This window comes from Mesorhizobium sp. M0244, assembly GCF_040321795.1.
Taxonomy (GTDB): Bacteria; Pseudomonadota; Alphaproteobacteria; order Rhizobiales; family Rhizobiaceae; genus Mesorhizobium.
Genome location: NZ_JAMYSE010000025.1, coordinates 1 through 54286 on the forward strand (window position 1 = coordinate 1; position 54286 = coordinate 54286).

Sequence of the window (54286 nt, forward strand, 5' to 3'; positions counted from 1 at the left end):
TCCTGCATCACACTTTGCTCGCCCATCATCGACTCAATCTCCTCTTACGACGAAGATTGAATCAGTGCTTCAGGACTGCTGCAACCCGGACTTTTCAACACAATCCACCCCAAGCAGCTGTCTAATCTCGGGTGTTGAGCTCAGATCTTCACCACTAGGCTCTTCTTCAGCAATGGCTTGTGGAGTTGCCATTCCGAGCCTAAGTTCATCGGATGAGCAGGGCTTTCACCCGCGAGGAAGACAGCGAAAACGCCATCGCCGGCATCGGCGAGCGGCCGATCAGTCAGCACCGCAATCTTGTGACGGAACGCGGCCTGACGCTGATCGACGCCGAACTGGCTGCCCTGCGCGATGAACTGGGCAGAGCGGAGAAGAGGGCCGACCGCGAGCGCATCGCGCTCATCTCGCGCGACCTGCGCTATTGGACCGCGCGACGCGAAAGCGCCGAGCTTTCCGTGCCGGAGCCGGGTAGCGACCTTATTCGCTTCGGCATGGGCGTCACGCTGGAAAGCGATGACGGCAAAAAGGTACATTGGAAGATCGTCGGCGAGGATGAGGCCGATCCGGCCAAGGGCACAATTTCCCATGTTTCGCCGATGGCCTTGGCCTTATACGGCAAGAGGGTCGGCGAAATTGCCGTGGTCAACGGCAAGGAGTGGGAAATCGTCAAGCTGACTGCCAGTTAGGCCTCGATCTTGACGACATGGTCGCGGAAGAACGTCGCGGCACCAGCCTCATCGATCTCGCCGGCGGCAACGCCCATGACGAATTCGTAGATCGTGCCGTTGTCAGCCGTCAGGGCATAACCGTTAACGATCAGAAATGCGCCAGCCGCGACAATGGCGGTGCGCTTGTTGCCGTCGACAAAGGCGTGGTTCCGGGCGATGCCGAAGACGTAGGCAGCAGCGAGATCTTCAATCGACGGATCTCCGTAGTTGGCCTTGTTCTCGGCGCGGGCGAGCCCCGATTCGAGGGCATTTTCATCCCTCAAGCCTTGTGCTCCGCCGTGTCGGCGCAACTGCTCGGCGTGCATCGCTTCGACTGCACGCCGCGTCAGAAACTCACAGCTCATTCGGCGAGCTTCTGAAGCGCGACCTTGTATTTGTCCATGACCTCGCGGGCAGCTTTCATTTGCCGCTCGAAGCTGTCGTCCACCGGCTTCAGCGCAAGACCGTCACCTGTTTCAATGATTTGAAGCTGGTCGCCGGCCTTCAGGTTCAGACGATCGAGAAGCTCCCTCGGCAGGATCACGCCTTCGGAATTGCCGATCTTGCGAATGGTCGTGTTCATGGTGAGACATCCTGTTGCAACGCTAATTATAACTCAGCGCGACTGCCGTTGCAACAGATATTATAACCCGCGTCAGCCGACCTGCAGCAGGCGGTCCATCAGCCGGTCCGCCGCTTCCGGGATGACCGTGCCGGGCGGGAAGATTTCGGTGGCGCCTGCCTGCCGGACTGCATCATAGTCCTGTGGTGGGATGACGCCGCCGGCGACGATCAGCATATCGTCGCGGCCGAGCTTCTTCAGCGCATGCTTGAGTTCGGGAATGAGCGTCAAATGGCCGGCCGCCAGCGACGAGGCGCCGACGATGTGCACGTCATGCTCGACCGCGAGCTTGGCGATCTCGTCCGGCGTCTGGAACATCGGCCCGACGGTAACGTCGAAGCCGAGGTCGGCAAAGGCGGTGGCGATCACTTTCTGGCCGCGATCATGGCCGTCCTGGCCCATCTTGGCGACCAGAATGCGCGGCTTGCCGCCGGACTTTTCCTCGAACGCTACGATCTTGTCCTGCAGCCGGTCGACCACCGGATTGTCACCGAGCGCCTTGCGATAGACGCCGGAGATCGTCTGCACCGAGGCGACATGGCGGCCGAAGACCTTTTCCAGCGCCAGCGAAATCTCGCCGACCGTGGCATTGGCGCGTGCGGCCCGGATGGCGAATTCCAGCAGGTTTTTGTTACTCCCAGCAGCACGGGTCAGCGCATCGAGCGCGCTCTCGACGGCGGCGACGTCACGCGTGCCTTTCAGCCGTTGCAGCTTCGACAATTGCCGCGCTCTGACTTCGGCATTGTCGATCTTCAGCACGTCGACATCGATGTCCGTCCCCGGCTGGTGGGCGTTGACGCCGACCACGATCTGTTCGCCGGAATCGATCCGCGCCTGGGTGCGGGCGGCAGCCTCTTCGATGCGCAGCTTCGGTATGCCTTTTTCGATCGCCGCGGCCATGCCGCCGAGGCTCTCCACCTCCTCGATATGGGCAAGCGCGCGCGCCGCCAGATCATGCGTCAGCCGCTCGAGATAGGCAGAGCCGCCCCACGGGTCGATGATCCGCGTCGTACCGGATTCTTTCTGCAGGATGAGCTGCGTGTTGCGGGCGATGCGGGCCGAATGGTCGGTCGGCAGCGCCATTGCCTCGTCGAAGGAATTGGTGTGCAGCGACTGCGTGTGGCCCTGCGTCGCCGCCATCGCCTCGAGCATGGTGCGCATGATGTTGTTGTAGGGGTCCTGCGCCGTCAGCGACCAGCCCGAAGTCTGGCAATGGGTGCGCAGCGACAGCGAGCGCTCGTCCTTCGGAGAAAAATTCTTCAGCATCAGGCTCGACCACAAAAGGCGCGCGGCTCTCAGCTTGCCGACTTCCATGAAGAAGTTCATGCCGATCGCCCAGAAGAACGAAAGGCGCGGCGCGAAACGGTCGATGTCGAGGCCGGCCGCGATGCCTGCGCGGGCATATTCGATACCGTCGGCGATCGTGTAGGCGAGTTCGAGGTCCGCCGTCGCACCTGCCTCCTGCATGTGGTAGCCGGAGATCGAGATCGAATTGAACTTCGGCATATGCTTCGACGTATAGGAAAAAATGTCCGACACGATCCGCATCGAAGGTTTTGGCGGATAGATGTAGGTATTGCGCACCATGAACTCTTTCAGAATGTCGTTCTGAATGGTCCCGGTGAGATCCTTCTGCGCGACGCCCTGTTCCTCCGCCGCCACGATATAGAGCGCCATGATCGGCAGCACCGCGCCGTTCATCGTCATGGATACCGTCATCTCATCCAGCGGGATGCCGTCGAACAGCTGGCGCATGTCGAGAATGGAATCGATGGCGACGCCGGCCATGCCGACATCGCCGGCGACGCGTGGATGATCGCTGTCATAACCACGATGCGTGGCGAGATCGAAGGCGACCGACAGACCCTTCTGGCCGGCGGCAAGGTTGCGCCGGTAGAAGGCGTTGGATTCCTCGGCCGTCGAGAAGCCGGCATATTGCCGGATTGTCCAGGCTTGCTGGACATACATCGTCGGGTAGGGTCCACGCACGAAGGGCGGCAGGCCGGGATACGTGTCGAGATGCGGCAATCCCTTGAGATCGCCCTGGTTGTATAGATGCTTGACGGCGATGCCTTCCGGCGTCATCCGCTGGCCTTTGACCTCGACCGGCGCCAGACGTGGGGGCGACCAGCCGATCTGGCTGAAATCCGGGATCATGGTGCGGCTCCGATCGCCTGATCGATGCGGATCGGAAACAGCGGCTCGCACACCGCAACGCCTTCGGTGAACGCTGGCCGCCGCTCCGCCGCCAGCGTCTCGACCGGACGCTCGGTTTTCGACGGGTGCAGCGTCGTGCCGACGATCGCCCGCTCGCCCGCCTGGTAGGCAGTGTTGCGGCGGGCGGAAGCTGCCTGGACGCGTTTCTGGATATGGCCCTGCTCGAGGCTGGACAGCACGCCGCCTTCCGCCTCGATCTGCTGGAACTCTTGCCAGGCCGCCGCGCAGAGCTCCGAAGTCAGCGCCTCGACGGCGCCCGAACCGCAAGCCGGATCGGCGACGTGGCCGATGTGGCTTTCATTGGCCATGATCAGTTGTGCGTTGCGGGCAACGCGGCGGGCAAAACCCGCCGGCAGACCGTGCGCGATGGTGTGCGGCAGGATGGCGATCGAATCCGCCCCGCCGGCTGCCGCGGCAAAAGCGGCGATGGTGGTACGCAGAATGTTGGTTTCCGGGTCGGCCGCCGTCATCATCCGGAAGGAGGTTTCGGCATGGATGCTGGCGGTGGAGGGCGGTATCGAACAGGCCTCCTGGACACGCGCCCACAGTCCGCGCAACGCCCTGACCTTGGCCATCGACACGAACTGGTCCTGATCGACGCTCAGCGCAAAACCGATATGCGGCGCCGCATAGACGAGCGGCTGGCGCGCCTTCTCGAACAGCCTCAAATAGGAGACCGCCGAGGCGAGCATGGTGCCAAGCTCCTGCGCCTCGGTTGCGCCGGCATTGTGGAACACCCGCCCGTCGGCTTCCAGCAGGACGCCGGGCACGCCCATCGAAAAGAAATGCGCGAGCGACTGCGGCATCGAAGCCTGCAAAGCCTCGATCGACATGCGCAGCCTGCCGGTCCCGGCAAATATCGCCGCCGGATCGATGCCGAAGGAGAGGTTGAGCTTTGCCGGGTCGGAACGGCGCTTGGTCAAAAACGCCACCAGCCAATCGGCCACGGCGCGGCTCCAGGGATGGGCGTCGATGCGAATCTGGATGCGGTTGAGCGGCACGCCGTCGAGCACGGTCTCCAGCGCCTCCGCCGTTCTCGGCAAGCCATAGCCGAACGCGTTGGGCGCACCTTCGAAGACGAGCGACAGTCCGGTAGCACCCTGCGCGACGTCTTCCTGCGCCTGCGCCCTGGCGCGGTCTATGTCCGGATCGTCGACACGCTGGCTGACGATCCACGGTGATCTCGGGTTGGCGCGCACCACGGGCTCCGCCGTGACCGAAGGCTCGTAGAGCGGCTCGATGCGGATGGCGTCGTCCGTATGCGAGACGAGCTTTTCCTCGAAGGAGCCGCCGGCCAGCGCCTTCTCCGCCAGCGCCAGCCATCGTTGCCGGTCGGCGTTCGGAATTTCGGCATCGTGGGTCAAGGCACCGGCGCCCATCCGTTCTCCTCGTTCTAGCGGCCGCATCAGCCTATGATGTCAGTCTACGGTCCCCGGTCCCATATCACAATGCAGCACACTTCCCGTGCAACACGCCTTCCGTGACGGTGACCGTCAACCGATTGCCAAATATGGGCAGCTTCCGCAAGCTCCAAAAGCCATTTTCGACGATGCCCATTGTCGCTCCGCAACGGCCTCACTATACCTGCGGCAGGGTTCCCTTTTCTTCAAGGGATCAGGGCTTTCAACCCTATAGGTTTGCGGAGACCGGACACATGGCTGACGACACCAGTATCTTCATAGGAGCCAGCCGCAAGCCGGACGACAGCTATCAGCGGCCCGAACAGCTTTTGCTGCAATATGGAAATCGTCACGGCCTGATCACCGGCGCGACCGGCACCGGCAAGACGGTGACCCTGCAGATATTGGCCGAGGGTTTTTCCAACGCCGGCGTGCCGGTGTTCTGCGCCGACATCAAGGGCGACCTGTCGGGCATCGCCATGATGGGCACGGCGCAGGATTTTCTGGTCAAGCGGGCCGAGCAGGTCAAGCTCGATCCTTACGAATTCCAGGAATTCCCGGTCATCTTCTGGGATCTCTTCGGCGAGCAGGGCCACCCGATCCGCGCCACCATCTCGGAGATGGGGCCGCTGCTTCTGTCGCGGCTGATGAACCTCTCCGAGGCGCAGGAAGGCATCATGAACATCGCCTTCCGCATCGCCGACGATGAAGGCCTTTTGCTTCTCGACATGAAGGACCTGCAGTCACTGCTCGCCAACATCGCCGATCGCGCCGAAGAGATCGGCGCTCGCTACGGCAATGTGACGAAGCCTTCGGTCGGTGCGATCCAGCGCACGCTGCTGGTTCTGGAGCAACAGGGAGCGACCAATTTCTTCGGCGAGCCGGCGTTGCGGATCGCCGACATCATGCGCACCACGCGCGACGGACGCGGCGCCATCAGCGTGCTCGCCGCCGACAAGTTGATGATGAATCCCCGGCTTTATGCGACGTTCCTTCTGTGGCTGATGTCGGAGCTGTTCGAGGAACTGCCCGAGGTCGGCGACCCGGACAAGCCGAAGCTTGTCTTTTTCTTCGACGAGACGCACCTTCTGTTCGACGACGCGCCGAAGGTGCTGATCGACCGCGTCGAGCAGGTGGTCCGGCTGATCCGTTCGAAGGGCGTCGGCGTCTATTTCGTCACGCAAAATCCGCTGGATATCCCTGAAACGGTTCTGGCCCAGCTCGGCAACCGGGTGCAGCACGCACTTCGCGCCTATACGCCGCGCGAACAGAAGGCAGTAAGGACAGCCGCCGAGACCTTCAGGCCCAATCCCGACTTCGACTGCGCAACCGTGATCACCCAGCTCGGCACCGGCGAGGCGCTGGTCTCGACGCTGGAAGCCAAGGGCGTGCCGTCCATGGTGCAGCGGACGCTGATCCGCCCGCCATCGTCGCGGCTTGGCCCGATCACGCCCGACGAGCGCCGCAAGCTGATCGCCGAAAGCCCGGTTGCCGGACAGTACGACCAGACCATAGACCGCGAATCGGCTTTCGAGATCCTGCAGAAAAAGGCCAAGGACGCCCAGGAGGCGCAGGCGCAGCAACAGGACAGCGGCCGCTCGCGCTGGACCATTCCCGGCTTCGGCAATGACGATTCCCAGCCAGCCGGCGGCCGCCGCGCGCCGCGGCAGTCCAACCGCCAGACGGTGGCGGAGGCGGCAATCAAATCCGTCGTGCGCTCGGTCGGCTCGTCGGTCGGACGAGCGATCGTCCGCGGGATTCTGGGGAGCTTGTCCAGAGGGCGGTAAACAGCGTCGGACCCAAGGGCCGGCGTCGGCGTTGGCAAATTCTGTCTTAGGCATCAAGCGCCGGCAGCCAAATTTGGAGGGCAACGGACGGCGGCAATGCTGCCCAAGAACGGACATTGAACAGGCTCGAGATATTTGCCCGTCGGCGACTTCGAGTCCGGCGCCGCAGATAGCGCCTCCTGGTCTTGCCAGTCCCCTTGTGTGTGACTGGAACAGCGCTATCGCCTCGGTTTTGCTTGGCGGGGGCAAGCATCTGCTCGCCCCGGCCACTTGCAAGAACATCGATCGACGCCGCCGGCTCAGTCCGCGCCGCTGAGTTCGTCGGTAAGCACGCGTTCGTTGGGATCGATCGGACCCAAGTTCTTCACGACCCTGAATCGACCGCCCTGTGCCTGCGCGATGTACATGCTCATGCGAACATGGTGCTGGCCGGGGACCATTTCGGCTGGGCCACCCGGTCCCTCGCTGATCCGGGCGTGATCGAGCGCCCGGATGACCGCGTCGCGCTCGACCGTGCCGGCTTCGTTCACCGCCGCTTCCCACATTTTGATCGCCCGGTAGTGGCCGGTGCACCCGCTGCCCGCGGTCAACATCGCGCTGCCGGGAAATCGGTCCTGGTAGCGGCGCAAGAGCGCGCGGCCAAACGGATCCTCGAGTTCCTGATAATAGTCGAGGCAGCTGTAGAGGCCCTCGATCTGCTCGGACGGCACGAGATTGAAGAAGTTCTCATCGAAGTAGGTGCAGATGATCTTGCCGCCCCGCTTGCCGAAGCCGGCCTTGTGCAACTCGTCGAGGAACGGCGTCAAGCCCGGCGGAACGAGGGTGTTGAATACCACCTCGGCGCCGCTCGCCATGATCTGCTCAACCGTCCGCCGGAAGTCGATGGTATCGAGCGGGAAATACTCCTCGCCGACGATCTTGCCGCCGTTGGCGCGCACCACCCGGCTCGCCGCCTTGTTCAGCAAATGAGGCCAGATGTAGTCGGCAGAAGGCAGGTAGAACTTCTTCGCCCCGGTGCTCTTCATGAACCAAGGGATCAGCGGCTCGACCTGCTGCGCGGGCACTGGACCCGTGCAGAAGATCAGGGGATCGTTTTCCTGTCCCTCGTACTGCTCGGTGTAGATGTAGAGCCTCCTGCCGCGTGCGACCGCCTCGCTCTTGATGGCTTGGCGGGTCGAGCTGTAGATGCCGCCGACGACCAGATCGACTTTGTCGACGTCTATCAGTTTCGCAGTCTTCGCCTTGGCGACGCTGTCGGTGGTCTCGCCGTCCTCGATGACGACCTTCACCGGTCGGCCCAGGAGGCCGCCCTCGGTGTTGATGTCGTCGACGAGCATGGTCGTGAGGTTTGCGTTGGCGATGCCCATGAAGGACAACGGGCCGGTGAGTTCGGCGACAAGGCCGATCTTGATGGGTTTCTTGTCCATCTCATTTCTCCGATCTTGGGGTTTCGTGGGGCGCGGCGCCGCCGGTGGCAGGCGGCGCGAAGTGCACGTCAGGCCTCATAGTGGCCGAGCAGCATCGCCGCCTGCGGCTTGCCGACGTGGCCGGCTTCCTGCAGGATCGCCGGCACTTCGGGGTCCGACACGAAGTTCTTCCAGCCCTCGGCGTCCCAGTCGAAGATCGCCCACACGCGGTCGGGCTCGCTGGGGTCGCGGAACACGGTTGCGCCGTTCGAACCGTGCAGCCGGCGCTTGTCGGCGCCCTTGGTCGAAAAGATACGGATGAAGCGGTCGACATCCGCCACCTTGGTCGTTGCGAGAAGCATCTGATTTTCCTCCTGTCGGTCGCGGCCACCATTGGTCCGTCGACAGGATCACGATGCGCGCCTCGGAGCAGGCGCACATGGGGAGGATTCCCTATGCCTGTGTCTCGCCCGGCCGGACAAGGCCATGCTCGACCGCATAGAGTGCCGCGGCGGCGCGGGTGGTCACACCAATCTTGGAATAGACGCTCTGGATATGATGGTCCGCGGTCTTGGGCGAGATATCCAGCTTCCGCGCCGCTTCCTTCGCCGTAAGGCCGGCGGCGATCAGGCGCAACACCTCGATCTCACGCGGCGTCATTCCGGCCAGCGGCCGGTGCGGCGCGCGGCGCGACGGCTGCCCGGCGAACGACAGCACGGCCTCGGCGGCGTCGGGGCAGATACAGCCCTCACGAACGGCGGCGCGCAACTGGGTTGCCGCCGCCTCGCTGGACAGTGCCCTGCGGTGAGGACGTTCCTCTCGGGACGTCTGGAATGCTTCGGCAGCGGCCAGAATCCTCGCCGCCGGGGACAGGTCGGAGCCGCCGACCTTGCGATGATAGCCAGAGCCGTCCAGGCGTTCGTGATGGCGCAGGACGAGCGCGGCCATCGCCTCGCCCTCGCGGCCGAACGAGACCAGGGCCCGCTCGCCGTAATAGGCGTGCAGCTGGGCTGCGTCGCGCTCACGGACCGACAGCGGACCATTGCGCATCCAGGTCGCCACCGGCACCACGAGCTCGCCAATGTCGTGGATGCAACCCGACCAGCGCAGCGCACGGAGGTCGGCGGCGGGCAGCTTCATCTGTCCACCCGCTCCCTCAGCCAGTTCCGCCACCATCCGTGAATGGCCGTAGGTAAGTGGCATGCGCATGTCGATCATATCGGCGATGGCGAGGAACGCCTCGTCGCAGGCTGCCTCGTCCAGCGTCACCGGCGGATCGGGCTCGAGCGCGAGGATCGTCTCGCGGTCGACCGTCGCGCCGATGCCTTCCATCAGCGCCGACGCGTTGGCCGAGACGAGCCGTGCCAGATCCGCTTCGTATGGGCCGTCGGCGCGGCTGGCGATGATTTCGGCCATTCCTTCGATACCGACGGCATCGCTGAGCGCAATGGCGTCCTGCGCCAACGTGATCAGGCGCACGGCCGGCAGGACATCTGCGCCGCTCAGCCCACGCGGCAGACCCTTGCCGTCCCAGCGTTCGTATATCTGTCCAAGATTGCGCCGCATCTCCTCGGACAGGCCCAGCCGCTCGCCGATCCGCTGCGCGACCTCGCAATGCGCGGTCAGGACAGGGCGGCTCACCGCGACCGCCTGCGATAGCCCGGCCTCGATCGCCTTTGCCTGCGCGGCGGGCTCGAGATCGTAGTAGAACCGCTTGAAAGCCTGTACGAAGACTCTGCCCAGTTCCGCACGGTTGCCCATGTCGAGACCGACGAGATCCTGGCGGAGCGCGATTTCGTCGCCGAAGGCGGCCGCCATGAGATCCGTGTCGGCGTTGCAGCCGACATAGCGGAGCATCGACTGGTGGTAGGCGTTGCGCCGATCCTGCTCGGAAACTCCCGCAAGATCGGCGATCCGCATCGCAAGCACGCAGGATTTCAGCGCGAAGTCGCGAGAATGGCCTGTGGCAAGGTCCGACGCATAGGCGAGGACCATCATGAAGTCCGCCCGGCGGATCGAGACGTTTGTCATCGCCCACCTCCCGGTGAGCATGTTAATCCCGCGTGCCGTTAATACCTAAGGGAAAGATTTTACGCCCGATGCGCTGTCCCGCGAGAAAACTTCCGCTTCGGTGACATGAGCTGTCACTGGTGGCGTCTGCACACAGCGCGGCAAAATCCGCTGCTCGGCGTAAGCATCGGACCTGAAGGCGGGCACCGGTACGGGCACGCCGACGCGCAGCAAAACCAGCGGGAGCGAGGAAGATCCCGCCCCAGTGCTTTCGACCAGCTCAGAAGATCGAGTTCGTTACCGCTTTTATCGGGCCGAGCAGGATCGATCCTTCCGGCACGCCAGCGTCGATCGGAATGGCTTTGCGGTTTGCTGTCGCCACCATCGGCTGGCCGATATCGGCCGTCACCACGACCGGGGTCTTGTTCGGCACACGATCGTAGAGATCGATAATGTCTTGGTTCATCAGGCGCACGCAGCCCGACGACACCGACTTGCCGATCGACCGCCATTCCGGCGAACCGTGCAAGCGGTAGAGCGTGTCCTGGTTGCCCTGGAAGAGATAGAGCGCCCGCGCGCCGAGCGGGTTCTTGAGTCCGCCGGGCATGCCGCCATTATCGGCGCTGTACGGTTTTAGTTCGGGCTGCCGGGTGACCATTTCGTCCGGCGGCGTCCATTTCGGCCATTTCTGCTTCCATTGGACCACGGCATCGCCCGACCATTCGAAGCCGGCGCGGCCGAGGCCGACACCATAGCGGATCGCCTGGCCGCCCGGGCGCACCAGGTAGAGGAAGTGATTGGTGGTGTCGACGACGATGGTGCCCGGCTGCTGCCCGGTCGGATCGTCCACGATCTGGCGCAGGAACTGCGGGTCGATCTTGTCGACCGGTATGGCCGGCAGCTCGAAGCCGCCATCGGACATCGGCCCATACATCGTCACATACTCGCTGAGCGGCGGCTCGACATAGGTCGGCGGCGGTGGCTCGACCGGCTGTTGCGACAGCGTGGTGCAACTGGAGACCGCGACCGAGGCGGCGCCAAGCGCTGCTGCGTTGAGGAAACCGCGACGGCTAAGGCGCAGAGAGGACGATGGGGGTGTGAACATGATTGCCTTTTTTAAGTCTCAAATCGCAACAAAGCATGAATGCGCCCGGTTGCGCGGTTACCCGAGCAATGCCCGGCGCGATAGGCGGTTGCAATTCTGGCCGCAGGGTGGACAAACAAAGGCAAAGCTGTGGCTGGATCGTCACTGTTGCGCCGAGGCAACATGTCCGGCCGTCAAACCCCGGAGATCAGACCATCGAGAGACGGCAAGATCAGGGCCGGTGGAAAATCCCGGTATTCCTCAGGCTGGTTCGTGCGGTTGATCCACACCGTCCTGAAGCCGAATTTGGTGGCGCCGGCGACATCCCAGCGGTTGGAGGACTGGAAGGAGACCGCCCCCGGATAGAGACGCCAGCCCGTGGTGACCATGTCGTAGACCGACGGGTCGGTCTTGAAGCGCCTGACGCTGTCGACGGAATAGACGTCGTCCAGGACCTGGTCGAGCGCCGCGGACTTGACGGCCGCTTCCAGCATTTCAGGCGAACCATTGGACAGGATCGCCAGCCTTGCTCCCGATGCCTTGAGCGCCTTGAGCACGGCCGGTACCTCCGGATAGCAGTCCAGCCGCCAATAGGCCTCGAGCAGCTTCGCCTTCAGCCCGGCATCTGCGGATGGAACCTTGCGCAGGGCGAAATCGAGAGCCTGCTCGGTGAGCTGCCAGAAATCGGCATAGGCCCCCATCAGCGTGCGCACCCAGGAATATTCCAGCTGCTTGGCGCGCCAGATCTCGGACAGCAGCTGGCCGTCCGGTCCGATCTGGTCGGCGTGACGGCGCACGGCCGCATGCACGTCGAACAGCGTGCCGTAGGCGTCGAAAACGTAAGCCGCATGGTGCATGCAACAGTTTTGCGGCTGCGCAAGGCAAGGCGCAAGCGCTGATTGCAATTCGCCATCCCGCTGGCCTCAACAAATCTCGGCCATGCCGGTTGACGGCAGCCGCCAAGCATCTTCCAATGCGCCGTAAGAAGCATCGAACGGAACCTGGCAATGACACTGGCGACTGCGGCGCAATCCGCGACATGGACCTTCGTCGACGGCGACTGGTATGAGGGCAACGTCGCCATCCTCGGGCCGCGCAGCCACGCCATGTGGCTCGGCACCAGCGTGTTCGACGGCGCCCGCTGGTTCGAGGGCGTCGCCCCCGATCTCGACCGCCATGTAGCAAGGGTGAACGCCTCGGCGATCGCGCTTGGTCTGAAGCCGACGATGAGCACCGACAAGATCGTCGGCCTGACCTGGGACGGGCTGAAGAAGTTCGACGGCAAGACGGCGGTCTACATAAGGCCGATGTATTGGGCCGAGCATGGTGGCTATATGGGCGTGCCGGCCGACCCGGCCTCGACGCGTTTCTGCCTTTGCCTCTACGAATCGCCGATGATCTCGCCGGCGGGTTTTTCGGTGACGGTGTCGCCGTTCCGGCGCCCGACCATCGAAACCATGCCGACCAACGCCAAGGCCGGCTGCCTTTATCCCAACAACGGCCGTGCCATCCTTGAAGCCAAGATGCGCGGCTTCGACAATGCGCTCGTGCTCGACATGCTGGGCAATGTCGCCGAGACCGGAACCTCGAATATTTTCCTGGTCAAGGACGGCCATGTCCTGACGCCCGCGCCGAACGGTACCTTCCTGTCCGGCATCACCCGCGCGCGCACCATGGCCCTGCTTGGCGAATACGGGTTCACGACGACGGAAAAGACGCTGTCGATCCGCGATTTCCTGGAGGCGGACGAAATCTTCTCGACCGGAAACCATTCGAAAGTCGTGCCGGTCACCCGCATCGAGGGCCGCAATCTGCAGCCCGGACCGGTGGCCAAGAAGGCGCGCGAACTCTATTGGGAATGGGCGCATTCGACTTCGGCCAAGTGACCCGCTAAAAAGCGCACCGGCGCTTCGTTTCCGGAGTTGTTCCAGACCAATCCAGTCCTATGTTAGTCCGGTATCGACACCGGATTTTTCCACGAGGGAGTACGACCGATGGCTTTTGAATTGCCCGCCTTGCCCTATGACTACGAGGCCTTGCAGCCTTATATGTCCAAGGAAACGCTGGAGTATCATCACGACAAGCACCACAAGGCCTATGTCGACAACGGCAACAAGCTGGCTGCCGAAGCGGGCATGGGCGATTTGTCGGTCGAAGACGCCGTCAAACAGTCCTTCGGCAAGAATGCGGGGCTCTTCAACAATGCCGCCCAGCACTACAATCACATCCATTTCTGGAAATGGATGAAGAAGGGCGGCGGCGGCAACAAGCTGCCCGGCGCCTTGCAAAAGGCGGTCGACAGCGATCTTGGCGGCTACGACAAGTTCAAGGCCGACTTCATCGCCGCCGGAACCACCCAGTTCGGTTCGGGCTGGGCCTGGGTCTCGGTCAAGGACGGCAAGCTGGCGATCTCGAAGACGCCGAATGGCGAAAACCCGCTCGTCCATGGCGCGTCGCCGATCCTCGGCGTCGATGTCTGGGAACACTCCTATTACATCGACTATCGCAACGCCCGGCCGAAATATCTCGAAGCCTTTGTCGACAGTCTCATCAACTGGGACTACGTGCTCGAACTCTACGAAAAGGCCTGATCCGTTCCAGAAAAGCCCCGGCAGAACCGGGGCTTTTCTTTTTCAGCACAGAACGACAGTTGCAAAAATTCACGCAGCGTGAGGCGAAGCGTCGGAATTTTTAAGCCATCCTTGCCGTTATCATCGGGGTGGGACCGTCCAGAATTGCCTTCAATATGGAGCCAAGCGAATGAGAAAGCTTATCCTCGCCATCTCGATGCTCGCCTTCGCCGGTTCGGCGGCGTTTGCCGAACCGGTCGCTGACCGGCAGGCCCTGATGAAGGAACGTGGCAAGATCGCCGCCGGATTGTCGAAAGTGGTCAAGGGCGAGACGCCTTACGACGCCGCTTCCGTGCTGACGGCGTTGCAGGCGCTGCAGGCCAATGCCGAGAAATTTCATGCCGGCGTCGACACGCTTTTCCCGGCGGGCAGCGACACCGGCGACACTACGGCTTCCCCCAAAATCTGGCAAGACATGGCCGGCTTCAAGACGGCCGAGGGCAAGTACCTCTCCGACGTCAAGGCAGCGGTCGCTGCGGCGCCTGCGGATGCCGATGCGTTGAAGGCACAATTCAACACAATTGGCGGCGACTGCGGCACCTGCCACAAGGGCTACAGGGTGAAAAAAGGCTGATCGCGGGCGATGCCCTTGCTGAAGAAACTCGTCGGCGCCGCCCGCGGCCTGGGCGGCGTCGCCGCGATTGCGGGCTGGTTCCTGTTGGCTCCGGCCAGGCTCGATGCTGCCACGCTGGCGCAGCTTGGCCCCGGCGACGCCGGCAAGGGCAAGCGCATCTTCTACGCCGGCGGCTGCACATCCTGTCATGCCAAGCCCGGAACGCAAGGCGACGCCCGCCTTCAGCTGGTCGGCGGCCTCGAGCTCAAGACGCCGTTCGGCACCTTCGTGCCGCCGAACATCTCGCAGGACGCCAAGGACGGCATCGGCGCCTGGTCGGTCGACGACCTTGCCAACGCCATGCTGAAGGGCGTGTCGCCGTCGGGCGAGCATCTCTATCCGGCATTTCCGTATACTTCCTACGCGCGCATGAAGCCGGCCGACATTGCCGATCTCTATGCGTTCCTGAAGACCTTGCCTGCGGTCGCCGGCAAGGCGCCCGCCAATTCGCTGGGGTTTCCATTCAATGTCCGACGTGGCCTCGGTCTGTGGAAATTACTCTATTTGAGCGAGCAGCCGGTCGTTTCCTTTCCCGACGGCACGCCCGATCCGGTGCTGGCAGGCCGCTATCTGGTCGAAGGCCCCGGTCATTGCGGCGAATGCCACACGCCGAGAGACTTTACCGGCGGCACCAAGAAGAGCCAGTGGCTGGCAGGCGCCGCCGCCGCCGAAGGCAGCGGCATCGTGCCGAACATCACGTCGGGCGAGGGCGGCATCGCGGACTGGTCGGAGGCCGACATCGCCAATTATCTCGAAACCGGCTTCACGCCGGATTTCGATTCCGTCGGCGGCGCGATGGTCGACGTGCAAAGGAATATGGCCGCGCTTACGCCAGAGGACCGAGCGGCGATCGCCGCCTATTTGAAGGCCGTGCCGCCGCATCCCAACGGCTATCCGGCGCGCAAGAAGCCGGCGAGCTGACGGCTGTTGGGTCAGCGGTCGCCGAGAAAGTCGAAGCCGGTTTCGAAGAAGTGATTGTAGTCGCAGGTCATTTCCTCGCCTGGCGCAATGTCGCGCAAGGCATAGGTCTCCTCCGGCAACGAGACGTCGCAATTCGGGTCGTCGTCATGGTTCATATAGCGCGCATCGTCGGCTTCGAAGACGATGTAGTTCGGGTCGCGCCGGTCCGGGTAGGCGTAGCGGTCGAGATAGGTTCTGACCGGCCCGGTTTCCTGCTCGTAGTTCTCCACTTCGATGCGCCGGTCGTATTTGGGATCGAGCTTCCAGACTAGCGTGCCGCGGGCAATGTGGTTCTTGGCAAAGACGCCGATGCCCTGGATGGGCGATTTGTCGAGATAGACATCGACGAGCAACATGGCAAATCCCTTGGTGATTGGGGGTTGGCGGCGGCTGTGAAAAGGCCGCGCACTGGGTAGCGCGCGGCCTTTGCAATTGCGAGCGGAAAATCAGCTGTGCCTGCCCATTATCCGAAGCCTCGTACGGCTCGTCGCCTGTCGAGACCCTAGCGCTGTTGCAGCGCCAGCCGGATGCCTAAGGCGCAATAGATACCGCCGACAGCCTTGCCTTGCCATCTCAGCACCGTCGGGTTTCGGCGCAGGAATGCACCGAGGCCGCCCGCACCCACGGCGAAAACCACCGTGCTGACGAGGCCCAGTAGAACAAAGATGATGCCCAATATCGCCAGTTGAAGCATCACCGATCCGTTTTCAGGCCGCACGAACTGAGGAAGAAATGCGAGGAAGAAAAGCGCGGTCTTGGGGTTGAGCACCTCGGTCAAAATAGCCTGCCGAAATGCCTTGGCAGCGGGGATCGCAAGTGCGCCGGCGGCCGGATAGGCCGGCGTTTTCTCGATGATCGCGTGAATGCCGAGATAAACGAGGTAGGCCGCGCCGATGTACTTCACGATGCTGAAAAGCGCCGCCGACGTGGCAATGATCGCCGAAATGCCGACTATCGCCATGAAGGTGTGCACCACATCGCCGGCCGCGATCCCGGCGCCGGTCGCAATGCCCACCCTGGTTCCGGAACTGGTTGCCCGCGCCACCGTCAGAAGAGTGGCGGGACCCGGGATGAAGACAAAGCCAAGCACAACCGCGACATAAGCTATCAACGTGGCGAGATCGATCATTGGTAGGCTTCTCCGCAACTCTCACCGCTAATGAAAGCCACGTCGCGGAACGGAAGGCAATGACCGCTCATCCGCCGGTGTTCACGCCGCAGGCTCGGCCTTGCCCGTCACCTTGAGCGCGAAGGCGTAGGTGAAGGCGATTTCCTCCAGTCTTGAAAACCGGCCGGAAGCACCGGCATGGCCTGAATCCAGGTTGATCTTGAACAGCACCGGATTCTCACCTGTCTTGCGGTCGCGCAACCGCACCACCCATTTGGCCGGCTCCCAATAGGTGACGCGCGGGTCGGTCAGGCCGGCCAGCGCCAGGATCGGCGGATAGTCGAGTGCGGCGACATTGTCGTAGGGCGAGTAGGCGGCGATGGTCCGGTAATCCTCCGCCGAAGCGATCGGGTTGCCCCATTCCGGCCATTCCGGCGGCGTCAGCGGCAAGCTGGCGTCGAGCATGGTGGTGAGCACGTCGACGAAGGGAACCTCGGCGACGATGCCGCCGAAGCATTGCGGCGCCATGTTGGCGACCGCGCCCATCAGCATGCCGCCGGCCGAACCGCCTTGCGCAACGATGCGGTCATGCTGCGTATAGCGTTCGGCGACGAGGTGCTGGGCGACCGCGATAAAATCGGTGAACGTGTTCATCTTGTTCGCCCGCTTGCCGTCGTCGTACCAGCCATAGCCCTTGTCCTTGCCGCCGCGGACATGGGCAATCGCATAGACAAGGCCGCGGTCGACCAGCGAAAACAGATTGGTGTTGAACGCCGCCGGCACGGCTATGCCGTAAGATCCGTAGCCGTAAAGCAGGCAAGGCGCCGATCCGTCGAGCGGCGTGTCGCGGTGGTGGAGGAGCGAGATCGGCACCAGTTCGCCGTCGGCGGCAGGCGCCATCAGCCGGCGCGTGACGTAGTGCTCCGGGTCGTGGCCGGAGGGCACTTCCTGCGTCTTGAGCAGCACCCGCTCGCGGGTGCGCATGTTGTAATCGAAGACCTGCGCCGGGGTCGTCATCGACGAATAGGAAAAGCGCATGATCTCGGTGTCGTATTCGTAGGATCCCGACAGGCCGAGCGAGAAGGCTTCCTCGTCGAAGGAGATCAGGTGCTCCTCGCCGCTCTTGCGGTCGCGCACGACGATGCGCGGCAGGCCTTCCTTGCGCTCGAGCCTGACCATGTGGTCCTTGAAGCCGATTACCGAAAGGATCAGCCGGCCCGCTTCCTGCGGCACCAGCTCCTGCCAGTTGGCGCGCACCGGATCGTGGGACGGCGCCGTCATGATCTTGAAGTCCTTGGCGCCATCGGCATTGGTGAGGATGAAAAAGATGTCGCCGCCTTCCTCGATGTCGTACTGCAAGCCGGTCTCGCGCGCCGCAACCAGCTTCGGCTCTGCGAACGGATCGGTGGCGCTCATGATGCGGTATTCCGAGGTCTCATGGTCGTTGATGCCGATCATGATCCACTCGTTGGAGCGCGTGCCGCCGACATCCATGAAGAAGCCGGGATCGGTTTCCTCGTAGATCAGCCGGTCGTTTTCAGGACTGTCGCCAAGCGCATGGAACAGCACTTTGGAAGGACGGTGGTTGGGATCGAGGCGGGAATAGAAAAAACCGTCATTGCCGGCATCCCACACCCCGCCACCACCGGTGTCCGGGATCCTGTCCGCCAGATCGTTGCCGCCGGCGAGATCGCGGATGCGAAGCGTGTAGAACTCGGAACCCTTGTCGTCGAAGGCCCAGAGAAGCTTGCGGTGGTCGCCCGAATGATCAACGCCGCCCAGCCGGAAATAGGCCTTGCCCTCGGCCTCGGCATCGCCGTCGAGCAAGATCTGCTTATCGCCACCATCGCGCGAGGTACGGAAATAACGCGGCTGCTGGCCGCCAAGCTTGAAGGAGGAGCCGTAGGCATGGGGCCCGTCCTTCATCGGCACGGAAGAATCGTCTTCCTTGATACGTCCCTTCATCTCAGTGAAAAGCTGCTTCTGCAACTGGACCGTATCGGCCATCAGCATCGCCTGATAGGCGTTTTCGGCTTCGAGATGGGCGCGGATTTGGCCGTCCAGCAGGGACGAATCGCGGAACATCTCCTGCCAATTCGCGGCCCTCAGCCAGGCATAGTCGTCCGTCCGCGTCATGCCGTGATGCGTGTCGAAGATCGGCCGCTTCTCCGGCTGCGGTGGGGTGGCGGTCGGAAACACTGGGGGTCTGGTCATTGCGTCTCGCTGTGGAAGTTACTTGAATGGCGAATGAACACGCCGATCAGCGCGGGTTCAAGGGCTACGATCTATTGTCATTGTGGCTCGAGAAGATGGGCCGGAGGAAAGGACAATGAATATTTTTTTTCGGACTGCCGCGCCCTCGCCGTCGCTTCGATGACCCTGGCCCATGCCGGTCAATCTCATGCAACTGCCTTCGCTGCTTGGCAAGTGGCCAATGTGCCGTTCGGCGACACGCTCAATGTGCGCAAATATCCTTCAGGAACTTCGCAGAAGCAGGCCGCCTATCCCAACGGGACGGTTCTGCAGATGACCGGCAAATCCACCGGCGGGATAAACCTGCTCGACATTGCCAATCAGCCGCACTGGAACGAGAAACAGAAGATCCGCAATCGCTGGTGCGAACTCTGGCACGATCCCGCACAGAACGGCCATTTCGTCACCGGTTGGGTCTATGGAAAATACATCGTCCCGTTTCAGGGATAGGAACGCGCCGCTCCGGCTTCCGGTTCACGAGCAATAGCAGCGCTTCGCAACCTGCGATTTTGCTGAATCCGCCAATCACCCACCCTGTAATGCCGTCAGCATAGCAAGCATCGAGCTCTATTTGCCCGATGCCGCTTGTGTAATGGCGGCCTGACGCCGCGTCAGTCGATGCTGGTCTGACCAGGAAAGAACGGCGAAGTTACGCTCTGCACGAAAGAGTGAAGCTGAATGAGGAATATTTGACTTGTATCGCTGAATAGAGCCCAAGAAGCGAATTGACTTACTTGGCGCGTCGGCTCATTAAGATGCCGCGACGCGAATCGCGGAGGCTTTTTCCTGCACAAGTTCGCGCGCGATGCCCCGCCTGCCAAAATAGGGCGTAGACAGAAACAATTCTCGTTGGGACCTGAACACCATGGATATTATCGAAACACCTTCCAGAAACAGCGATGCGCTGATCGAGCTGACCGCCGATGTGGTGGCTGCGTATGTCAGCAATAATCCCGTGCCGGTCGGCGAACTGCCGAACCTCATTGCCGATGTCCACGCTGCTCTCGGGCGCGTGGGCGGGGCCACCGAGCAGCCGCCTGCCGACAAGCAGAAGCCGGCGGTAAATCCGAAGCGTTCGGTGCATGACGACTACATCATCTGTCTTGAAGACGGCAAGAAGTTCAAGTCGCTCAAGCGTCACTTGATGACCCACTATGATCTGACGCCCGATCAGTATCGTGAAAAGTGGAACCTGGATCCGAGCTATCCGATGGTTGCGCCCAACTATGCGGCCGCCCGTTCGCAGCTGGCCAAGAAGATGGGTCTCGGCCGCAAGCGCAAGGGACGCTGACAAGCGGCTCTTTTCCGGTTTGACGATCCAAGCGGCGCCTGCGGGCGCCGTTTTGCATTGTAGGTCGATAGTTTGCATTATAGGTCGATGGTCGGCTGATATACGAACCCGCCATACTGCCGGCAATGCCGTCCGGTCAGGCGGTCTGCTTCAGGGCTACCTCGGCATCACGCTTGATACGCTTGACCATCGAGCGAAGACCATTGGCGCGCTGCGGCGACAGGTGCTCGTCAAGTCCGAGCGCCTTCAATGTGGCTTCTGCGTCGGTCCTCTGGATTTCGCTGGCGGGCCGTCCCGAAAACAGCGCCAGCATGATGGCGACCAGGCCGCGCACGATATGGGCGTCGGAATCGCCCTTGAAGGTGATAACGGGGTTGGCACCCTCGCCTTGCTCGGTGGTCAACCAGACCTGGCTGACGCAGCCGGGCACCTTATTGGCTTGTATGCGTTGCTCGTCGGGAAACGGCGGCAGCGCTTCACCCAGTTCAATCACATAGCGATAGCGGTCTTCCCACTCGTCGAGCAGAGCAAAGTCGTCGCGGATGGTCTGGATCGTCGTGGTCATTCCCCCGGATATAGTCATCCGGCGCTGCCGCGTCACGGAAAAAGAGGAGAGACGCCGCAGGCGCCGAGAGCGGGGAGCCTTGCGGTTTAGCGATGAATTCGGCCGAAACAGTCTCAGTTTGTTGCCGGCAAGTGGACTTTCGCCGGCAAGTCGACTTTCGCCGGCAAGACGATTTCCTCGGGCACGCTGCCGGTGGTTGTCGCCGTATCGGGTTCAGCGGCCTTGTCGTCCAGCATGGCGGCCGCGATCTTGGCGGTCTCCTTTGCCCGGGCGGTGATGGTGTGCATTGCCGATTTGCCGGTCTCGCAGACGTCCGGCTTGCGCTCGCAGATGCCGGCGATGTCGCCGACGGCTTCGCGCGCTGCAAACAGCGCCTGGAGCGGGCCGACGCTTTCGCGGCCCGCATCATCGGAGCCGACACCCAGCGGCAGCGCCAGAAGCACCAGCGAAAACCAGAAAGCCGCTCTTATCAGAAAGCCCATCTGTCTGTCCTTTATGACGGTCATGCATCCGAACCGCACAACACTTGTAACGCGATATTGGCACAGACGCGCAAAGGACGGCTTGTCCAGAAAGCAACAGTTTTCCTCAAATTTTAGGCAGATTCGAAACGAAGCGTTTTGAAATTCATTTGCCTCGAACGGCTCAGATTTTATTCAGTAAATGGTAACCATCCAACCCTTTGTTTTTCCTGCTCATTTTTTGAATCGGCGACATTTTGATGCCCTCGGCCGCAAGTCCAGGCGCGGGCGGTCCGGATAACGCTCCGTTTACTATGGCGGCAATTGCCCCGGTTTTTCCCCGCCGGTATCCCGATATTTGCAGCCGGCCGGGGGACGATCGACCCAGCCTTATCCATTCCTTAAACGCTGGATGCGAGTTTCGGATCGACAAAAGCCGCCTGCAAAGCAGGGCCGTTCACGACCGGGTGCGTTGAGTTGAGTGCGATCAAGGCCAGATACGCCGAGTTGCCGGGCGCGATAGCCGCCGGTTGCGAACGGATGGTTCATCCGTTCGTCCTCGGCCAGAGCGATCGCCGCCGCCACAGCCGGTTCATTGGCGTCATGCTGGCGGCTCCTTTCTTCAGCGCAGGTGCAGCTGTGACGCTGGTCACGTCGGGTATGGGCGCGGCCGTGACTGTGGCTGCGATCTTTGCGGCGTTTGGCCTTTGCTGGTTCGCCGCTCTGCTGGTGGCTGCATCGGGCAAGATGAGCCTGGCCGGCCAACTCGCTTTGGTCGTGGGCGGTGTTGCCCTAGGTGCCCTTATCGCTGCCGCCGGCGGCCTGGCCTCGCCGGTTGCCTTGCTTGCGGTGGCGCTGCCGTTTGAAGCCTGGTGGATCGGCCAGTCGCGCCGTGCCGTGATCTGGGGCGCCATATCGGCCCTTGTCGCTGTCCTGCTGCAATCTTTCGCCGTTTCCGTCTTGCCGCTCGGCCAGACCGAAATCGCCGCATGGCATTGGCTGGTTCCCCTGGCCTGGGCGCTCACGCTTGTTCCGCGTGTCGCTCCACTTCGTGGCGCCGCCAACGCACAGCTCGATCCGGCCGGTAGCGACCGGCTCGAAGACCTGATCGACGCCGTCGTGCTGCAAATCGCGGCGCATGGCGAGGTTCTGGACGCCTCGGCGAAGGCGCGCACGATCCTTGGGCTGGCGCCGGAACTGCTTTTCGGCACCGGGCTTTTCGATCGCATCCATCTGTCCGACCGCGTCCCCTACCTCAGTGCGCTGGCCGATATGCGCGATGGCGCCCTGTCGCGCCGGCTCGACCTTCGCGTCCGGCTGCCGCAAAACAGCGGCGTGACGGCCGACAATTACCGGCCGTTTTCACTCGAGATGATGCGCGCGCTGGGGCAGGAGACTGTCTTCACGCTCGTTCTGCGCGAGAACGATGAGCTGGCCGGACTGCGCCAGGAGCTTGCCGCCGCCAACGAGGCGGCTGCCTCGGCCGAGGTGGCGAAAGGACGCTTCCTTGCCGTCGTCAGCCACGAGCTGCGCACCCCGCTCAATGCCATCATCGGTTTTTCCGACATGCTGCTGCACGAGATGTTCGGCACCTTCAAGGATCCACGCCAGAAGGAATATGTCGGGCTTGTCAGGGATTCGGGCCAGCACCTGCTTGCCGTCGTCACCTCGATACTCGACGTATCGCGGATCGAATCGGGTGCCTATGCCACTGAGCCGGAACCGTTCCGCTTCCGCGAAGCGGTCGAGATGTGCCAGTCGATGATGCGCCTGCAAGCCGAGGCAAAGACCATCGATCTGCAGGCCCAGATCGCGCCGGACGCAGGCGAAATAAACGCCGATCGCCGTGCCGTGCAGCAGATCCTGATCAATCTCGTCTCCAACGCGATCAAGTTCACGCCCAAAGGCGGCAATGTCGTCATCGGCGCCAAGCGGATCGGCTCGCGGCTGCATTTCTGGGTCCGGGACACCGGCATCGGCATCGCCGAGGAAGATTTCGCCAATCTCGGCAAGCCGTTCATGCAGATCCACAACGACTATACCCGCCGCTTCGAAGGTACCGGGCTTGGGCTTTCGCTGGTGAAAGGGCTGGTGGCACTGCATGACGGCACCATGTCGATCGAAAGCATGCCGGGCGAGGGCACCACGGTGACGATCAGCCTTCCCGTGAACGGCCCGACGGGCCACTCGGCGGAGAAGACCGGCGTGGTGCCGATGTCAGTCGCCAAAGCCAGAGCGGACGGTGGCAAAGGGGAGAGCAATGGGTCGCTCCGCAAAACAGCCTAACGCGGCCAAGCGCCGCGGCAATGCCTTCGAGCACGGAGCGATGGCTCTGGGCAGCCTGATCTCGCGCAATCCTGTTGTGATCGGAAGCTCCACCGCATTCCTGGTGACGCTGTTCTACGTTTCGGCGAACGCCCTTTGGTACCAGCCCTTTCCGCATGCCGGCGCGTTTTTCGCCACCAGGAGCATCGAGGGTTTTCCTCGGGCGGACAGCGACGAGCCCGAAACCACCATCAATATCGTGCGTCCGGCCGCTGCGCCGATCAAGAGCGACCCGGTCGTCGAGCAGGTCCAGGGCATATTGAAGGATCTCGATTTCTATTCCGGCACGGTCGACGGCATTCCCGGACCGAACACGCGCAAGGCCATCCAAGCCTATCAGCAGAAGGTTGGATTGAATGCCTCTGGCGAGATCGACAGCGTTTTGCTGGATCAATTGGGCGCCACGCCGACGACCGCAGCCGTGGTGCCGCACCCCGTGCCGCGGCCGGTTGAAACGACCGCTGTTCCAGCCGCCATTCCGGCGTCCGCACCGGCAAATGCGGCAGCGCAAGCGCCTGACCCCCGCATCGTCAAGATCCAGGCCGGACTGAAGGCGTTCGGCAATGACGATATGCAATTGGATGGCGTGGTCGGGGCGCGCACCAGGGCGGCGATCAAGGAATTCCAGGCGCTGTTCGGCCTGCCTGAGACCGGCGAGCCCGACGAGGTCGTCTACGTCAAGATGCGTCAGATCGGCCTCACCAACTGAGGGCTGTGACGACCACTCGGCGGTCACTCGGCAAAGACCGGTTACGGTCTTCCGGCCAATGCTGTAAGGACCGCCGCATGTCCAGGACTTCTCCATGCGGGTAACCACCGATCTGTGGGTATCGGCGCTGTTGCGCCGGGTTTTCAGCGCTGGCGGTTTTGCCGCCGTGGTTAAGCGCGGCGCGACGGAAGCCGGCGCGGTTTTCGTGCTGGCGCGGGGCAGGCGGGGGGAGATGGCGCTGTTCGGGCCGGCGCCGCAGACGAGCTACGATTCGGCCAGGCCGGACGACCGTTTCTTCAGCCTTCTCGGCGAGGGCGACAATGCTGCCATCTTCGACGCGCGGCTGGAGCGCGAGAAGAAATTCGATCCGGATATCTGGGTGGTCGAGATCGAGGCGGGCGCCATTCCCGTTGAGGAGCTTATCTCGGTCAAGACGCCGTAACGGCAAGCCTTCAGACGCGACGCGCCCTCGAGCTGGCGGCAGCATCGGCGCTGTTCGGCTTGCGCAGGTCGGCGTTTGCGGCGACGCGGCCGGGCTTGCGAACGACTTTCGACACGGTGTCGGCCTTCCAGCCGCGGAGCCTGTCCAACGCCGCGTCGCGGTGCAGCAGGCGGTAGCGGTCGAGGAAGATGCGGATCGCTTGCGGGTGCGGAAACTCGGTCGGATAGATGGCGGCTGTGATCAGGAACGCCTTGTCTTCGCTAAGGTCGAGCGCGCGCAAGGCGGCCAGCAGCGGTGTGTAATTGTGGCTCGCGGTAAGCGTCCGCGCCGTCGAAAAATCGACTTCGAGCGCATCGGCGAGCGCTGTCTGGAAAAATGCCGCATTGCCGGTCAGCGCGGTCTCGCGCAGCTTGACGTAGGTTTGCGTGTCGACGAACGGACCGATGGTGGTGCCGCTCTCGGCGCGCATCATGGATCGCAACCGGCGGCGTACAGTTTCGGCGGCGGCATCGGCCGCCTCTTGCCTGTTGGCATCGATCGCAACCATTTCGGCGTTTTCGGGCACGGCGTTGGCAGTTGCTTCGGGCTGCTGCGACCGCACCAGCGTCGGCCTTTCAAGCACCCTGATCAGATCGGCGATCGTTTGATTGAGATCCTTGCGGCGGGCAATGGCACGGGCATGCGGCAGGCCGTGGCGGCCGATCAGCGCAATGAGGTCGACGTCGCTGAGGGCGCGCGAGCGGATGAGCAGCGGGGCGGCGATGTCGACCCGCTCCTGGCAAAGCCGCCGCACCAGCGCGGCGGGCGCATATTCGCATTCGGAAAGGGCTGCCGCGACGTAGCGGCGCGATTCGACCGAAACGTTGTCGAAAAGCGGCAGCGTCAGGTCTTCGAGTTGCGCGATCTCCCGGCGCGAAGGGCGGGTGAGCGAACAGAACGCCGATACCGCGGCGCGGAACAGCCTTTCGGCCTTTCCCGGTTCAGCTCCTGCTGCGATTTGCCTGAAATCCGAAGCTGACACGAAGGATACGCCCGACACTCGACACGATCTGGACTGCGCTCTGCCGGGCTGTACCGGTTTCGCGTTTCCCAAGAACAAAGATCAATTTAGCGGCGATCCGTTAGCGCTCCGTTAACCTACTACCGCCTTAATCGACTATGGAGGCGTTGCGTTGTGCTCCGGGGCAACCGAGAGGAATACGCGAACCATGGGCATGGTACTGTCTTTCGTGCCGCGAACGGCGGCAACCAATCGAGCACAGCAAGCCACCGGAACAGCGGCGGCGGTGATCATTTTTCCCGGCGTCCGCTACGAGCAGCGGCCGCTGACCGGCGAGACGCGGCCGACCGGTCCTGACAAGCCGGGGCCTTCGGGGACTTTGCCGGTACCGCATCACTGAGTCCCGGTCGAAGGTCGCTAAAGTGCGTCGCCCTTGAACGGCCTCTCGCCACGCGATTTAAGTTGTTGCTTTTGCATGTCGTTATCCCAAAACCGCTGCGCACTTTCGGGCGCCATGCATCAGGCTTCGGCGATCATTGCGATCGAGACCTTCAGCCTGGGCATGCGGACAGGGAGCTTGGCTCCTTGCCGTGCCGGCGGATCGGTCGGAAACCACTTCACCCATTCTTCGTTCATGCCCGGAAAGTCATCCTCGTCGGCGAGAATGACGGTGGCACTGACGGCCTTGTCGAGCGTCGTTCCGGCGGCTTTCAGAATTGCTGTGATGTTACGCAGGGCTTGCGCTGTCTGCTCTTGTATCGTCTCGCCCACAATCATGCCTGTCGCATCGTAGGCGGCTGTCCCTGAGACAAATACCAATCCTGCACACTTTACCGCGTGACTGAAAACGGGTGGGGCCTTGGGCAGGTCATCGCCGGATATAATGGTCCGTGACATATCGATGCTCCTCCCTCTGACGACTGGCTCCTTGCACCTGATCGCAACGACAATCAAGACTATCGGAACGGGATGTTCCACCATCGACTTTCAGAACAGGTCTAAAAATCCTGCAGTTCGCAGGAACTCTGTTCGAGAAACCGCGAGACGATCGGCTTCCAGCTGTCGTCGGGCACGAACGAGCGGATGACGAACATGCCTTCCTCAATCGGCGCCTCGACGAAGATGGCCCCTTGCAGCTCTTCGGGAAGATCCTTGCGGACCTCGATCATCTGTGCCGGCGTCAGCACGACGGTGTCCAGCACGCCTGCGGTCGCGCTGTGGTCGTTGAACGAGTAGATGTTGTGGCCGCTCCGATCATAGACCGATATCGACCAGAACGGTACCTTTCCCGGCGCCTTGACTCGCACCATCCCCTCGGCAAGGTCGAAGCGGCAAGCCGCCGCATAAAACAGCGGATCGACTGATTTCACCACCGGCGCGCCGCCGGCTTCCGCGTCGAGCCTGGTCATCTTGTAGAGATCCGAGGCCATGGCCAGGCGCGACCACGCGTCGCGTTCGGAAAACTCCGGGACGAGCAGCAGCACCACGATGTGCACGATGCCGGCGCCAAGCAGGCCGAGCAGCACGACATGCAGCAGGCTACGCATTGCAGCCGACCTTCTTGATCTGCGGCAACGCGACGTCCGAGAGACCGGTGCTGCTGGCGATCGGCGTATCGTAAAACGTGAGCACGAAATACATCTTGCCGGCGCCGCTGGTCAGCAACCAATTGCTGGGCGCCGGGCGGTTGCCGACGGAAATGACCACCGAATTGTCGGCTTGGCGCAGCACCTGGTAGGACTGCAGCGCAGCCAATCTCGGCTTGCCGGTCTCGATTACGCCGAGCGACTGGTCGGCGGCATACAGGGTCCAGAACCGGGCGGTGGGAAAGCCGCCCTCGATATTGTAGGCACATTGCCGCCTGAGCTGCTCGCCGCCGGAATCGTGGTCGGCGATGAAGGACAGTCCTTCCGCCTGTCCGAGCGCCAGCACGCCTTCGCGCGCCACGCGGGCCTTCGAATAGGGATCCGCCGTCGGCGTGCCGATATCGGGAAAGGCGGTCCATTGGCCGATCCTGATGGCGCCGGCGCCGTCCTGCAGCTTCAGCGCGTACCAGACGCTGCCGCCACCGCCGACGATGGCGATAGCAAGCGAAAGCAGTGTCAGGAAGGCGTTCTTGAGCATGAGGAGCCGGGAACCGAAGGCGGGGGACAGAAAATTGCTGCTCGGGGATATCGCGGCGCAGGGGCTTGTGGCAAGCGGCGCGCGGAATTGGCCGCTCAAAGCGCCGACAGGGTCTCCGGTGCAGCGGGCGAGAGCACGGGTGCGGTCTGGAACAGCTTCGTGAGTTCCTTCAGGGTCTGGGTGGTCCGGCTGGACAGCACCGGCGGACGCTCGGCTGCGGCATCGGCTGCTGCCTGTTCGGCGTTCTTCTTTTCCGCTTCCTCGGCCTTGGCAGCGATTTCGGCATCGACGAAGGGGTGATCGAGACCGGGGATCGGTTTGAGGTCGATATTCTGGTGCGCATAGAGCATCAGCCGCTGCCACACCATTGCCGGCAGCGTGCCGCCGGTCATCTTGTTGGTCGCGGTGAAGTCGTCATTGCCGAGCCAGACGGCGGCCGTGTAGTTGCCGGTAAAGCCGACAAACCAGGCATCGCGATAGGACTGGGTCGTGCCGGTCTTGCCGGCGATAACGATGTTTGGAAGGGCCGCGCGCCGGGCCGTGCCGATCACCGGAACCGCCGCCAGCATGGTGTTCATGTATTTGAGCGCCTGCTCCGACAGCACCCGGTGCGGCGGCGGCGCGTCCTTGGCGAAGTCGTAGACCATGTCGCCGGTACGGGTGAAGAGTTGGCTGACGCCATGCCGGGTTCCGGCAAAGCCGTTCTGGGCGAACACGCTGTAGCCCGTCGCCTGGTCCATCACGGTCATGCCCGATGTGCCGAGCACCATGGTCTTGTGCGATTCCAGCGGCGATTCGACGCCCATCGCCTCGGCAATCGCCTTGATCGGCTTGATGCCGAGATAATCCTTGGCCAGCCGCACCGGCACGGTGTTGATCGATTTGGCCATCGCCGTGATCAACGTGACTTTGCCGGCCGACCCGCCATTGTAATTGTGGGGCGACCAGCTGCCCCAGGAGATCGGCCCGCCGGAAACCACCGAATCCGGCGTGAAGCCATGCTCCATCGCCGTTGCATAGACATAGGGCTTGAACGAGGAGCCGGTCTGGCGAAGCGCCTTGGTGGCGCGGTTGAACTGGCTGGCGCCGTAGTCGCGGCCGCCGACGATCGCCCTGACCGCGCCATTGGTCTCGATGACGACGATGGCGCCCTCGGTGACGTTGTATTCCTTGCCGAACTGGCGGAGGTGGAACTCCATCGATTCTTCGGCCGCCTTCTGGATGTTGCCGTCGAAGGTGGTGTGGGCGACGAGCGAATGCTGGCCGCTTTTGGCGGCGATCTTCTTGACCTCATCGAAGGCCCAGTCGAGGTAGTAATCGGGGCTCTTCTGCTCGCCGCGATCAACGATTTCGGCCGGGTGTAATCTTGCCTGTAGCACCTGGCCTTCGGTCATGAAGCCGGAATCGACCAGATTGGACAGCACCACATTGGCCCGCGCCCGGGCAGCGGGCAGGTTTATGTGCGGCGCGTATTTGGTCGGCGCCTTGAACAGGCCGGCCAGCATCGCCGCCTCGGCCAGGTTCAGGTCCTTGACGCTCTTGCCGAAATAGAAATCGGCCGCCGCCTCGATGCCGAAGGTGCCGCCGCCCATATAGGCGCGGTCGAGGTAAAGCTGCAGGATTTCCTTCTTCGACAGATTGGCTTCCAGCCACAGCGACAGGAAGGCTTCCTTGATCTTGCGCTCGAACGTCCGCTCATTGGTCAGGAACAGGTTCTTGGCCAGCTGTTGGGTGATACTCGAGCCGCCCTGGACGACGGAATTGGCTCGTACGTTCTCGAATATAGCGCGCGACAGGCCAAGCACGTCGATGCCGTAATGGTCGAAGAAACGCCGGTCCTCGGTGGCCAGCACCGCCTTGATGACGTGGTCGGGCATCTCGTCGACCGGCACCGAATCGCGTTGGATGATGCCGCGCTGGCCGATCTCGTTGCCGTAGCGGTCAAGGAAGGTGACAGCGAAGTCGCCCTGCGTGCGCCAGTCGCCGGCGGTAATCTGGAAGGCCGGCAAGGCCAGCGCCAAAAGGACGACGATACCGCCGGCGCCGAGCGTGAACCCTTCACTCAACAGTTCGATCATGCCGCGGCGCCAGCCGCCGACGCGGAAGCGCCGCGAGAAGATGGTGGCCGCTTCCCAGAACTGGCGCGCCTTGAAACCGATCTCGTAGACCGAGGAATCGATCCAGGCATCCACCGCCAGCAGCCTTGCGGCGATCGGACCTCTTCTCTTGCGTGGTTCCAAAGGACTGGTCATTCCAGGATCCGGCTGCAGCGATGCCGCCAACTGAGAAACGCATGCCGGCAATTTCAGGGCGGCGCGCCGTTCAAGACTATTCGTCCATTTTGGTGCTGCCTACAAGGGCTACGCGGGAGGTTTGAGGCGAGAACCGCGCCCGCAAGCTGCCATCACCGCGCGGCGATGAAGCGCATGAAATGCGCGACGTCGGCCTCGCTCGGTTCCTGCCCGGTGAAACTGCGCAAATAGGCGGCGAGATGGCTGACCCTTGCCTCGACCGGCTCCTTGATGTCGAGCACGTAATAGCCGATCTGCATGTAGTAGAGTACACGGGCACGGATGAAGGCGTCCTCGTCATCGTAGCCATGCCGGCGGTACATGTCGCGGATTGCGCTCAGGCGGTCGTTGTCGGCCTGGTCGATGGCGCGGCGCACGTCGTCGGAACGGCGCGCCCATTCGCGGATGGCAAAGTCGAGCCTGGGATCGAACAGGCGCTCGTCAGCCCAGCATTCGAACACGTTCATGACGCCCATGATGATCGAAGCGGCCGGGCGCTCCGCACGTTCGACGATCGCCTTGGTATTGGTGTCCCGCCAATGGGCAAGCAGCTGGTCGAGCAGGTCCTGACGGCTCTGGAAATACCAGTAGAAGCTCGAGCGCGAGACGCCGAGCTTCTGGCCGAGCGGCAAAACGCGCACGCTTTCGACGCCGTCCGAAATGAGCGTCTGGAGGGCAAGATTGATCCAGTCCCAGCGCGTCACCTTGATGTTGCCGGGCGCTGGCTCGTCGTGCGGAGCAATCATGATCATGGGCGCACAATAGGCATGCGCGTCAGCTCCGTGCAAGGCGTGTGGACAGCTATGTCTACACTCTAGACACACATGTACAGTACGTATATGGTGACCGTCTCCAACAAGCTCAGGGGATGGCCGTGAAGTCGCATTGCCGCGCAGTCGTCATCGGGGGAGGCGTGGTTGGGGCGTCGGTGCTCTATCATCTGGCGCGCTTCGGCTGGACCGACATTGCACTGATCGAACGTGCCGAACTGACCGCCGGTTCGACCTGGCACGCAGCGGCCGGCTTCCATGCGCTCAACGCCGATCCCAATGTCGCGGCGCTGCAGGACTACACCATCAAGCTCTATCGCGAGATAGAGGCTGAATCTGGCCAGGATGTCGGCCTGCACATGACCGGCGGCGTCAACATCGCCAGTGATCCTTCCCGTTGGGAATGGCTGAAATCGGCCTGGGCGGTGTTCCAGTCGGTCGGCATCGAAACGGCGCGGCTGGTGACGCCGGAAGAAATCAAGGCGATCTGTCCGATCGTCGACGTGAGCGGTGTCCTTGGCGGCCTCTACGATTCCAACGAAGGCCATCTCGACCCTTACGGAACGACGCATGCCTATGCCGGTGCTGCGAAGAAACGCGGCGCCGATGTCATTCTGCGCAACCGCGTTCTCGACCTGAAGCCGCGTGCCGACGGCAGCTGGGACGTCCTCACCGAGCAGGGGACGATCGTTGCCGAGCATGTCGTCAATGCCGGTGGTCTCTGGGCAAAGCAGCTCGGTCGCATGGCCGGCGTCGACCTGCCGGTAACGCCGATGGAGCACCATTACTTCGTCACCGAGGACATCCCCGAGGTCGCGGCGCTCGACAGAGAGATCGGCATTGTCGTTGACCTCGAAGGCTTTTCCTATCTGCGACAAGAACGCAATGGGGTCCTGCTCGGCATCTACGAACAGGATCCGAAGCACTGGAACATGGACGGCGCGCCGTGGGACTACGGCATCGAGCTGATCCCGGAAAACATCGACCGTATCAGCCCCGAACTCTCCAAGGCCTATGAGCGCTTTCCCTGCCTGGCCACGGCCGGCATTCGCAAATGGGTCAATGGCGCCTTCACCTTCACCCCGGACGGCAACCCGATCGTCGGCCCGGTGCGCGGCCTCAAGAACTACTGGGTCGCCTGCGGCGTCATGGCCGGCTTCAGCCAGGGTGGCGGCGTCGGCAAATCGCTGGCCGAGTGGATGATCCATGGCGAACCGCAAGCCGACATCTTCGGCATGGACATCGCCCGCTATGGAGCGTTTGCGGCAAACCGCGAATATCTCAGGCAGACGACGCACCAGTTTTATGCGCGCCGCTTCGTCATGACCTTTCCCAACGAGCGCCTTCCTGCCGGAAGGCCGCTGAAACGCCCCGGCGCCTATGACGGCATGACGGCGGCGGGAGCCGAATGGACATCTTCCTGGGGGCTGGAAATCCCCGCCTATTTCGCACCGATGGGCTTTCGCGAAAACACCACGCTGAAACGCTCCAACGCCTTCGATATTGTCGGCGACGAGGCGTTACAGGTCAGGCGTGCTGCCGGTCTCGTCGATACCTCGGCCTTTTCGCGTTATGCCGTATCCGGTCCGGGCGCGGAAGCCTGGCTCGACCGGCTGCTGGCCTCAAAACTGCCGAAACCCGGGCAGGCGAAGCTCGCGCCGATGCTGGGCGATGACGGCCGTCTGAAGGGCGATCTCACCGTCTTCAACTGGGGCGACGGCAAGTTCTGGCTCATGGGCTCCTACTATCTGCGCGAATTCCATATGCGCTGGTTCGAGGCTCATACGGCGGACGGTGTTCTCGTCACCGACCTCTCCGATGCGATGGCCGGGTTCCTCGTCACCGGGCCGAATGCCAGGACCATCGTGGCGCGCACGACGCATCAGGACGTCTCGGCAAGCGCGCTGCCGTTCATGGCTTGCGGCGAGTTCGACATCGGCATGGTGCGGGCGCAGGTGGCGCGGCTGTCGATCGCCGGCGAGCTCGGCTTCGAGATCAATTGCCCCTTTGCCATGCATGCCGGCCTGCGCGAAACGCTGCTTGCCGCCGGCGAGGATCTCGGCCTTGCCGAAATCGGCTTCTACGCGCTGAATACGCTCAGGCTGGAAAAGAGCTTTGGCATCTGGTCGCGCGAATTCACACAAGGCTATACGCCGGGCCAGACCGGCCTCGATCGCTTCGTCGCCGTCGCCAAAGGCGACTTCATCGGCCGCGAGGCGGTGCTGAAGGAGCGCAATGGCGCCCGCCGAGAACGATGCCTCGTGACACTTGAAGTCGACGCCGTCGATGCCGACGCCAGCGGCTTCGAGCCGGTCTGGCATAATGGCCGGCGCATTGGCTTCGTCACCTCCGGCGGCTATGGCTACACGGTTGGCAAGAGCCTGGCGCTGGCGCTTGTCGAGCGCGATTTTGCCCGTGAAGGCACGGCCTTGTCGGTGCACATCGTCGGCGCCGAGCGGCCGGCGCGGATCATCCCCGCTTCACCCTACGATCCCCTGGGCAAGGCGATGCGGCAATGAGGAGGATTGGCCATGGTCGATGACGCCGCACGTGAAATCAGGCGCGAACGCCGGCGCGGACGAGCCGGCGAGGCCGGCAGCGAGAGCAGCCGGCGGCCGGATTATCGCTCGCTGAAGAACCCGTTCCTGCCGCAGCCGGTCTTTTCGGCCGACCAGGTCGCCGCGATCCACGACACGGCACTGCGCGTGCTGGAAGACCTCGGCATCAAGGTGCTGCTGCCCGAGGCACGCACCATTCTTGCCCGCGCCGGCGCCTTGGTCGACGAGGACAGCCAGATGGTGCGTATCGGCCGCGACATCGTCGCGGCGGCACTCGCCTCGGCGCCGAAATCGATCCGGGCGCATGGCGGCGACCGTGTCCGCGACCTGACGCTGGAGCTCGGCTCGCTCACCTTCCTGGCTGGCTCGGGTGCGCCCAACGTCACCGATCTCGAACGCGGCCGGCGGCCGGGAACGCTTGCCGCGTTCGAGGATCTCATCCGGCTGGTGCAGCATTTCGACGTGCTGCACATGCTAGGGCCGTGTATCGAACCGCAGGACATCGACAATCGCTTCCGCCACTATGCGGTCAATCGCGCGCAGCTGACGCTGTCCGACAAGTTCCCGTTCATCTTCGCGCGCGGCACGCCGCAGGTCGAGGACGGCTTCGAGATGCTGCGGCTGGCGCGCGGCCTGTCCGAGGATGAGTTCCGTTCGGGCGCTTATTGCTACACCGTCATCAACACCAATTCGCCGCGCCAGCTCGACATTCCGATGGCGCAAGGCATCATCGACTTTGCCAGGGCCGGCCAGGTGCTGATCATCACGCCGTTTTGCCTGGCCGGCGCCATGGCGCCGATCACCGTCGCCGGCGCGCTGACGCTGCAGCATGCCGAGGCACTGGCCGGGCTGGCGCTGGCGCAGATCGTGCGGCCGGGTGCGCCGGTCGTCTACGGCTCGTTCTCATCCAATGTCGACATGAAATCCGGGGCGCCGGCCTTCGGCACGCCCGAGCACGTCAAGGCGACGCTCGGCGCCGGCCAGCTTGCGCGCTTCATCGGCCTGCCATGGCGGTCCGGCGGCGGCAGCGCCGCCAACGTTTCCGATGCGCAGGCAGCGCACGAGACGCAGTTTGCGCTGTGGGGCACAGTGCTTGCGGGCGCTACGGTGTGCATCCATGCCGCGGGCTGGCTCGAAGGCGGGTTGAGCGTGTCCTTCGAGAAGCTGATCACCGATGTCGAGGCGCTGCAGACTGTCGCGGAACTCTGCGCGGCAACCCCGGGCGACGAGGATGCGATCGGCTTCGACGCCATTGCGGAGGTGCAGCCGGGCGGTCATTTCTTCTCGGCCGGACACACCATGGCGCGCTACCGCACCGCTTTCTACGAGCCGCTGGTGGCCGACTGGTCGAATTTCGGCAATTGGACACAGGCCGGCTCAAAGACCGCGACCGAGCGTGCCACCGGCATCTGGAAACGGCTGCTGGCCGACTTCCGGCCGCCGGCTTCCGCCACCGCCACGTCAGGCATCCTCGACGAAATCATCGCCCGCCGTACCGAGCAGGGCGGGGCAGCACCGGTGTCGTGAGGCAACTCGACCGGGCCGAACAATCCGGATGGAGGGGCGGGGCGTGGTGCCGAGCGTTGCTCGGCGATCCTTCGTCCGACGTTGCGTCCTCAAGGCGCTCAAGTTGATAGCGGCATAGAGCTTCCCTTTTTGGGAAATTGCCTCTTGTTCCCATTTTGGGAATTTGCTGTGTACGGCCGTGCAGATCGTCAGCAAGAAGACCCTTGTCGACTTCTGGTCCAGGCACCCGCAGTTGAAGGGTCGCTGACGGCTTGGTATCAGGTGGTCGCCAAGGTCGAGTGGAAGACACCCGCCGACGTCAAGACCCAGTTTGGTGCGAACGTGGACTTCGTCAGCGACAATCGCGCGATTTTCGACATCGCCGGCAACAAATACCGGGTCATCGTTCACGTCAGCTATACCTACAAGCGGGTGCTGATCAAATTCGTCGGCACCCATGCCGAATACGACAGGATCGATGCGGAGACAGTGTGATGGAAAATATTCGTCCTCTTAGAACCGAAGATGACTACGACTGGGCCATCGCCGAGATCACCAGATACTTCGAGAGCGAGCCCGAGGTCGGCTCGCCCGACGGCGATCGTTTTGACGTGCTGACCGATCTCATCGAGGCCTACGAGGCCAGGCACTATCCGATCGAGGCGCCGGACCCTGTCGCGGCCATTCGCGATCATATGGAAATGGCGGGTCTCAAACAGGCGGCCCTGCCGAGGTTGTTGGCTCCGCTTCCAGAGCCTCGGAAATCCTGAACCGGAAGCGCTTGTTGACAATGGACATGGTGCACCTGATCAACAAGAATTGGCACATTCCGGCAGAGGTGCTTATCCGGCCTTACCATCTGGCAGCTGATGAAAAGGCCCAGGGTCGGCGGCGGGCACGCGCGGCCGCAGGATAAGCACGTCTACGTCATTGCGCTGGCTTGGGCCGCCGCCACCGCCGGCATCCTCGATGAATTCATAGCGCGGCGCACCGAGCAGGGCGGGCAGCACCGGTGTTGTGAGCGTCAGCGAAGGATGCTGACTGCCCTGCGCGAGTAGGTGGTGTCGTTGAGCTGGCCGAGCATGAAGGCCGCGACGTCGGCACGCGCCAGCGTCGGCAGCAGCGACGCCGACCGGATGCTATTGCCGTGGCGGAATTCACCGGTTGCCGCTCCATTGCTCAGCTTGGGTGGCCGCACGATGGTCCAGTCGAGACTGGATTGGACGATGAGCCTTTCCTTCGCCTCATGGTCCGCCACCTCATGGCGCAGAACCAACGGTACGATGACGCCGCCAAGTAGCGGCCCCAGTTGCCGCCGGCTGTCGCGAACCCCAAGGAATGAAAGATAGATGAGCCGTTCAGGGCCGGCCTGCGGCATGGCCGCGACGATGAAGCCGATGCCGGCGACCACGGCCGGGTCGCGTTTCAGCGGCACGCCGACCCCGAGACAGCTGAAAACCGCATCATGCCCTGCAACTGCACGTTCGACCGCCTGTCGATCGGCGACATTTCCGACGATCACCTTCAGATTTTCGTGGCTGATGGCAAGCTTGCCCGGCGTGCGGACGAAGGCGGTCACAGCATGGCCCTTCGCCAGGGCCGCCGAGACAAGCACACGACCGGTCGCACCCGAGGCGCCGAAGATCAGCAGTTTCATCGTCCGCCTCCCTGGAAACCGTTAGCCCGGCTTGCGCCCGGCGACGAAGGCGACAGGCGCCCCGGTCGGGCCGGGCAGCAACCGGCTATCGGCATAGCCGCACTGGTCGACCAGATCCTGGGCCGCGCCTTGTTCGAACACCGTCCCACCCCACATTGTGGTGCGAAAGCGGGCGAGGGCCTCTCCCAGTGCATCCGGTCCGGGATTGACCATTGCCAGCAGCAGCCACCCGCCGGGCCGCAACGCGGCATGGCTGCGCTTGACGATGACCCTGACATCTGGCTCGGGGATGAAGGCGCTTGGCACGAAGACCAGGTCGAACGCGTTCTTGTCCGCGATATCCTGCCCCAGGCCGGTGCGCAGTTCGATGCGATGTTCGAGCCCGGCCGCCCTGACGTTGGCGGCGGCCTGCGCGATGGCTTCAGGCAGGGGATCGACACCGACCGCCTTCAGGCCGGGCCATTGCCGAAGCATCGACACCGACAGCGCGCCGACGCCGACGCCAATATCCAGGAAGGCTGCGCCCGATGCGGCGAGCCTCTCCGGCAAACCGGCAAGTTGTGGCGCGATCAGCCGCTTCATCAGCGCCGGGAAGCCAGATGAAACGTCGCCGAGGGCCTGCCGTAAACCAGCTTCCAGAGCCTCGGCGCTTTCGGAGGATTCCGACAGCAGCTTGCCGCCGGACAGCAGGTCGACCCGGATGCTGGCCAGCACCGGCGCAAGTTCGATGACGCTCGCACTTGCCACGACGTCGGAGGCGCCGAGTTCGCCGAGCACGGCTTCTGTGCGCTGGGCGGCACTGCCATCGAGTGGCGTGCGGGAAATACGCGCCTCCATCGCCAACCCGAGCGCCACAAGCGCATTGGCCGACGTCGCGTGCCGCGCCACCATCGTTCGCAAACCTTCGATGTCCATCGATCGCTTCCCTGAATTGGATCAGGCCTATTCTCGCGCGGACGACACGTTCAGGCGATTTGCAATTTCCGAGCACGCTTGTGCAAAACTGCACAGGCGTGCGGCGGGGAATTGATCTAGAATAGGTTCGTGATCAAGACAGGCGAACCGGACTGGAACGATTTGCGCTACTTTCTCGCTGCCGCCCGCGCGGGAACGTTGTCGGGAGCAGCGCGTGCATTGGGCGTGCGTCACACGACGATCAGCCGGCGCCTGGCTGCTCTTGAAGAGGCGCTCGGGGTGTCGCTTGTCGTGCGAAGGCGGCATGGCATTGAGGTCACGCCGCTTGGCCAGACATTGCTGCCGCTCGGCGATGACCTTGAACGTACCATGCAAGCACTGACGGTCCTTGTGCGTTCGGGCAAGAATAGCGTTCGGCTCGCACTGCCGTCGGGTCTCAGCCCTCTTTTTGCCGAGCGTATGGCGGCGTTCCATAAGGCCCATCCAGACATCAACCTGGAACTGACGAGCGGCAGCAGGCCGGTGGACTTGCAGCACGGTGAGGCCGACCTTGCGGTCAGGATCGGCACCGTTGCCGACGACGATTTGATCGCGCAGAAGCTTTGCGTTGCGGGCTGGTCAATTTATGCGTCCCAGCGCTACCTCGACCGTCACCCAATGCCCATCGATCCTCGCCAGCTGGCCGGACACGAGATCATTGGATTTCACGCAAGCCTTGCCGGCGTCCCCGGCGCCAAGTGGGTGGAGGCGCACGGCGCCGGCGCGACAATTGTCTTTCGTGTTGCCGAAATGACGGAAATGCTGGCGGCGGCCCTGAGCGGCGCCGGTCTGGCAGTAATGCCCTGCATGTTGGCCGAAGCCGAACCGCGGATGGTGCGCCTCGCCCCCGACATTCTCGGCAGTCATCCGGTGTCGCTCGTCTATCGCCGGGAAATCGGGGCGGAGGCGCCGGTGCGCGCCGTCATCCGCTTCGTTGCTACCGTCATCAAGGACCATGCCGCGCTGATCAGCGGCGAGACGCGATAAGGGCCTGGTGCCGCGCTTGCGCGGGGGTGCCGGGGAATGGCAGTCGTCACATGGGACGCTTGTCCGCGATCTTTTTCGGGTCGCGGCCTATCGTGCCGGCGTCGGCTTTCCTGTGCTTGTCGGCAAGCCTGCGAATGCGATCGAAGCGGCTTTCCTCGGCCACTTTGGTCTTCGCCGCTGCATTTGGCTTCGGGACGAATGCGATCATGGATCGATCTCCTTGCCGATGGTGCGCGCCGGGGAAGATACCCCGGCGGCTGTCTTTCAGGCCTGTTTCCGGCAGCGGCTGGTCAATAGCCCATGCCGCCGGTCGAAGCAGCGGCTTCCTTGGCCGGAATGTCGGTGATCATGGCTTCCGCAGTGATCAGGAGCGCCGCAATGGAGCCCGCGTCCTGCAGCGCCGTCCGCACCACCTTCGCCGGGTCGACGATGCCGGCCTTGATCATGTCGACATAGACCTCGTTCTGGGCATCAAAGCCCTGATTGTGGTCCTTGCTGTCGGCGAGCTTGCCGACGACGATCGAACCTTCGACGCCGGAATTCTCGGCGATCTGCCGGATCGGCGCTTCGAGCGCTCTCGACACGATCGAAATGCCCGCCGTCACATCGGCATTGGCTCCGGTCAGCCCGTTCAGCACAGCCTTGGCGCGCAGCAACGCGACGCCGCCGCCCGGAACGATGCCTTCTTCGACGGCCGCGCGCGTGGCGTTCAGCGCATCGTCGATGCGGTCCTTCTTTTCCTTAACCTCGGATTCGGTGGCGCCGCCTACGCGGATGACGGCAACGCCGCCCGCCAGCTTGGCGAGACGTTCCTGCAGCTTCTCCTTGTCATAGTCGGAAGTGGTTTCCTCGATCTGCCCCTTGATCTGCTGGACGCGCGCCTGGATGGTGGTCTTCTCGCCGGCGCCGTCGATGATCGTGGTGGTGTCCTTCTCGATCAGCACGCGCTTGGCGCGGCCGAGCATGTCTATGGTGATGTTCTCCAGCTTGATGCCGAGATCCTCGGAAATCATCTGTCCAGCGGTGAGCACGGCGATGTCTTCCAGCATCGCCTTGCGGCGGTCACCGAAGCCAGGCGCCTTGACGGCCGCGACCTTGAGGCCGCCGCGCAGCTTGTTGACGACCAGCGTCGCCAGCGCTTCGCCCTCGACGTCCTCGGAGATGATCAACAGCGGCCTGCCGCTTTGCACCACGGCTTCGAGGATGGGCAGCAGCGCCTGCAGATTGCCGAGCTTCTTTTCGTGGATGAGGACGTAGGGGTCTTCCAGCTCGGCGCGCATCTTTTCGGCATTGGTGACGAAATAGGGCGAGAGATAGCCGCGGTCGAATTGCATGCCTTCGACGACGTCGAGTTCGGTTTCGGCGGTCTTGGCTTCCTCGACGGTGATGACGCCGTCATTGCCGACCTTGTCCATCGCCTTGGCGATCATGGCGCCGACGCTGGTGTCGCCATTGGCGGCAATGGTGCCGACCTGCGCGATTTCACCTGAGGACTTGACCTTCTTGGCGCGCGCCTGGATTTCCTTGACGACGGCGGTCACGGCAAGGTCGATGCCGCGCTTGAGGTCCATCGGGTTCATGCCGGCGGCAACGAATTTGGCGCCTTCGCGCAGGATGGAAGCGGCAAGCACCGTGGCGGTGGTGGTGCCGTCGCCGGCAAGGTCGTTGGTCTTCGAGGCCACTTCGCGCACCATCTGCGCGCCCATGTTCTCGAATTTGTCGGAAAGTTCGATTTCCTTGGCCACCGTCACCCCGTCCTTGGTGATGCGCGGCGCGCCATAGGCCTTGTCGATGATGACGTTGCGGCCCTTGGGGCCGAGCGTCACCTTGACGGCGTTGTTGAGGATTTCGACGCCGCGCAGCATGCGGTCACGCGCGTCGGTGGAGAATTTGATTTCCTTGGCAGACATGATTTTTTCCAGTTCGGTTGGTCGTGGCAAGACGCTTGCAGCGCGCCTCAATCAAAGCTTGGAGCGTCCTTTGCGCGCCCGAGAGGGCGCGCGGCATTCCAGTCAGGCGGCCTTCTTGGCAGCCACGGTTTTGTCGATGATGCCCATCTCGCTCTTCTCGATGATGCCCATGATGTCGGCCTCCTTCATGATCAGAAGGTCCTCGCCGTCTATCTTGACCTCGGTGCCGGACCATTTGCCGAACAGGATGAGGTCGCCGGCCTTGACGTCGAGCGCCATCAGCGCGCCGCTTTCGTCCCGCGCGCCCGGCCCGACGGCGATCACTTCGCCTTCCTGCGGTTTTTCCTTGGCATTGTCGGGGATGATGATGCCGCCCTTGGATTTGGTGTCGCTTTCGGCGCGCCGAATGACGACGCGATCGTGGAGTGGCCGGAATTTCATGGGGACTCTTTCTGGGGCCGGCTTAGGCGGCCGCCCCTCTCTATAGGCGCCTTGGCACTCGATTGATAGGAGTGCCAAAAAATATTCATAGGGGATGTAAAATATTGAATGTATTATTTTGCCTGGCCATCCCCCGGTGTTCGGGCCTTGCCGAATATTAATGAAATTGAATTTCTGTCTTTGAACACCTATTTTATGGTGAATTCACATTCACGACTTTCGCTGCAAGGGAGATTTTACCGATGGCCGAAGGCAATCAGAACATCATGGAAAAAGCTCAGGCTCGCTTCATGGAAAATCAAAAGAAAACGGCGGAGCGGAACAAAGCAACTGCCGAATATCTCTCGGAGGCCAAGGCCAGGAGCATCAAAACGGCAAGACTGAGGGAATTGCGACTGGCCAAGGAAGAGGCGGACCGCGCGGCGGAAGCTCTGAATCCGGTCGCACCAAAGAAGAAGCGGGCGTCGCGGACAGTCAAGCAGGCCATATCTGCATCGACGGAGGCCAAATCATGAGCCTGACATTTCCCAATCCCAGCCGCAGCTACGACGAGGCAAGCAAACGCATTCGCTTCGTCGGCCATGACGGCATGTTCCAGATTTCCTTCTCTGTCGCAACCGATGCCATCTCCAAGATGCAGCCGGGAACGGCGGCCTCCGAAGCTACCTATCTGGCGGCCTTCGACATGGCTTCCAGCTCAATTCATGACGTCGCCAAGAATGCCTATGCCCGTACCCGCAGGAGCATGTACGTGCTGACTGCAGCCGATTTTCGCTAGATCCTTCGCGATCGCTCACACGACGGTTGCTCAGGACTTGCGGTCCGCCTTGGCTCGCCGCTTGACGTCGCGACTGTTCAGCCGATCGACCATCGCGTCCGCATCGCGCGTGTTCATGCCGACCATGAGCTGATGCTTGAGCTCGACCGGCTGGCCGGTGAAGACATCGAAGACGGTCCAGCTGTGAGGATGCTCCATGCGCAGTGCGTAGCGATTTGCCATCTTGGCGTCCTTTAGTTTCCGCCCGATCGATGAAAGTCGATCGGTCAGGCCTGGGCGATGAAGAATACTGCCGCCAGGACAAGCACAGTCCACAAAACGACGGACAGCTTCAGGGCCAGGCTACCGTGCGCCGAGAGCACCTCCCGAGTGCGGCTCACCAAGCTCTTGATGATCGTCGACATAGTCGGCGCCGCAATCGCGACCGGCGGCGCCTTGACCCGAAGCTTTCCGAAAACAGGCAGCAGCGATGGCTCGCGCACGAAAACGACCTCGAATGTCTGGAAAACCAGACATCTTCATAGCACCGTTTTTTCAAACTCCATGCATGCCAAATGAATTCGCGGGTTGGCATCACCCTCAAGGGCGTCTGTGACGCGAAAGGTCGCGGGTTCCAGGAGTAGGACTTATTCCCGAGGTCATGAAGGTACATAATCCGCACGAGACGCGCTGATTCGCGCTTTGCCGGGATGCCGTCATGCAAAGCAGTTATGCTGCAGGGAGGCGCGCGCTGACGCGACGGGCGAGGGGGAAGACAATGACCGCGCCGGCCGTCGAATTGCAGAAGGCCGTATTCGAGGCAGTGAACGGCGATCCCGATTTGTCGGCGGCACTGGGCGACGCAAGATTATTCGACCATGCGCCAGCCAATGTTGCGTTTCCCTACATGACCTTCGGCCGCACCAGCGTCTACGACTGGACAACGGGGACGGAGAACGACGCCGAACAGCTGCTGACGCTGCATGTCTGGTCGAAATCCGAGGCCAGCAAGGAAACCCTCGACATAATGGACCTGGTCAGCACCCGCCTGCGAGATGCGGCGCTCTCGCTTGGCGAGCATCGCCGCGCCCATCTCAAGCTCGAATTCGCCGAAGCCCGCTACGACGAGGACCTTTCGGCCCATCACGGTCTGCTGCGCTTTCGCGCCATGATCGAGGACGACGGCTGACCACCGGGCGCTTCTCGTCGGGTTCATTCGCAAATCGGGCAATTTTGTTCTTGCTTTGTGCCGGCAGCTATGCTATAAATTTGAATATGGTGCTGATTGGCGCCAACGACCTGCCGCCGAGTCGGGTTTTTTGTTTCAGGTTCGGTTCCCTGAATCTGCCATCGGCTGCCCTTGGGCCGGGTGCTTCGTCCTCCCAAATGATCCTGCCCGCCAAATGATACTGTCCCGTTGTCGGCGAAAGATTGGAGGGCTAGGTTAAACTTCGGCTATTTCCCGGGATGGGCGGCGAAATGGCAAATCCGGTAATCTCGCGCTTCAGGGGTGTGGCGGGCATGCATTCGAGCGTTCACCGTTCATATCACGTTCAGCACCGGCGCGTTAGAACGCTGACCATGAAAACCCTTCGCTCCCACGTCCGGACCGCGACACTGGCGCTCTCAGCCGCCGGTCTGCTTGCGTCGCAAGCGATGGCGATCCCCGTTGTCGTGCCCGAGCAGCCGCAGCCGGTCGTCCTCGCCGCGTCCGACTGCTACGCGATCGGCCAGCAGGTGGCCGAGCAGAATGGCGGCACTTTGGCCAAGGCCTCGCAGTCGACACGCGGCGGCCAGCCGGTCTGCATCATCGTCGTGCTCGTTCCGGGCAAGGAAGGGCAGCGTCCGCGTCGCTCGGAGATCGTCGTTCCACTGAACTGAACCGTGCCGTTTCCCAGTCTGCCGGAATCGGCCTATATCTGACCAGCTTCAACAGGCCCTCCTGCATGCGCGTACTCGTCGTCGAAGATGACAAGGATCTCAACCGGCAGATCGGCGACGCGCTGCTCGATGCCGGCTACGTCGTCGACCGCGCTTTCGACGGCGAGGAAGGGCATTTTCTTGGCGACACCGAGCCCTACGATGCGGTCGTACTGGACATCGGCCTGCCGCAGATGGACGGCATCAGCGTGGTCGAGCGCTGGCGCCGCGGCGGCCGCAAGATGCCGGTGCTGATCCTGACGGCACGCGATCGCTGGAGCGATAAGGTCGCCGGCATCGACGCCGGCGCCGACGACTATGTCACCAAGCCTTTCCACATCGAGGAAATCCTGGCCAGGGTGCGGGCCTTGATTCGGCGTGCCGCCGGGCACGCCTCGTCCGAGCTGACCTGCGGGCCGCTGCGCCTCGACACCAAGGCCTCCAAGGCCGATATCGACGGCGTGCCGCTGAAGCTGACCTCGCACGAGTTCCGCCTGCTTGCCTATCTCATGCACCATATGGGCGAGGTCGTATCCCGGACCGAATTGGTCGAGCATCTTTACGATCAGGATTTCAACCGCGATTCCAACACAATCGAGGTCTTTGTCGGACGGCTTCGTAAGAAGATGGGCATCGACATGATCGAAACCGTTCGCGGCATGGGCTACCGCATGCGTGAGCCGGAGGCGTAACGCGGAACCGCTTCCTACAAAACCCGCCGTCTCAAACACGCTGTCGCTGCGGTCATGGCCGCGTTCGCTGGCGTTTCGCGTCATCGCCTTTTCCACGGTCTGGGCGATCCTCACTTTGGTCGTCATCTTCACCTTGATCACCACGCTCTATCGCCAGGCCAGCGAGCGCGGTTTCGACAGCCTGCTTTCGGCGCACCTGTTCAACCTGATCGGCTCGGTCGGCGTTTCCGAAGGCGGCCAGTTGACCGGCGCCCCCGACCTTGGCGATTTGAGGTTCTCGGAGCCGAATTCCGGCTGGTACTGGTCGGTCGAGCCTGCCTCGGAAGGCGTGCACGGCGATCTCCATTCGTCGTCGATGACCAAGGGGATTCCGTCGCCAAGTGTTGCCGAGGTGCCCTTCAATGCCAGCTTCCAGCGCAGTTATTCGGCGGACGGCATCGAAGGCGAGCAACTGGAGGTGTTCGAGAGCGAGTTCGTCCTCGATGCGAAAAACCGCGCCGCGCGCTTCCGTGTCATGGGCAACCAGACCGAGCTCGAGCAGGAAATCGCCACCTTCCAGCGGCGCCTTTTGACCTATCTGTCGCTGTTCGGCGTCGGCATGATCGCCATCAATGCAATCGCCATCCTGCTCGGCCTGCAGCCGCTGCGCCGGGTCAGGAATGCCCTTGCTATGGTGCGCGAAGGAACTGCGCAACGGCTCGACGGCCGCTTCCCGGCCGAGATCGAGCCGCTCGCCAACGAGACCAATGCGCTGATCGAGAACAACAGGCGTATCGTCGAGCGGTCGCGCACGCAGGTCGGCAACCTCGCGCACTCGCTGAAGACGCCGCTCGCCGTGCTGCTCAACGAGGGGCGGGCGCTGGGTGGCGCCAAGGGCCAGCTCATCGCCGAGCAGGCCGCTTCCATGCAGAAGCAGGTCGACCACTATCTGCAACGTGCCCGCGTCGCCGCGCAGCGCGACAGCGTCGTTTTCCGCACGCCGGTCGCGCCGCTGGTCCAGCGCATGGTGCGCGTGCTGCAGAAGCTCAACCCGCGGACCGCGCTCTCGCTCTCGCTGCCGGCCACCGACATCGTCTTTGCCGGCGAACGCGAGGACCTTGAGGAGCTGCTCGGCAATCTGCTCGACAATGCGATGAAATGGGCAAGGAGCGCAGTCGCCGTTTCCGTCAAGCCCATCGCCGGCAGGGAAGGGGCGGCCAATCTGTTCGAGATAGCCATCGAGGATGACGGCCCCGGCATTCCCGAAGACAAGGCGCGCGAGGCATTGCAGCGCGGACGGCGTCTCGACGAGACAAAACCCGGCAGCGGGCTCGGACTTGCCATTGTCGCCGACCTTATCAACGAGTATGGAGGCGTTCTGGCGCTGGAACGATCCGTCATGGGTGGATTGAAGGCGATGGTTCGATTGCGGAGCCTTCAGTAATGCTTTTCCGGGCGGCTGGCTGCGGCCAAATTTCCGATAAACATCGACATTATGGCCGCGCCAGCCTGCTGACAGCGCGGCGGTCCAGCTCAAGAAAGCCGGTATTGGCATGAAGATTCGCGTCGCGCTCGTTTCCGCCCTGCTCGCCGTCTCCGGCTGTACGACGCTCGGCACGGGCTCAGCCGTTACCGTGACACCGGCCGCCACGCCTCCCAGTGACGCCAAGGTCGCGACGACGATCATCGCCGCCATGGGCGGCGGCCTCGTCGGTGGCTCGATCGGCACCGGCTTGAGCAAGACCGAGAAGCGCAGCGCGCTCGAGGCGGAATACAAGGCGCTTGAATATACGGCGAGCGGCCAGAAGGTGGCGTGGAAGAGCGACAGTTCGGCCCATCGCGGCGAAGTTGTCGCCGCCCAGCCCTATCGCGTCGGCTCGCAGGACTGCCGGCAATACACCCATACGGTGTTTGCCGGCGCTGCCGGCGCCACCGCGCGCGGAACCGCCTGTCGCAATGCCGACGGCAGCTGGACCCCGCTGACGTAGCTCGCCGGCCGTTGATACACCGATCCCGGTCCGGCACTATCGATCGGAGCGGTCCCGCCAAAGCGTCGCAGCACGCTTGTGTTGGCAGGGCAAGGGTCTCGTTCTATTGGAAGAGCCATGCTGTTCTGGGTCATAGCCGCAATCCTGACGCTGGGCGCAAGCCTGGCGGTGCTGCTGCCGTTGGCGGGCGAAACAAAGAACACGTCCGCTGCCGGCGATCACGACCTTGAAGTCTATCGCGACCAATTGGCCGAGCTTGACCGCGACGTGGCGCGTGGCCTGATCCGGCCAATGGAGGCCGAAGAGGCGCGCGCCGAGATCGCCCGCCGCATCCTTCGCCTGAGCAATGCCGGCCCGGCCGGCACGACGGCGACACAGCGGTCGACAAGGCTGGTGGCGACCGCTGCCGTGCTGGTGGTTCCGCTGGTTAGCTGGGGCCTTTACGGCCAGCTCGGCTCACCCGACCTGCCGTCGCAGCCGCTCAGCGAACGCCTGGCCAAGAACCCCGCCGACAGCTCGGTGGACGAGCTGGTGGCACGCGCCGAAGCGCACCTTGCGGCCAACCCGTCCGATGGCCGCGGCTGGGACGTGCTGGCGCCGGTCTATCTGCGCATGCAGCGATACGCCGATGCGGTAACCGCGTACCGTAATGCCATTCGCCTTGACGGCGACAGCGCCGCCCGTCAAGCCGGCCTCGGCGAGGCGATCGCCAATGCGGCGGGCGGCATCGTTTCAGCCGACGCCCAGGCTGCTTTCGAGGCGGCGCTGAAGCTCGATCCGGCAAACCCGAAGGCCTCGTTCTATCTCGCCATGGGCTTGGCGCAGGAAGGCCGTACAGCTGAAGCGACGGCGGCTTGGCAAAAGATGCTTGCCGCCTTGCCGCAGGGCTCGCCGTGGCGCGGTGCCGTCGAGCAGGCGCTTGCCGAATCCGCCACACGCAACGTCGCTTCGGGAGCGCCGGCGAAAGGCCCGGGCGCCGAGGATATCGATGCCGCCTCCTCGATGTCGCCGCAGGACCGGCAAGCCATGATCAATACCATGGTCGCCGGCCTCGACGAAAAGCTTCGGCAAAATCCGCGCGACGAGCAAGGATGGATGCAGCTCGTTCGTTCCTATGTCGTGCTGGGCAAGACCGATCAGGCACGCGACGCGCTCAATCGCGGTATTGCCGTCTTTGGCGCCGATAGTGACCAAGCCAAGAAATTCACCGCCTTTGCCGCCTCGCTTGGCGTGACGGCGACGGAGTAGAGAATGACGCGCAAGCAGAAACGGCTGTCGGTGATCGCCGCAGGGCTGGCCTTCCTCGGTGCTGCCACCGGGCTGACCTTCTATGCGCTCGGCCAGAAGGCCTCCTATTTCTACATGCCGGCCGATCTGGCCACCGCCAGCCTTCAGCCCGGCCAGCGCATCAGGCTCGGCGGCCTCGTCGAAAAAGGCACCGTGGAGCGTAGCCAAGGCGCCACCGTCGCCTTTTCGGTCACCGATAACCAGAAGGACGTCAAGGTTACCTATACCGGCATTCTTCCCGACCTTTTCCGGGAAGGGCAGGGTGTGATCACCGAAGGCTCGTTTGGCCCCGACGGCGTCTTTGTCGCCGACAGCGTGCTCGCCAAGCATGACGAGACTTATATGCCCAAGGCGGTAGCCGACGGCCTCAAAGCCAAGGGCGTCTGGCAGGAGAGCAAGAGTGATTAGCGGGTGCGGCGACAATGGTTGAAACCGGACATTTCGCGCTGGTCCTGGCGTTTGCGCTGGCCTTGGTGCAGACGGTGGTGCCGTTGTTCGGTGCGCGCACCGGCAACCAGAAGATGATGGCCGTTGGCGCACCCGCCGCGCTGACCGGCTTTGCCTTGACGGCGCTGTCCTTCGTGGCGCTGGCGACCGCCTATGCAGGCTCCGACTTTTCGGTGGAGAGCGTCTGGGAGAACTCGCATTCGCTGCAGCCGCTGATCTACAAGATCACCGGCACCTGGGGCAATCACGAAGGCTCGATGCTGCTCTGGGTGCTGATCCTGACCTTCTTCGGCGGGCTCGTCGCCGTCTTCGGCGGTAATCTTCCGGCAACGCTTCGGGCCAATGTTCTTGGCGTGCAGGGCGCGATCGGCGCCACCTTCTTGCTGTTCATCCTGACGACGTCGAACCCGTTCGTCAGGCTCAATCCGGCGCCCATCGAGGGCCGCGACCTCAACCCGATCCTGCAGGATCTCGGCCTCGCCATCCACCCGCCGCTGCTCTATCTCGGTTATGTCGGCTTCTCGATCTGCTTTTCCTTCTCGGTCGCCGCCCTCATTGAGGGCCGCATTGACGCATCCTGGGCGCGCTGGGTGCGGCCATGGACGCTGGTCGCCTGGATGTTCCTCACCGGCGGCATCGCCATGGGCTCCTACTGGGCCTATTACGAGCTCGGCTGGGGCGGCTTCTGGTTCTGGGATCCGGTCGAGAACGCGTCCTTCATGCCGTGGCTGGCGGGCACGGCGCTGCTGCATTCGGCAATCGTCATGGAAAAGCGCTCGGCGCTGAAGATCTGGACGCTGCTTCTGGCGATCCTGACATTCTCGCTGTCGCTGCTCGGCACCTTCCTGGTGCGTTCCGGCGTGCTGACCTCGGTCCACGCCTTTGCCACCGACCCAACGCGCGGCGTTTTCATCCTCTGCATCCTGACGCTGTTCATCGGCGGCTCGCTGGCGCTGTTTGCCTTGCGGGCGTCTCGGCTCACAGCCGGCGGGCTGTTTCACCCGATCTCGCGCGAAGGCGCGCTGGTCCTCAACAATCTGTTCCTGACCACCGCCGCCGCCACCGTGCTGATCGGCACACTTTATCCGCTCGCCGTCGAGGCGCTTTCGGCCGACAAGATTTCGGTCGGCGCGCCGTTCTTCAACCTGACATTCGGCCCGCTGATGGTGCCGCTGTTGGTCGTCGTGCCGTTCGGGCCGCTGCTTGCCTGGAAGCGCGGCGACATTTTCGCGGTCGCCCAGCGCCTGATGGCGGCTTTCGCCGCGGCGCTGCTCGCCGTACTGGTGACGGCCTTGTTCATCGATGGCGCATCGGGATTCGCAGCGCTCGGTGTCGGCCTTGCCTTCTGGCTGATCTGCGGTGCGCTCACCGATCTCGCCGTCAAATCCGGCTTCGGCACCGTCGCGCCCGCCACCATGCTCAGGCGCTTCGCCGGCCTGCCGCGCTCGGTCTTCGGCACCGCGCTTGCGCATCTCGGCCTCGGACTGACGACACTCGGCATTGTCGGCACGCTTTGCTTCGGCACCGAAAAAATCCTGTCGATGCATGCCGGCGAGACCGTCGAACTGTCCGGCCACACGCTGCGCTTCGAGGGACTCTACCCGGCCCAGGGGCCGAACTACAGCGAGGTTCGCGGCCGCTTCGCTCTGCTTGACGCCGACGGCAGCGTCACCGGCGAGATCACCTCGGCCAAGCGCTCATACCCGGTGCGCCAGATGACGACGACCGAATCCGGCATCAGGACGATCGGCTTCAGCCAGCTCTATCTTTCGCTTGGCGACGAGGGCAGCGACGGCTCCGTCGTCGTTCGTCTGTGGTGGAAGCCGTTGGTGACACTGATCTGGGGCGGCGGCCTGGTGATGATGGCGGGTGCGGCGATATCGCTGCTCGACCGGCGCCTGCGCGTTGGCGCGCCGTCGCGCCGCAAGCCGGCGGGCGCCGTGCCATCGGCGAGCTCGTCATGAGCCAAAGGGTCACACTGGCCTCGCTGGTCCTGCTGCTAGCGCTGTTGTTCGCCGGCGTCGCGCAGGCGGTCAAACTCGACGAGGTGCTCGCCGACCCGGCGCTCGAGGCAAGGGCGCGCGCTTTGTCGGAAGGCTTGCGCTGCATGGTCTGCCAGAACCAGTCGATCGACGAGTCCGATGCCGATCTCGCCCGCGACCTGCGCATCCTTGTGCGCCAGCGCCTGGTAGCCGGCGACACCGACCGGCAGGTGATGGACTATGTCGTTTCACGCTACGGCGAATTCGTGCTGCTGAAGCCACGCTTCAGCCTGCGCAATGCCTTGCTCTGGGGCACGCCGGTTCTTCTGCTGCTCATTGGCGGGACCTTTATCCTGCTGGCCGCCCGCTCGCGCCGTTCGACGGCTACCAATGCGCTGACCGCCGACGAGCAGGCGGCGTTGGACGCGGTACTCCGTCGCGATTGATCGTAACATTACGAAAGTTTCATGTACCGGAAATGGCGCCGTAATGTGCGGCTCTCTATTTCCTTTGTCGAGGATGCCAATCAAGGGGCGTCCCTTGAAAAGAGGATACGAGAACCATGAATGTTGCCCCCAATTCATATCTTCGCACCCGCAAACGCCTGATGGCCGCAGCCGCATCCCTGGCCATTGCCGGCGCGATCGGCTTTGGCGCCGTTGCCACCGGGACAGCCCCGGTTCTGGCCGACGCCGTTCGTGTCGAGGCACCGCAGGTCCCGAGCTTCGCCGATGTGGTCGAGCGCGTTTCGCCCGCGGTCGTCAGCGTGCGCGTCAAGGCCAAGATCCAGCCGACGGCCGATGACGGTTCCGGCCAGATGGACGACGAGGACGGTTTAGGCAATCTTCCCGACAACCCGCAGCTGCGGCGTTTCTTCCGCGAATTCCGCGGCTTTGGCGACCAAGGCGGCGATCAAGGCGGCCCGAACGGAATGCGCCGTTTCGGACACCGTGACCGCAACAACGACCAGCCGCGGCCGGTGGCGCAAGGGTCCGGCTTCTTCATCTCCGATGACGGCTATCTCGTCACCAACAACCACGTCGTCGAGGAAGGCACCGCCTTCACCGTGGTGACCAATGACGGCAAGGAGCTTGACGCCAAGCTGATCGGCACCGATCCGCGCACCGATCTCGCCGTGCTCAAGGTCGATGACGGCAGCAAGTTCACTTATGTCGACTTCGCCGATGATTCCAAGGTTCGCGTCGGCGACTGGGTGGTGGCTGTCGGCAATCCGTTCGGCCTCGGCGGCACGGTTACCGCCGGCATCGTCTCGGCCCGCGGCCGCGATATCGGCGCCGGCCCCTATGACGACTTCATCCAGATCGACGCCTCGGTGAACCGCGGCAATTCGGGCGGCCCGACCTTCAACCTCAACGGCCAGGTCGTCGGCATCAACACCGCGATCTTCTCGCCGTCGGGCGGCAGTGTCGGCATTGCTTTCGACATTCCCGCTTCGACCGCCAAGCAGGTCGTGCAGGATCTGATGAAGAACGGCACCGTCCAGCGCGGCTGGCTCGGCGTCGAAATCCAGCCGGTCACCCCCGAAATCGCCGAGTCGCTTGGCCTTGGGTCCGGCAAGGGCGCGCTCGTTGCCAGCGCGCAGGACAACGGTCCCGGCAAGAAGGCCGGCATCACCGCCGGTGACGTGATCACCCAGGTGGACGGCAAGGACGTTGCTTCGCCGAAGGAACTCGCCCGTCTGATCGGCGCTTACCCGCCCGGCAAATCGGTCGACGTCACGGTGTGGCGCAACGGCAAGAGCGAGGCGGTCAAAGTCGACCTTGGCAAGCTGCCGTCGAGCGACAAGCAGGCCTCGGCCGACCAGCAGCCTGCCCCTCGGCCGAAAACCGACACGCTGGCCGATCTCGGCCTGACCGTCACCGAGTCCGACAATGGCAAGGGCCTTGTGGTGACCGACGTCGACCCCGACAGCGATGCCGCCGATCGCGGCATCCAGCCCGGCGATGTCATCACCTCCGTCAATTCGATGGAAGTGACCGGCACCGGCGACGTCGACAAGGCGATGGCCGATGCGGTGAAGTCAGGCCGCAAGGCGGTGCTGATGCAGATCACCCGCGACGACAGCAACCGCTTCATCGCGCTGCCTGTCGCCAAGGGCTAATAACCGGTTCGACTTTTCCGGTGCGGCGGTTTTCAACACCCCCGAGCCGCCGCACGGGAAAGCACGGGGCCTGAATGCGTTAGTCAGTCATCGTGTTCCGCCCCAGCGGCAGCGGGCTTCCCATCGTCCGCTGCCGCTCGAACAAACATGTCGCTCAAAAGCGTGAAGCGGTTTTGGGACAACGACATGCTCAAGCAAGAAGCACGTCGCTTTCCTCGGGCTTGACCGAGGATGCGAAGCGGCTTTGGGGCAACGGCATTCTAAAACAAAGACTTACCGCGTATCCTTGAATCACTTTGTTCGCGATACGCCATGGTGAAGGCCACGATGCATATGCCGGCCACTCAATCTTCCAGCGAAATCGCGTATAACGGCTCTATGAAGATTCTCGTCATAGAAGACGATCGCGAGGCGGCCGACTACCTGCAGAAGGCGTTCGCCGAGGCCGGGCATACGGCCCATGTCGCCGGAGACGGCGAAACCGGCTTCGCGCTCGCTGATTCCGGCGACTATGACGTCATGGTCGTCGACCGCATGATGCCGCGTCGCGACGGCCTGTCGGTCATTGCCGGGCTGAGATCCCGGGGCAATACGACGCCCGTGCTGATCCTGTCGGCCCTCGGCGAAGTCGACGACCGAGTCACCGGTCTGCGCGCCGGCGGCGACGACTATCTGACCAAGCCCTATGCCTTTTCCGAACTGCTCGCCCGCGTCGAGGTGCTGAACCGCCGCGCCAGCGCCAGGGAGGCCGAAACCGTCTACCGGGTCGGCGATCTCGAACTCGACCGGCTGTCGCATTCGGTGCGGCGCGCCGGGCGCGAGATAACGCTTCAGCCGCGCGAGTTCCGCCTGCTCGAATATTTGATGCGCCATGCCGGCCAGGTGGTGACGCGCACCATGCTGCTCGAAAACGTCTGGGACTACCATTTCGATCCGCAGACCAACGTGATCGACGTTCATATCTCGCGGCTGCGGGGCAAGATCGAGAAGGGCTTCGACAAGCCGATCCTGCACACGGTTCGCGGCGCCGGCTACATGCTGAAAAGCGGCTAGAACCCCATGGCTCTTTCCGTGCCGGCCATCATGAAGACGACGGCAGCGCGGCTTTCGGCGCTCTATCTTCTGCTTTTTGCGCTTTGCGCGGTGTTGCTCGTCTTGTACATGACCTCGCTGTCGGCGCGCATGCTGACCGCCCAGACGCAGGAGACGATCAACGACGAGGTGCTCGGCCTTGCCCGTGCCTATCAGCGCGGCGGCCTGCCGGTGCTGGTCCGCGTCGTCGAGCAGCGCTCCCGCCAGCCCGGCGCCAATCTCTATCTGATCGCCGATGCCAACGGCCAGATCCTGACGGGCAACGTGCAGAGCCTGGAGCCGGGCGTGATCGAGGCCGAGGGCTGGACCACCGAACCGTTCTCCTACCGTCGCTTCGGCGAGGGCGAGCTCGAGCGGCAGCGCAACCCGGTCTCCGACCCGAACGAGCCCGCCCAGAGCGAAGTGCAGGCCGAAGGCGAGAAGGGCCACAACGCCATTGCCCTGGTGCTGCGCCTGCCCAACCAGATGATCATGCTGGTCGGCCGCGACCTCGGCGAGCCGGAGCGCTTCCGTGCCGTCATTCGCCGCGCTTTGATGCTGGCGCTCGGCATGATGGGCGTCGGCGGGCTGCTGATCTGGTTCTTCGTCGGGCGCGCGGCGCTGAAGCGCATCGACAGCGTCTCGGAGGCGAGCCGCCGAATCATGGGCGGCGACCTTTCCGGCCGGCTGCCGGTCACCGGCGCCGGCGACGAGTTCGACCGGCTGTCGGAAAACCTCAATTCCATGCTGGCCAGGATCGCCACGCTCAACGAGGGCCTGAAGCAGGTCTCCGACAACATCGCCCACGATCTGAAAACGCCGCTGACCAGGCTGCGCAACCGCGCCGAAGCGACGCTTTCCGGCAAATACAACACCAGCGACTATCGGCAGGCTCTGGAAGGAACGATCGCCGAATCCGATCAGCTGATAAAGACCTTCAATGCCATCCTGATGATCTCGCGACTGGAGGCCGGCTATTCCTCCGAAAGCACCACCAGGGTCGACCTGGCCGCTGCCGTGCGCGACGTCGTCGAACTCTACGAGCCGGTGGCGGAGGAGGCGGGCGTGACGCTCGAAACCTCGGTGCAAGGTTCCTTCGCCGTCAACGGCAATCGCGAGCTAATCGGCCAGGCGCTGTCCAACATCGTCGACAACGCGATCAAATATTCGACCGACTCGACCTCCAGGCCTACGGTTCGCGTGACGCTGGAGCGTATCGGTGGCGAGATCAGGCTCGCCGTTTCCGACAACGG

The 54286-nt window shown here is 63.1% G+C and carries 56 protein-coding genes and 2 pseudogenes (1 of these 58 cut by a window edge); 31 read left to right on the plus strand and 27 right to left on the minus strand.

Annotated features, from left to right (window positions below; genetic code table 11):
* Positions 1-212: 212 nt before the first annotated feature.
* A complete protein-coding gene (locus NKJ08_RS17025) occupies positions 213-686 on the plus strand; it encodes a GreA/GreB family elongation factor (protein WP_352525626.1) in 474 nt (157 codons plus the stop codon).
* On the opposite strand, the gene NKJ08_RS17030 is transcribed toward NKJ08_RS17025, so the two are convergent.
* From NKJ08_RS17030 to NKJ08_RS17045, 4 genes are all read right to left on the minus strand, one after another.
* Positions 683-1072 carry a type II toxin-antitoxin system death-on-curing family toxin gene (locus NKJ08_RS17030; protein ID WP_352782372.1) on the minus strand — a complete coding sequence of 130 codons (390 nt, stop codon included), beginning with the start codon at positions 1070-1072 and terminating at the stop codon, positions 683-685. The genes NKJ08_RS17025 and NKJ08_RS17030 overlap by 4 nt on opposite strands.
* Complete coding sequence (locus NKJ08_RS17035) at positions 1069-1290, minus strand: AbrB/MazE/SpoVT family DNA-binding domain-containing protein (RefSeq protein WP_352782374.1); 222 nt, start codon at positions 1288-1290, stop codon at positions 1069-1071. Before NKJ08_RS17035 ends, NKJ08_RS17030 begins: the two co-directional genes overlap by 4 nt.
* Positions 1291-1362: 72 nt before the next feature.
* Entirely contained in the window at positions 1363-3486 is a 2124-nt protein-coding gene (gene scpA / locus NKJ08_RS17040) for a methylmalonyl-CoA mutase (protein ID WP_352782376.1), read from the minus strand.
* On the minus strand, positions 3483-4925 hold the full coding sequence (locus tag NKJ08_RS17045) for a methylmalonyl-CoA mutase subunit beta (protein WP_352782378.1): 1443 nt from the start codon (positions 4923-4925) through the stop codon (positions 3483-3485). Before NKJ08_RS17045 ends, scpA begins: the two co-directional genes overlap by 4 nt.
* A gap of 275 nt (positions 4926-5200) precedes the next feature.
* Here NKJ08_RS17045 and NKJ08_RS17050 point away from each other — a divergent pair, with 275 nt between their 5' ends.
* Entirely contained in the window at positions 5201-6733 is a 1533-nt protein-coding gene (locus tag NKJ08_RS17050; RefSeq protein ID WP_352525632.1) for a helicase HerA-like C-terminal domain-containing protein, read from the plus strand.
* Between the two features lie 299 nt (positions 6734-7032).
* On the opposite strand, the gene NKJ08_RS17055 is transcribed toward NKJ08_RS17050, so the two are convergent.
* The 5 genes from NKJ08_RS17055 to NKJ08_RS17075 all read right to left on the minus strand — a co-directional run bounded on the left by NKJ08_RS17055 (position 7033) and on the right by NKJ08_RS17075 (position 12090).
* On the minus strand, positions 7033-8160 hold the full coding sequence (locus tag NKJ08_RS17055; protein WP_352525633.1) for a substrate-binding protein: 1128 nt from the start codon (positions 8158-8160) through the stop codon (positions 7033-7035).
* A 68-nt stretch (positions 8161-8228) separates the two neighbouring features.
* Complete coding sequence (locus NKJ08_RS17060; protein ID WP_120018142.1) at positions 8229-8501, minus strand: hypothetical protein; 273 nt, start codon at positions 8499-8501, stop codon at positions 8229-8231.
* 91 nt (positions 8502-8592) lie between these two features.
* On the minus strand, positions 8593-10170 hold the full coding sequence (locus NKJ08_RS17065) for an HD domain-containing phosphohydrolase (protein ID WP_352525634.1): 1578 nt from the start codon (positions 10168-10170) through the stop codon (positions 8593-8595).
* A gap of 259 nt (positions 10171-10429) precedes the next feature.
* Positions 10430-11254, minus strand: coding sequence for a L,D-transpeptidase (locus tag NKJ08_RS17070; protein ID WP_352782380.1), 825 nt, complete (start codon positions 11252-11254; stop codon positions 10430-10432).
* 173 nt (positions 11255-11427) lie between these two features.
* Positions 11428-12090 carry a haloacid dehalogenase type II gene (locus NKJ08_RS17075; protein ID WP_352525638.1) on the minus strand — a complete coding sequence of 221 codons (663 nt, stop codon included), beginning with the start codon at positions 12088-12090 and terminating at the stop codon, positions 11428-11430.
* Between the two features lie 150 nt (positions 12091-12240).
* On the opposite strand from NKJ08_RS17075, the gene NKJ08_RS17080 reads away from it, so the two are divergent.
* The 4 genes from NKJ08_RS17080 to NKJ08_RS17095 all read left to right on the plus strand — a co-directional run bounded on the left by NKJ08_RS17080 (position 12241) and on the right by NKJ08_RS17095 (position 15397).
* Entirely contained in the window at positions 12241-13119 is an 879-nt protein-coding gene (locus NKJ08_RS17080) for a branched-chain amino acid aminotransferase (RefSeq protein ID WP_352525639.1), read from the plus strand.
* Between the two features lie 108 nt (positions 13120-13227).
* A complete protein-coding gene (locus NKJ08_RS17085) occupies positions 13228-13824 on the plus strand; it encodes a superoxide dismutase (protein WP_352525640.1) in 597 nt (198 codons plus the stop codon).
* Positions 13825-13993: 169 nt separating this feature from the next.
* Entirely contained in the window at positions 13994-14437 is a 444-nt protein-coding gene (locus NKJ08_RS17090) for a c-type cytochrome (protein ID WP_352782382.1), read from the plus strand.
* 9 nt (positions 14438-14446) lie between these two features.
* Positions 14447-15397 (plus strand): cytochrome c, encoded by a 951-nt coding sequence (locus NKJ08_RS17095; protein ID WP_352782384.1) that lies wholly within the window; start codon positions 14447-14449, stop codon positions 15395-15397.
* A gap of 11 nt (positions 15398-15408) precedes the next feature.
* On the opposite strand, the gene NKJ08_RS17100 is transcribed toward NKJ08_RS17095, so the two are convergent.
* From NKJ08_RS17100 to NKJ08_RS17110, 3 genes are all read right to left on the minus strand, one after another.
* The gene (locus NKJ08_RS17100; RefSeq protein ID WP_352782385.1) at positions 15409-15792 is read right to left on the minus strand and encodes an SET domain-containing protein; all 384 of its coding nucleotides are present in this window, start codon (positions 15790-15792) and stop codon (positions 15409-15411) included.
* A 146-nt stretch (positions 15793-15938) separates the two neighbouring features.
* The gene (locus tag NKJ08_RS17105) at positions 15939-16565 is read right to left on the minus strand and encodes a LysE family translocator (protein ID WP_352782387.1); all 627 of its coding nucleotides are present in this window, start codon (positions 16563-16565) and stop codon (positions 15939-15941) included.
* 81 nt (positions 16566-16646) lie between these two features.
* A complete protein-coding gene (locus tag NKJ08_RS17110; RefSeq protein WP_352782388.1) occupies positions 16647-18758 on the minus strand; it encodes a S9 family peptidase in 2112 nt (703 codons plus the stop codon).
* A gap of 159 nt (positions 18759-18917) precedes the next feature.
* Between NKJ08_RS17110 and NKJ08_RS17115 the strand changes: the two genes are divergently transcribed.
* On the plus strand, positions 18918-19247 hold the full coding sequence (locus NKJ08_RS17115) for an SH3 domain-containing protein (protein WP_352525687.1): 330 nt from the start codon (positions 18918-18920) through the stop codon (positions 19245-19247).
* A gap of 415 nt (positions 19248-19662) precedes the next feature.
* Entirely contained in the window at positions 19663-20088 is a 426-nt protein-coding gene (locus NKJ08_RS17120; RefSeq protein WP_352525650.1) for a Ros/MucR family transcriptional regulator, read from the plus strand.
* A gap of 136 nt (positions 20089-20224) precedes the next feature.
* Here NKJ08_RS17120 and NKJ08_RS17125 read toward each other — a convergent pair whose 3' ends face one another.
* Both NKJ08_RS17125 and NKJ08_RS17130 read right to left on the minus strand, forming a co-directional pair.
* Entirely contained in the window at positions 20225-20653 is a 429-nt protein-coding gene (locus tag NKJ08_RS17125; RefSeq protein WP_352525689.1) for a SufE family protein, read from the minus strand.
* 113 nt (positions 20654-20766) lie between these two features.
* Positions 20767-21135 carry a DUF5330 domain-containing protein gene (locus NKJ08_RS17130; protein ID WP_352525690.1) on the minus strand — a complete coding sequence of 123 codons (369 nt, stop codon included), beginning with the start codon at positions 21133-21135 and terminating at the stop codon, positions 20767-20769.
* 519 nt (positions 21136-21654) lie between these two features.
* Between NKJ08_RS17130 and NKJ08_RS17135 the strand changes: the two genes are divergently transcribed.
* The 3 genes from NKJ08_RS17135 to NKJ08_RS17145 all read left to right on the plus strand — a co-directional run bounded on the left by NKJ08_RS17135 (position 21655) and on the right by NKJ08_RS17145 (position 24590).
* Positions 21655-23400 (plus strand): ATP-binding protein, encoded by a 1746-nt coding sequence (locus NKJ08_RS17135; RefSeq protein ID WP_352525691.1) that lies wholly within the window; start codon positions 21655-21657, stop codon positions 23398-23400.
* Positions 23375-24148, plus strand: a complete 774-nt coding sequence (locus NKJ08_RS17140; protein WP_352525651.1) for a peptidoglycan-binding domain-containing protein — start codon at positions 23375-23377, stop codon at positions 24146-24148. Before NKJ08_RS17135 ends, NKJ08_RS17140 begins: the two co-directional genes overlap by 26 nt.
* Positions 24149-24242: 94 nt before the next feature.
* Positions 24243-24590, plus strand: coding sequence for a DUF1491 family protein (locus tag NKJ08_RS17145; RefSeq protein ID WP_352525652.1), 348 nt, complete (start codon positions 24243-24245; stop codon positions 24588-24590).
* A 10-nt stretch (positions 24591-24600) separates the two neighbouring features.
* Here NKJ08_RS17145 and NKJ08_RS17150 read toward each other — a convergent pair whose 3' ends face one another.
* The gene (locus tag NKJ08_RS17150; protein ID WP_352525654.1) at positions 24601-25611 is read right to left on the minus strand and encodes a DUF2336 domain-containing protein; all 1011 of its coding nucleotides are present in this window, start codon (positions 25609-25611) and stop codon (positions 24601-24603) included.
* Positions 25612-25798: 187 nt separating this feature from the next.
* On the opposite strand from NKJ08_RS17150, the gene NKJ08_RS17155 reads away from it, so the two are divergent.
* Positions 25799-25990, plus strand: coding sequence for a hypothetical protein (locus NKJ08_RS17155; protein ID WP_352525655.1), 192 nt, complete (start codon positions 25799-25801; stop codon positions 25988-25990).
* A 119-nt stretch (positions 25991-26109) separates the two neighbouring features.
* Here NKJ08_RS17155 and NKJ08_RS17160 read toward each other — a convergent pair whose 3' ends face one another.
* The 5 genes from NKJ08_RS17160 to NKJ08_RS17180 all read right to left on the minus strand — a co-directional run bounded on the left by NKJ08_RS17160 (position 26110) and on the right by NKJ08_RS17180 (position 30757).
* A complete protein-coding gene (locus tag NKJ08_RS17160; protein ID WP_352525657.1) occupies positions 26110-26571 on the minus strand; it encodes a RidA family protein in 462 nt (153 codons plus the stop codon).
* Positions 26572-26588: 17 nt separating this feature from the next.
* On the minus strand, positions 26589-27137 hold the full coding sequence (locus tag NKJ08_RS17165) for a DUF1254 domain-containing protein (RefSeq protein WP_352776834.1): 549 nt from the start codon (positions 27135-27137) through the stop codon (positions 26589-26591).
* A complete protein-coding gene (locus NKJ08_RS17170) occupies positions 27130-27714 on the minus strand; it encodes a DUF1214 domain-containing protein (protein WP_352525660.1) in 585 nt (194 codons plus the stop codon). The genes NKJ08_RS17165 and NKJ08_RS17170 overlap by 8 nt, the downstream gene beginning before the upstream one ends.
* A 95-nt stretch (positions 27715-27809) precedes the next feature.
* Positions 27810-29966 (minus strand): transglycosylase domain-containing protein, encoded by a 2157-nt coding sequence (locus tag NKJ08_RS17175; RefSeq protein ID WP_352525661.1) that lies wholly within the window; start codon positions 29964-29966, stop codon positions 27810-27812.
* Between the two features lie 152 nt (positions 29967-30118).
* Positions 30119-30757, minus strand: coding sequence for a TetR/AcrR family transcriptional regulator (locus NKJ08_RS17180; protein WP_352525663.1), 639 nt, complete (start codon positions 30755-30757; stop codon positions 30119-30121).
* A gap of 122 nt (positions 30758-30879) precedes the next feature.
* Between NKJ08_RS17180 and NKJ08_RS17185 the strand changes: the two genes are divergently transcribed.
* The 4 genes and pseudogenes from NKJ08_RS17185 to NKJ08_RS17200 all read left to right on the plus strand — a co-directional run bounded on the left by NKJ08_RS17185 (position 30880) and on the right by NKJ08_RS17200 (position 35755).
* Positions 30880-33294, plus strand: a complete 2415-nt coding sequence (locus NKJ08_RS17185) for a GcvT family protein (protein WP_352525692.1) — start codon at positions 30880-30882, stop codon at positions 33292-33294.
* A gap of 12 nt (positions 33295-33306) precedes the next feature.
* Positions 33307-34860 carry a trimethylamine methyltransferase family protein gene (locus NKJ08_RS17190; RefSeq protein WP_352525664.1) on the plus strand — a complete coding sequence of 518 codons (1554 nt, stop codon included), beginning with the start codon at positions 33307-33309 and terminating at the stop codon, positions 34858-34860.
* Positions 34861-35038: 178 nt separating this feature from the next.
* Positions 35039-35334 (plus strand): annotated as a pseudogene (locus tag NKJ08_RS17195) (type II toxin-antitoxin system HigB family toxin).
* Positions 35334-35755: pseudogene (locus NKJ08_RS17200) on the plus strand (helix-turn-helix domain-containing protein). Before NKJ08_RS17195 ends, NKJ08_RS17200 begins: the two co-directional pseudogenes overlap by 1 nt.
* Positions 35756-35863: 108 nt before the next feature.
* On the opposite strand, the gene NKJ08_RS17205 reads toward NKJ08_RS17200, so the two are convergent.
* Both NKJ08_RS17205 and NKJ08_RS17210 read right to left on the minus strand, forming a co-directional pair.
* A complete protein-coding gene (locus NKJ08_RS17205) occupies positions 35864-36496 on the minus strand; it encodes an NAD(P)-dependent oxidoreductase (RefSeq protein WP_352525665.1) in 633 nt (210 codons plus the stop codon).
* Between the two features lie 21 nt (positions 36497-36517).
* Positions 36518-37411, minus strand: coding sequence for a class I SAM-dependent methyltransferase (locus NKJ08_RS17210; protein WP_352525666.1), 894 nt, complete (start codon positions 37409-37411; stop codon positions 36518-36520).
* Between the two features lie 129 nt (positions 37412-37540).
* Between NKJ08_RS17210 and NKJ08_RS17215 the strand changes: the two genes are divergently transcribed.
* Positions 37541-38437 (plus strand): LysR family transcriptional regulator, encoded by an 897-nt coding sequence (locus NKJ08_RS17215; protein ID WP_352525668.1) that lies wholly within the window; start codon positions 37541-37543, stop codon positions 38435-38437.
* 46 nt (positions 38438-38483) lie between these two features.
* Here NKJ08_RS17215 and NKJ08_RS17220 read toward each other — a convergent pair whose 3' ends face one another.
* The 3 genes from NKJ08_RS17220 to NKJ08_RS17230 all read right to left on the minus strand — a co-directional run bounded on the left by NKJ08_RS17220 (position 38484) and on the right by NKJ08_RS17230 (position 40788).
* On the minus strand, positions 38484-38645 hold the full coding sequence (locus NKJ08_RS17220) for a hypothetical protein (RefSeq protein ID WP_352525670.1): 162 nt from the start codon (positions 38643-38645) through the stop codon (positions 38484-38486).
* A gap of 82 nt (positions 38646-38727) precedes the next feature.
* On the minus strand, positions 38728-40347 hold the full coding sequence (groL, locus tag NKJ08_RS17225; RefSeq protein ID WP_352776833.1) for a chaperonin GroEL: 1620 nt from the start codon (positions 40345-40347) through the stop codon (positions 38728-38730).
* A 102-nt stretch (positions 40348-40449) separates the two neighbouring features.
* Complete coding sequence (locus NKJ08_RS17230) at positions 40450-40788, minus strand: co-chaperone GroES (protein WP_352588754.1); 339 nt, start codon at positions 40786-40788, stop codon at positions 40450-40452.
* 242 nt (positions 40789-41030) lie between these two features.
* Here NKJ08_RS17230 and NKJ08_RS17235 point away from each other — a divergent pair, with 242 nt between their 5' ends.
* Positions 41031-41303: a hypothetical protein gene (locus NKJ08_RS17235; protein ID WP_352776832.1), complete on the plus strand. Its 273-nt coding sequence runs from the start codon at positions 41031-41033 to the stop codon at positions 41301-41303.
* Positions 41300-41566: a DUF1488 family protein gene (locus tag NKJ08_RS17240; protein WP_352776831.1), complete on the plus strand. Its 267-nt coding sequence runs from the start codon at positions 41300-41302 to the stop codon at positions 41564-41566. The genes NKJ08_RS17235 and NKJ08_RS17240 overlap by 4 nt, the downstream gene beginning before the upstream one ends.
* 30 nt (positions 41567-41596) lie before the next feature.
* Here NKJ08_RS17240 and NKJ08_RS17245 read toward each other — a convergent pair whose 3' ends face one another.
* The gene (locus NKJ08_RS17245; protein ID WP_352530525.1) at positions 41597-41788 is read right to left on the minus strand and encodes a hypothetical protein; all 192 of its coding nucleotides are present in this window, start codon (positions 41786-41788) and stop codon (positions 41597-41599) included.
* 44 nt (positions 41789-41832) lie between these two features.
* Positions 41833-42048 carry a hypothetical protein gene (locus NKJ08_RS17250; RefSeq protein ID WP_352782393.1) on the minus strand — a complete coding sequence of 72 codons (216 nt, stop codon included), beginning with the start codon at positions 42046-42048 and terminating at the stop codon, positions 41833-41835.
* Positions 42049-42323: 275 nt separating this feature from the next.
* Between NKJ08_RS17250 and NKJ08_RS17255 the strand changes: the two genes are divergently transcribed.
* The 12 genes from NKJ08_RS17255 to NKJ08_RS17310 all read left to right on the plus strand — a co-directional run.
* The gene (locus tag NKJ08_RS17255) at positions 42324-42734 is read left to right on the plus strand and encodes a DUF3168 domain-containing protein (RefSeq protein WP_352530523.1); all 411 of its coding nucleotides are present in this window, start codon (positions 42324-42326) and stop codon (positions 42732-42734) included.
* A gap of 392 nt (positions 42735-43126) precedes the next feature.
* On the plus strand, positions 43127-43426 hold the full coding sequence (locus NKJ08_RS17260) for a hypothetical protein (protein ID WP_352530521.1): 300 nt from the start codon (positions 43127-43129) through the stop codon (positions 43424-43426).
* A 65-nt stretch (positions 43427-43491) separates the two neighbouring features.
* Complete coding sequence (locus tag NKJ08_RS17265) at positions 43492-44157, plus strand: response regulator transcription factor (protein ID WP_352530519.1); 666 nt, start codon at positions 43492-43494, stop codon at positions 44155-44157.
* Positions 44141-45580 carry an ATP-binding protein gene (locus NKJ08_RS17270; RefSeq protein ID WP_352530517.1) on the plus strand — a complete coding sequence of 480 codons (1440 nt, stop codon included), beginning with the start codon at positions 44141-44143 and terminating at the stop codon, positions 45578-45580. Before NKJ08_RS17265 ends, NKJ08_RS17270 begins: the two co-directional genes overlap by 17 nt.
* Before the next feature lie 109 nt (positions 45581-45689).
* Positions 45690-46124, plus strand: coding sequence for an RT0821/Lpp0805 family surface protein (locus NKJ08_RS17275; RefSeq protein WP_352776829.1), 435 nt, complete (start codon positions 45690-45692; stop codon positions 46122-46124).
* A 117-nt stretch (positions 46125-46241) separates the two neighbouring features.
* Positions 46242-47372 carry a c-type cytochrome biogenesis protein CcmI gene (gene ccmI, locus NKJ08_RS17280; RefSeq protein WP_352530513.1) on the plus strand — a complete coding sequence of 377 codons (1131 nt, stop codon included), beginning with the start codon at positions 46242-46244 and terminating at the stop codon, positions 47370-47372.
* A gap of 3 nt (positions 47373-47375) precedes the next feature.
* Positions 47376-47819: a cytochrome c maturation protein CcmE gene (ccmE, locus tag NKJ08_RS17285; protein ID WP_352530511.1), complete on the plus strand. Its 444-nt coding sequence runs from the start codon at positions 47376-47378 to the stop codon at positions 47817-47819.
* A 14-nt stretch (positions 47820-47833) separates the two neighbouring features.
* A complete protein-coding gene (locus tag NKJ08_RS17290; protein ID WP_352530509.1) occupies positions 47834-49822 on the plus strand; it encodes a heme lyase CcmF/NrfE family subunit in 1989 nt (662 codons plus the stop codon).
* A complete protein-coding gene (locus tag NKJ08_RS17295) occupies positions 49819-50286 on the plus strand; it encodes a cytochrome c-type biogenesis protein (RefSeq protein WP_352530507.1) in 468 nt (155 codons plus the stop codon). Before NKJ08_RS17290 ends, NKJ08_RS17295 begins: the two co-directional genes overlap by 4 nt.
* Before the next feature lie 116 nt (positions 50287-50402).
* Positions 50403-51962, plus strand: coding sequence for a Do family serine endopeptidase (locus tag NKJ08_RS17300; RefSeq protein WP_352530505.1), 1560 nt, complete (start codon positions 50403-50405; stop codon positions 51960-51962).
* A 378-nt stretch (positions 51963-52340) separates the two neighbouring features.
* Positions 52341-53015, plus strand: coding sequence for a response regulator transcription factor (locus NKJ08_RS17305; protein ID WP_254819962.1), 675 nt, complete (start codon positions 52341-52343; stop codon positions 53013-53015).
* Between the two features lie 6 nt (positions 53016-53021).
* Positions 53022-54286: the 5' portion of a sensor histidine kinase gene (locus NKJ08_RS17310; RefSeq protein WP_352530503.1), read on the plus strand. 205 nt of this gene lie beyond the right edge of the window; 1265 of the gene's 1470 nt are visible here — the first part of the coding sequence; its start codon is at positions 53022-53024; the stop codon falls past the right edge of the window.

What these genes read in the sequence shown, in the direction of transcription:
- NKJ08_RS17180 (WP_352525663.1), bottom strand. Translation starts at nt 30,757, where the DNA reads ATGATCATGATTGCTCCGCACGACGAGCCAGCGCCCGGCAACATCAAG.
- NKJ08_RS17300 (WP_352530505.1), top strand. Translation starts at nt 50,403, where the DNA reads ATGAATGTTGCCCCCAATTCATATCTTCGCACCCGCAAACGCCTGATG.
- NKJ08_RS17045 (WP_352782378.1), bottom strand. Translation starts at nt 4,925, where the DNA reads ATGGGCGCCGGTGCCTTGACCCACGATGCCGAAATTCCGAACGCCGAC.
- NKJ08_RS17140 (WP_352525651.1), top strand. Translation starts at nt 23,375, where the DNA reads ATGGGTCGCTCCGCAAAACAGCCTAACGCGGCCAAGCGCCGCGGCAAT.
- NKJ08_RS17075 (WP_352525638.1), bottom strand. Translation starts at nt 12,090, where the DNA reads ATGCACCATGCGGCTTACGTTTTCGACGCCTACGGCACGCTGTTCGAC.
- NKJ08_RS17260 (WP_352530521.1), top strand. Translation starts at nt 43,127, where the DNA reads ATGAAAACCCTTCGCTCCCACGTCCGGACCGCGACACTGGCGCTCTCA.
- NKJ08_RS17110 (WP_352782388.1), bottom strand. Translation starts at nt 18,758, where the DNA reads ATGACCAGACCCCCAGTGTTTCCGACCGCCACCCCACCGCAGCCGGAG.
- NKJ08_RS17220 (WP_352525670.1), bottom strand. Translation starts at nt 38,645, where the DNA reads ATGATCGCATTCGTCCCGAAGCCAAATGCAGCGGCGAAGACCAAAGTG.
- NKJ08_RS17275 (WP_352776829.1), top strand. Translation starts at nt 45,690, where the DNA reads ATGAAGATTCGCGTCGCGCTCGTTTCCGCCCTGCTCGCCGTCTCCGGC.
- NKJ08_RS17030 (WP_352782372.1), bottom strand. Translation starts at nt 1,072, where the DNA reads ATGAGCTGTGAGTTTCTGACGCGGCGTGCAGTCGAAGCGATGCACGCC.
- NKJ08_RS17055 (WP_352525633.1), bottom strand. Translation starts at nt 8,160, where the DNA reads ATGGACAAGAAACCCATCAAGATCGGCCTTGTCGCCGAACTCACCGGC.
- NKJ08_RS17080 (WP_352525639.1), top strand. Translation starts at nt 12,241, where the DNA reads ATGACACTGGCGACTGCGGCGCAATCCGCGACATGGACCTTCGTCGAC.
- NKJ08_RS17230 (WP_352588754.1), bottom strand. Translation starts at nt 40,788, where the DNA reads ATGAAATTCCGGCCACTCCACGATCGCGTCGTCATTCGGCGCGCCGAA.
- NKJ08_RS17105 (WP_352782387.1), bottom strand. Translation starts at nt 16,565, where the DNA reads ATGATCGATCTCGCCACGTTGATAGCTTATGTCGCGGTTGTGCTTGGC.
- groL (WP_352776833.1), bottom strand. Translation starts at nt 40,347, where the DNA reads ATGTCTGCCAAGGAAATCAAATTCTCCACCGACGCGCGTGACCGCATG.
- NKJ08_RS17160 (WP_352525657.1), bottom strand. Translation starts at nt 26,571, where the DNA reads ATGGTGGAACATCCCGTTCCGATAGTCTTGATTGTCGTTGCGATCAGG.
- NKJ08_RS17100 (WP_352782385.1), bottom strand. Translation starts at nt 15,792, where the DNA reads ATGTTGCTCGTCGATGTCTATCTCGACAAATCGCCCATCCAGGGCATC.
- NKJ08_RS17145 (WP_352525652.1), top strand. Translation starts at nt 24,243, where the DNA reads ATGCGGGTAACCACCGATCTGTGGGTATCGGCGCTGTTGCGCCGGGTT.
- NKJ08_RS17095 (WP_352782384.1), top strand. Translation starts at nt 14,447, where the DNA reads ATGCCCTTGCTGAAGAAACTCGTCGGCGCCGCCCGCGGCCTGGGCGGC.
- NKJ08_RS17125 (WP_352525689.1), bottom strand. Translation starts at nt 20,653, where the DNA reads ATGACCACGACGATCCAGACCATCCGCGACGACTTTGCTCTGCTCGAC.
- NKJ08_RS17175 (WP_352525661.1), bottom strand. Translation starts at nt 29,966, where the DNA reads ATGACCAGTCCTTTGGAACCACGCAAGAGAAGAGGTCCGATCGCCGCA.
- NKJ08_RS17060 (WP_120018142.1), bottom strand. Translation starts at nt 8,501, where the DNA reads ATGCTTCTCGCAACGACCAAGGTGGCGGATGTCGACCGCTTCATCCGT.
- NKJ08_RS17235 (WP_352776832.1), top strand. Translation starts at nt 41,031, where the DNA reads ATGGCCGAAGGCAATCAGAACATCATGGAAAAAGCTCAGGCTCGCTTC.
- NKJ08_RS17205 (WP_352525665.1), bottom strand. Translation starts at nt 36,496, where the DNA reads ATGAAACTGCTGATCTTCGGCGCCTCGGGTGCGACCGGTCGTGTGCTT.
- NKJ08_RS17210 (WP_352525666.1), bottom strand. Translation starts at nt 37,411, where the DNA reads ATGGACATCGAAGGTTTGCGAACGATGGTGGCGCGGCACGCGACGTCG.
- NKJ08_RS17120 (WP_352525650.1), top strand. Translation starts at nt 19,663, where the DNA reads ATGGATATTATCGAAACACCTTCCAGAAACAGCGATGCGCTGATCGAG.
- NKJ08_RS17025 (WP_352525626.1), top strand. Translation starts at nt 213, where the DNA reads ATGAGCAGGGCTTTCACCCGCGAGGAAGACAGCGAAAACGCCATCGCC.
- NKJ08_RS17070 (WP_352782380.1), bottom strand. Translation starts at nt 11,254, where the DNA reads ATGTTCACACCCCCATCGTCCTCTCTGCGCCTTAGCCGTCGCGGTTTC.
- NKJ08_RS17035 (WP_352782374.1), bottom strand. Translation starts at nt 1,290, where the DNA reads ATGAACACGACCATTCGCAAGATCGGCAATTCCGAAGGCGTGATCCTG.
- NKJ08_RS17265 (WP_352530519.1), top strand. Translation starts at nt 43,492, where the DNA reads ATGCGCGTACTCGTCGTCGAAGATGACAAGGATCTCAACCGGCAGATC.
- NKJ08_RS17255 (WP_352530523.1), top strand. Translation starts at nt 42,324, where the DNA reads ATGACCGCGCCGGCCGTCGAATTGCAGAAGGCCGTATTCGAGGCAGTG.
- NKJ08_RS17240 (WP_352776831.1), top strand. Translation starts at nt 41,300, where the DNA reads ATGAGCCTGACATTTCCCAATCCCAGCCGCAGCTACGACGAGGCAAGC.
- NKJ08_RS17130 (WP_352525690.1), bottom strand. Translation starts at nt 21,135, where the DNA reads ATGGGCTTTCTGATAAGAGCGGCTTTCTGGTTTTCGCTGGTGCTTCTG.
- NKJ08_RS17295 (WP_352530507.1), top strand. Translation starts at nt 49,819, where the DNA reads ATGAGCCAAAGGGTCACACTGGCCTCGCTGGTCCTGCTGCTAGCGCTG.
- NKJ08_RS17090 (WP_352782382.1), top strand. Translation starts at nt 13,994, where the DNA reads ATGAGAAAGCTTATCCTCGCCATCTCGATGCTCGCCTTCGCCGGTTCG.
- ccmE (WP_352530511.1), top strand. Translation starts at nt 47,376, where the DNA reads ATGACGCGCAAGCAGAAACGGCTGTCGGTGATCGCCGCAGGGCTGGCC.
- NKJ08_RS17115 (WP_352525687.1), top strand. Translation starts at nt 18,918, where the DNA reads ATGACCCTGGCCCATGCCGGTCAATCTCATGCAACTGCCTTCGCTGCT.
- NKJ08_RS17050 (WP_352525632.1), top strand. Translation starts at nt 5,201, where the DNA reads ATGGCTGACGACACCAGTATCTTCATAGGAGCCAGCCGCAAGCCGGAC.
- NKJ08_RS17065 (WP_352525634.1), bottom strand. Translation starts at nt 10,170, where the DNA reads ATGACAAACGTCTCGATCCGCCGGGCGGACTTCATGATGGTCCTCGCC.
- NKJ08_RS17190 (WP_352525664.1), top strand. Translation starts at nt 33,307, where the DNA reads ATGGTCGATGACGCCGCACGTGAAATCAGGCGCGAACGCCGGCGCGGA.
- NKJ08_RS17165 (WP_352776834.1), bottom strand. Translation starts at nt 27,137, where the DNA reads ATGCGTAGCCTGCTGCATGTCGTGCTGCTCGGCCTGCTTGGCGCCGGC.
- NKJ08_RS17085 (WP_352525640.1), top strand. Translation starts at nt 13,228, where the DNA reads ATGGCTTTTGAATTGCCCGCCTTGCCCTATGACTACGAGGCCTTGCAG.
- NKJ08_RS17290 (WP_352530509.1), top strand. Translation starts at nt 47,834, where the DNA reads ATGGTTGAAACCGGACATTTCGCGCTGGTCCTGGCGTTTGCGCTGGCC.
- NKJ08_RS17155 (WP_352525655.1), top strand. Translation starts at nt 25,799, where the DNA reads ATGGGCATGGTACTGTCTTTCGTGCCGCGAACGGCGGCAACCAATCGA.
- NKJ08_RS17170 (WP_352525660.1), bottom strand. Translation starts at nt 27,714, where the DNA reads ATGCTCAAGAACGCCTTCCTGACACTGCTTTCGCTTGCTATCGCCATC.
- NKJ08_RS17305 (WP_254819962.1), top strand. Translation starts at nt 52,341, where the DNA reads ATGAAGATTCTCGTCATAGAAGACGATCGCGAGGCGGCCGACTACCTG.
- NKJ08_RS17245 (WP_352530525.1), bottom strand. Translation starts at nt 41,788, where the DNA reads ATGGCAAATCGCTACGCACTGCGCATGGAGCATCCTCACAGCTGGACC.
- ccmI (WP_352530513.1), top strand. Translation starts at nt 46,242, where the DNA reads ATGCTGTTCTGGGTCATAGCCGCAATCCTGACGCTGGGCGCAAGCCTG.
- NKJ08_RS17135 (WP_352525691.1), top strand. Translation starts at nt 21,655, where the DNA reads ATGGTTCATCCGTTCGTCCTCGGCCAGAGCGATCGCCGCCGCCACAGC.
- scpA (WP_352782376.1), bottom strand. Translation starts at nt 3,486, where the DNA reads ATGATCCCGGATTTCAGCCAGATCGGCTGGTCGCCCCCACGTCTGGCG.